The following is a 43,784-nucleotide window of genomic DNA, read 5'->3' as shown; positions in this document are numbered from 1 at the left end:
CCGGTAGTGGCGCGGGGCCTGCGCGGTGGGGTGGGACGCCCGTGCCGGTCGGCAGGGTGGGGGCCGGACGGCGGGACGCCCGTACCGGTCGGTAGTGGCGCGGGCCCCGCACGGCGGTGTGCGACGCCCGTGCCGCCCAGCGGGGTGGGGGCCGGACGGCGGGACGCCCGAACCGGTCGGTAGTGGCACGGGCCCCACACGGCGGGGCGGGACGCCCGGGCCGGCCGGCAGGGGGCGGGTGGCGATGGGGGGCGGAGCTTGCGCGGGTGGGGTTACGGGGTGGCGCCCCGCCGGGACGCCATCAGGAGTTTCTGGAGTTCCCGGGCCGCCCGCGGCGGGGCCACGTCGCTGCGGTGGGCCAGGGCGATCGTGCGGCGCAGGCCCGGGCGGGCCAGGGCCGTGACGCGCAGGTCGCGGCCCGCCCGGGCGGCCACCATCGCCGGGACCACGGCGAGGCCGAGACCGGCCCGTACGAAACCGAGTACGGCGTCCAGCTCGCCGCCCTCCACCGTGAACGAGGGCTCGAAGCCCTCGGCCCGGCAGGCCGCCACGGTCAGCTCCCGCAGGTCGTACCCGTGCCGGAACATCACCAGCGGCTGGTCGCGCAGGTCCGCGATGCGCACCGGCCGGCGCGGCGCCGGCGCCGAGGGCGAGGAGACCACCACCAGGTCCTCGGTCAGCAGCTCCACCGTCGTCAGGGCCGGGGACGAGGTGGGGAGGGGCAGGACGACCAGCGCCAGGTCCAGCGCGCCGCGCGCCAGCTCTCGTACCAGGTCGTGCGAGCCGCCCTCCTCGATGAGGAGGCTGATCCCCGGGTGCAGGTCGTGGAAGGCGCGCAGCACGTCGGGCAGCAGGCCGGTGCACAGGCTGGGCGTCGCCCCGAGCCGTACCCGGCCCCGCCGGAGCTGCACCAGCTCCTGCACCTCGTGCCGGGCCGTGTCGGTGTCGGCGAGGATCCGGCGGGCCAGCGGCAGCAGCGCCTCGCCCGCGTCGGTCAGCGCGATGTTTCCCCGGGCCCGGCTGAACAGCTCCGCGCCCAGCTCCTGCTCCAGCGCCTTGATCTGCTGGGAGAGCGAGGGCTGCGAGACGTGGACGCGCTCGGCGGCCCGGGTGAAGTGCCGGGTCTCGGCGACGGCGACGAAGTAGAGGAGCTGCTGGAACTGCATACAGCCCAGCTTACCCGGCATCATAGGATGCACCTATCGAGATCAGCCGGACCATGTCTTGGACCACTCGGGTCCTCCGCCCCTACCGTCGCTCCCATGGCTCTGGCAACCAAGTCCGGACGGAACACCGCCCGGCCCCCCGCCGCCGCGCCCACCCGCGGCTTCTGGGCGTCGACCATCGGCAAGAAGACCGTGATGGCCGCGAGCGGACTGATCATGCTCGCCTACCTCGTCGCCCACGTCACGGGCAACCTGAAGGTGTTCTTCGGTCCCGAGGAGTTCAACGGCTACGGCCACTGGCTGCGCGTCATGGGCGCCCCGGTGCTGCACCACCAGTGGGGACTGTGGATCGCCCGCATCGTGCTGCTCACCGCCGTCGTCGCGCACGCCGTCTCCGCGTACCAGCTCAGCCGGCGTGACATCAAGGCCCGTCCGACCGCGTACGTCCACCGCCGCAAGGGCGCCTCCTACGCCACCCGCACCATGCGCTGGGGCGGTGTCGTCCTCGGCCTGTTCATCGTCTGGCACGTCCTCGACCTGACCACCGGCACCGTCCACGCCGGCGGCTTCGAGGAGGGCCGGCCCTACCAGAACGTCATCGACACCTTCTCCACCTGGTACGGCAACGTCATCTACATCGTCGCCATGCTCGCCGTCGGCCTCCACGTCCGGCACGGGTTCTGGAGCGCCGCCCAGACCCTCGGCATCGGCAACGCCCGGCGCGAACGTGCCCTCACGTTCCTGGCCAACGCCCTCGCGCTCGTCCTGACCGCGGGCTTCATCGCCGTACCCGTCGGCGTCATGACCGGAGTGGTGAGCTGACATGACCTTCACCGACTACACCGTCGGCGAGCCGATCGCCGACACCAAGGCCCCCGCGGGACCCATCGCCGAACGCTGGGACACCCGCCGCTTCCAGGCGAAGCTGGTCAACCCCGCCAACCGCCGCGGCCACCGGATCATCGTCGTCGGCACCGGCCTCGCCGGCGGCTCCGCCGGCGCCACCCTCGCCGAACAGGGCTACCAGGTCGTCCAGTTCTGCTACCAGGACTCCCCGCGACGCGCCCACTCCATCGCCGCCCAGGGCGGCATCAACGCCGCGAAGAACTACCGCAACGACGGCGACTCCGTCCACCGGCTCTTCTACGACACCGTCAAGGGCGGCGACTTCCGCGCCCGCGAGTCCAACGTCCACCGGCTCGCCCAGATCTCCGTCGAGATCATCGACCAGTGCGTCGCCCAGGGCGTCCCCTTCGCCCGCGAGTACGGCGGCCTCCTCGACACCCGCTCCTTCGGCGGCGTCCAGGTCTCCCGCACCTTCTACGCCCGCGGCCAGACCGGCCAGCAGCTCCTCCTCGGCGCCTACCAGGCCCTCAGCCGGCAGATCGCCGCCGGGAACGTCGAGATGCACCCGCGCACCGAGATGCTCGACCTGATCGTCGTCGACGGCCGGGCCCGCGGCATCGTCGCCCGCGACCTCGTCACCGGACGGATCTCCACCCACTACGCCGACGCCGTCGTCCTCGCCACCGGCGGCTACGGCAACGTCTTCTACCTGTCCACCAACGCCATGAACTCCAACGCCACCGCCGTGTGGCGGGCCCACCGGCGCGGCGCCTGGTTCGCCAACCCCTGCTTCACCCAGATCCACCCCACCTGCATCCCCCGCACCGGCGACCACCAGTCCAAGCTCACCCTGATGAGCGAGTCGCTGCGCAACGACGGCCGCATCTGGGTGCCCAAGGCCAAGGGCGACACCCGGCCCGCCGACGAGATCCCCGAGGACGAGCGCGACTACTACCTGGAGCGCATCTACCCCTCCTTCGGCAACCTCGTCCCCCGCGACATCGCCTCCCGGGCCGCCAAGAACGTCTGCGACGAGGGCAGGGGCGTGGGCCCCGGCGGCCAGGGCGTCTACCTGGACTTCGCCGACGCCATCCGGCGCATGGGCCGCGCCAAGGTCGAGGAGAAGTACGGCAACCTCTTCGACATGTACGAGCGGATCACCGCCGAGAACCCGTACGAGGTCCCGATGCGGATCTACCCCGCCGTGCACTACACGATGGGCGGACTGTGGGTCGACTACGACCTCCAGACCACCGTCCCCGGGCTCTTCGCCATCGGCGAGGCGAACTTCTCCGACCACGGCGCCAACCGGCTCGGCGCCTCCGCCCTCATGCAGGGCCTCGCCGACGGCTACTTCGTCCTTCCCGCCACCATCAACGACTACCTGGCCCGCCACCCGCACAGCGACCCCGTCACCGACGACCACCCCGCCGTACGGGAGGTCCTCGCCGAGACCGAGGACCGCCTCCACCTCCTCCTCGCCGTCGACGGCGACCGCACGCCCGACTCCTTCCACCGCGAACTGGGCGAGGTCATGTGGGAGTTCTGCGGAATGGCCCGCACCGAGGCCGGACTGCGCAAGGCCCTGCGCCGCATCCCCGAGATCCGCGAGGAGTTCTGGCGCCGCATCAAGGTCCCCGGCACCGGCGAGGAGTTCAACCAGTCCCTGGAGAAGGCCAACCGGATCGTCGACTACCTCGAGCTCGCCGAGCTCATGTGCCTCGACGCCCTCCACCGCGAGGAGTCCTGCGGCGGCCACTTCCGCGAGGAGTCCCAGACGCCGGACGGCGAAGCCGCCCGCCGCGACGAGGAGTTCTCGTACGCCGCCGCCTGGGAGTTCCCGGGGTCCGGGGGTCGTCCCCCGGGCGAGCACGGCACCCCGGACGGTGCCGCCCCCGTCCTCCACAGGGAAGCCCTGACCTTCGAGTACGTCCACCCCACCCAGCGGAGCTACGCATGAGGCTCAACCTGCGCGTCTGGCGCCAGAAGAACGGCGACGCCGAAGGCGCCATGGCCACCTACCGGGTCGACGGCATCTCGCCCGACATGTCCTTCCTGGAGATGCTGGACACCCTCAACGAGGAACTCATCCTGCGCGGCGAGGACCCCGTCGCCTTCGACCACGACTGCCGCGAGGGCATCTGCGGCGCGTGCAGCCTGGTCATCAACGGCGACGCCCACGGCCCCGAACGCACCACCAGCTGCCAGCTCCACATGCGGTCCTTCCGCGACGGCGACACCATCGACGTCGAACCCTGGCGGGCCGCCGCCTTCCCTGTCGTCAAGGACCTCGTCGTCGACCGCTCGGCCTTCGACCGGATCATCCAGGCCGGCGGCTACGTGAGCGTCCCCACCGGCTCCGCGCCCGAGGCCCACGCCACCCCGGTCCCCAAGGCCGACGCCGACCACGCCTTCGAGCACGCCGAGTGCATCGGCTGCGGCGCCTGCGTCGCCGCCTGCCCCAACGGCTCGGCGATGCTCTTCACCAGCGCCAAGGTCAACCACCTCGGCGTCCTGCCCCAGGGCGCCCCGGAACGCGAGAGCCGCGTCCTCGACATGGTCGCCCAGATGGACGCCGAGGGCTTCGGCGGCTGCACCCTCACCGGAGAGTGCGCCACCGCCTGCCCCAAGGGCATCCCGCTGCCGTCGATCGCGGCCATGAACAAGGAGTGGCTGCGCGCCAGGAGGAAGGCCGGCCGTTCCTAGGGGGTGAAGCGCGACCCGCCGGCGTCAGTCCGCCGGCGGGCGGCGCGGCGGCACCGGCTCGCACGGCGCCGGCGGCGAACGGGCCTCGCATTGCGCCTGGCGGGGAACGGGCCTCGCATGGCGACCGGCGGCGAACGGGCCGAGAATGAGAGGTCCGGACGGGGTCAGGTGATGACGCATGTGCCGATGGCTCGCCTACTGGGGCACGCCCGTGCTCCTCGACACCATCCTCTACAAACCCGAACACTCCCTGATCGACCAGAGTCTGCACTCCAAACTCGGGGTGGAGACCACCAACGGCGACGGCTTCGGCATCGGCTGGTACTCGCCCGGGAACACGACCCCCGCGCTGCTGCGCGACGTCGGCCCGGCCTGGAACAACCGCAATCTGCGGGAGCTCGCGGACCACGTGCGCTCCCCGCTGTTCTTCGCCCACATCCGCGCGTCGACCGGGACGGCCGTGCAGCAGTCGAACTGCCACCCGTTCCGGCACGGCCGCTGGATGTTCATGCACAACGGCGCCATCGACGGGTTCCCCCTCATCCGCCGCGAACTCACCCTGCTCGTCGACCCCTCGCTGTTCCCCGAGCTCGAGGGCACGACGGACTCCGAGGTGATGTTCCATCTCGCCCTCACCTACGGTCTCGACCGGGACCCGCCGGCCGCCGTCGCCGAGATGGCGGCCGTCGTGGAACGCGTCGGCCGCGCCCACGGCATCGAACACCCCCTCCAGATGACGCTCGCCGTGACCGACGGCGAACGCGTCTGGACCTTCCGCTACTCCAGCGCCCACGCCTCCCGCTCGCTCTTCTACAGCAACCGCGTCGACGCCTTGCGCAGGCTCCACCCCGACATCGCCTTCCTGCGGGAACTGTCCGAGGAGAGCCGCCTCGTCGTCTCCGAGCCCCTCGGCGACCTGCCCGGCGCCTGGAGCGAGGTCCCGGAGAGCAGCTACGGCGTGATCCAGCCCGGCCTCGACGAGATGCACCGCTTCGCCCCGGCGGCCGCCTGACGACCCCCGCGCGCGCCGCCTGACGAGCCCCGCGCGCGCCGCCGACGACGCGCCGCCGCCGGCGGGGCCGCTCACCGTCGCAGATACGCCAGCACCGCGAGGACCCGGCGGTTGTCGTCCGGGGACGGCTCGATCCGCAGCTTCGCGAAGATGCTCGCCGTGTGCTTCGCCACCGCGCTCTCGCTCACGTGGAGCGTGGCGGCGACGGCCGCGTTCGACCGGCCCTCGGCCATCAGCCGCAGCACCTCGTGCTCGCGCGGGGTGAGCGGCGCCGTGTTGCCCCGCGCGTCGCTGCGGGCGAGCAGCCGGGCCACGACCTGCGGGTCGAGCACCGTACCGCCCGCGGCCACCGTGCGCACCGCGTCGACGAACTGCGCCGTGTGCGTCACCCGGTCCTTCAGCAGGTAGCCGACGGCGCCCTCCCCGCCGGCGAGCAGCTCCTGGGCGTACAGCTGCTCCACGTACTGCGAGAGGACGAGCACCGGCAGGCCCGGTCGCTCCCGGCGGGCCCCGAGGGCCGCCCGCAGGCCCTCGTCGGTGAAGTCCGGCGGCAGCCGGATGTCGACCACCGCGACGTCCGGGCGCTCCTCGCGCAGCGCGCGCACCAGCGCCGGACCGTTGTCGACGGCGGCGACCACCTCGAAGCCGTGCTCCTCCAGAGTGCGGGTCAGCCCGTCCCGGAGGAGGAAGAGGTCTTCGGCGAGGACGACGCGCACGGTATCTCCAGGGTCGCGAGGGTGGGTCCGCCCGGCGGGCTGTCCAGGGCGAGGCTTCCGTCGAAGGTGCGCAGCCGGCGCCGCACGCCGTGCAGCCCGCCGCCGTCCGCGGCGGGTGCCGCACCGCCGCGGCCGTCGTCGGCGACGGTCACCCGCAGCACGCCGTCCGCGTGGCCGAGCGCGACGCGGACCCCGGTGGCGCCGGAGTGCTTGGCCGCGTTCGCCAGCAGCTCGGCCACCGCGAAGTACGCGGCGGACTCGACGGCCATCGGCAGCCGGCCGGGCGGCAGCGCGACATCCACGCGGACGTCGAGGAAACTGTCCAGCGCCAGCGAGCGCACCGCGTCACCGAGCCCGCGGTCGGCGAGCACCGGCGGCAGGATGCCGTGCACCAGCTCCCGCAGCTCCTGCAGCGCCCGCTCCGAGGCCGCCCGCGCCTCGCCGAGCAGCGCGCGCGCCGCGTCCGGATCGGCGTCGAGCCGCCGGCCGGCCTCCTCCAGGCTCATGCCGAGCGCCACCAGACGCGCCTGCGCCCCGTCGTGCAGGTCCCGCTCGATGCGCCGCAGCTCGGCCGCCTGGAAGTCGTGCGCGTCGGCCCGGCTGTCGGTCAGCTGGTCGATCCTGCGGGCCAGGGCGGTCGTGTACGGCACCGAGAGCGCCGCCCGGCTCCAGCGGGCGTGCCGGCCGAGCGCCCACGGTGCCACGGCCGGCGCCGCGGCGACGAGACCGAGGCCGAGGAGCAGCACGGCCGGCACGCTGCCGGCGGAGCCGCCCGGCACGAAGGCGTACCAGTCGCCGTCCCCCCGCTCCAGCCGCACGAACGGCTCGACGAGGACGCCGGACAGGCCGTACCAGAACGGCGCCAGGGGCACCGCCACGATCAGCCCGCCCGTCACCGGCTCCAGCCACGCCCAGCGCAGGTCGCGCCAGAAGCCCGCGTCGCCGAGCACCGCCCGCGCCGTCCGGGGCAGCGGGCCGGGCGGGTCGGCCTCCCGGCCCGACCAGGCGGCGGTACGCGCCCGCGCCCGGTCGGTGTGCCGGCGCAGCGCGGCCGCGGCGGGCGGCAGGAGCGGGAAGCCGAGACCCACGGGGAGCAGGAGCAGCGCGGCGACGACGAGTCCGCCGTAGCAGGGCAGCAGCAGGGCGCTCAGCGAGAGGAGCTGGCACCGGCCGAGGGCGCGCCACGCCTCCCGTACTCCACTCACCGGCCGTTCCCCCATGTCAGAGCGCTCCCCGTCGCACCGCAGCGATCGTATCCACCCGCGTCCGCAGCAGCCACGGCACCGCCGCGACCAGCCACGCCGCCCCGAACAGGACCATCGGGAGCACCGCGCCCGACTCCTCGTCCATCAGGAGCAGCATCCCCAGGTTGACCAGGGTGTGGAAGCCGCCCGCGAGCAGCAGCCGGCCCGCCCGCACCTGTTCCAGGGCGAGCCCCAGCACCAGCGACATCGCCACCGTCGCCCCCAGGAACCCGGCCGCGTACGCCGGGGCCTGCGCGAACACCTGCACGTGCCAGACACCCCACACCGCGCCCACCAGCAGAGACGCCGCCACCGGCCCGAAGCGGGCGCTCAGCAGCGGCTGCAGGAAGCACCGCCAGCCGATCTCCTCCCCGCAGGCGCCGACCAGCTGGGCCACCACGACCAGAGCGAAGGGACGGCCCAGCGTCCGCGGATCCGTGACGACGGCGTCACCGCGCGCCCAGCCGTACGCCGCGGCGGCGAGCACGACGACCAGCGGCGCCGTCAGCAGCAGCCACCGCCCCGAGCGTTCGGGCCTCAGGCGTGTGTCGAAAGTCCCGTCCGGCGGGGAACGCCTGGCACGCACGCTCGCCGCGTTGTCGGTCGTCGGCGCAGCCCGCCGCGCTCTCCTCCCTCCGCCGTGCGATCGCACGCACCAGACGCCCCCCGCCACGCCCTCCGGGCGAACGACGCTCCTTTCGCCACGCGCCCGAGGGCCTCGGTCGCGGGCGGGCAGCGCTCCCGCCAGCCGCGTCCGGATCCGCCGCGGCCACAGCAGCGCGACCGCGAAAACGCCCGCCGCCGGCCCGAACTGGGTCAGCTGCACCACCACCGGCGGAATCCCCGTCGCCGGCTGCACCGCGCCCAGCACCCCCGCCGCGACGAAGGCGACGCCGAGGAACACCCCGGCCTCCGCCTTCCACCCCCACACCCGCATGCCGTCGGCCTCTCCGTCGCCCGGTCGCCCGGTCCGAATCCGTCACCGACGACTCTTCCGTCCGACGCGGGCCCGGTCACTGCGCCCAGGTGCCGGGCGGGGGTGTACCCAGGTACACCCCCGCCGCCGGCCGGACGTCCATGGGGGACGGGGCTTCACCCGCCGAGCCGGGCCGCGAGGTAGCGCGCGGTCCGGCTCGCCGCCATCCGGGCCACCTCCGCGGGCGTTCCCTGGGCCACGATGCGGCCGCCCTCGTCACCGCCGCCCGGCCCCAGGTCGAGCACCCGGTCGGCGGTCGCCACCACGTCCATGTCGTGCTCGACGACCACCACCGTGTGCCCGCCGTCCACCAGTCCGTGCAGCTGCCGCATCAGCACCTCGACATCGGCCGGGTGCAGCCCCGTCGTCGGTTCGTCCAGGACGTACAGGGTGGGTGTGCGGCGGGGCCGCTGCAGCTCGGCGGCGAGCTTGATGCGCTGTGCCTCGCCGCCCGACAGCTCCGTCGCCGGCTGGCCGAGCCGGAGATAGCCGAGACCGACGTCGAGCAGCGTGCGCAGCGCGCGGGACGCCGCCGGCGTGCCGGCGAAGAAGTCCGCGGCCGCCTCCACCGTCAGGTCCAGCACCTCCGCGATCGTCCGCCCCCGGAGCCGTACCTCCAGCGTCTCCGGGTTGTAGCGGGCGCCGTGGCAGTCCGGGCAGGGCGCGTACGTGCTGGGCAGGAACAGCAGCTCCACCGAGACGAAACCCTCGCCCTGGCAGGTCTCGCAGCGCCCGCCCGCGACGTTGAACGAGAACCGTCCCGCCTTGTAGCCGCGCTGCCGTGCCTGCTCCGTCTCCGTGAACAGCTTGCGCACGACGTCGAAGAGACCGGTGTACGTCGCCAGGTTGGAACGCGGCGTACGGCCGATCGGTTTCTGGTCGACCGTCACCACCCGCGACACGTCCGGACTTTCCTCCGCCGTCTCGGTCAGCGCGCCCACCAGCGTCGACTTCCCCGAACCGGACACCCCCGTCACAGCCGTGAGCACGCCCAGCGGGAAGTCGGCCTCCAGGCCGCGCAGGTTGTGCCGGGTCACCGGGCCGACCCGCAGCCGACCGGAGGCCGTGCGCACCGTACGTTCCGGCACCGGCGCCCGGTCGAAGAGGAAGCGGCGGGTCGCCGACGCCGTGACCTCCGCGAGCGCCTCCGGCGGCCCGCTGTGCAGCACCCGGCCGCCGTGCTCACCGGCCTCCGGTCCGACGTCCACCAGCCAGTCGGCGTGCCGCACCACGTCCAGATGGTGTTCGACGACGAAGACGGTGTTGCCCGCGGCCTTCAGCCGGTCGAGCACCACCAGCAGCGCCTCCGTGTCCGCGGGATGCAGCCCCGCCGACGGCTCGTCGAGCACGTACACGACGCCGAAGAGACCGGACCGCAGCTGGGTGGCGAGCCGCAGCCGCTGCAGCTCCCCGTTCGACAGCGTCGGCGTCGCCCGGTCCAGGCTCAGAAAGCCCAGACCGAGCTCGGTGACGGTCGCGATCCGGGCCACCAGGTCCCGGGTGAGCACCCGGGCCGTCTCCGAACCGCCCTGCTCCGGCGTCGAACCGCCGTGCCCCGTCAGCGACTTCGCCAGTTCGGTGAGCGGCAGCGCCGCCAGCTCGGCGATCGTACGCCCGGCGAACGTCACCGCCAGCGCCTCCGGCCGCAGCCTGCTGCCCCCGCACGCCGGGCACGGTGAACTCGTCAGGAAACGCTCGGCCTTGGCCCGGAGCGTCGCGCTCTTCGAATCGGAGAACGTGTGCATCACATAGCGCCGGGCGCTCATGTACGTGCCCTGGTAAGGACGTTGGATGCGGTTCGCCTCCCGCACCGGATGGACCGTCACCACCGGCTGCTCGTCCGTGAACAGGATCCACTCGCGGTCCTTCGCGTCGAGCTCCCGCCACGGCCGGTCCACGTCGTACCCGAGCGCGTCGAGCACGTCCCTCAGGTTCTTGCCCTGCCACGCACCCGGCCAGGCCGCGATCGCTCCCTCCCGGATCGACAGCTCCGGGTCGGGAACGAGCAGTTCCTCACCGGTCTCGTGCACCCTCCCCAGCCCGTGGCAGGAGGGACAGGCCCCGGCGGCGGTGTTGGGGGAGAAGGCGTCGGAGTCGAGCCGCTCCGCTCCCGGCGGATAGCTGCCCGCGCGGGAGAAGAGCATCCGCAGGGAATTGGACAGCGTGGTCACCGTGCCGACCGAGGACCGTGTGTTCGGCGCGGCCCGGCGCTGCTCCAGCGACACGGCCGGCGGGAGCCCGGTGATCTCGCCGACCTCCGGTGCGCCCACCTGGTGGATCAGCCGCCGCGCGTACGGCGCCACCGACTCGAAGTAGCGGCGCTGCGCCTCCGCGTAGATCGTGCCGAACGCCAGTGACGACTTGCCCGACCCCGACACGCCGGTGAACACGGTCAGCGCGTCCCGCGGGATGTCGACGTCCACGCCCCGCAGATTGTGCTCACGGGCGCCCCTCACCCGGACGAACGGGTCGTGGGAGGAAGCGGCGGAGCCGAGGGGAAGGGGGCCGGTGCGGTCGGTACGGGTGTCGCGCATCCGACGATTCTAGGCCCGGCTTGCCGCGTTTGCCCTGGTCAGCCCCGGCCCGCGGGATCGCGAGGAGCCGGCCGGCGCGGGCGGGCCCGCCCGCGCCGGCCGGAATCGGCCGCTGCCTAGGCTGGGGGAGTGAACCGACACCGCAGGCCCGTGGCCGTCTTCGACCTCGACAACACCCTCGCCTCGACCGCCCACCGGCAGCACTTCCTGGAGGGGCGGCCCCGGAACTGGGACGGCTTCTTCGCCGCCGCGCCCCAGGACCCGCCCCTCGCGGAGGGCGTGGAGCTGTGCCTCCGTACGGCGGAGGAGTGCGACATCGTCTACCTCACCGGGCGGCCCGAGCGCTGCCGCCGGGACACCCTCGCCTGGCTCGCCGCGCACGGACTGCCCGAGGGGCCCGTGCACATGCGGCGGGGCCGGGATTTCCGTCCGGCCCGGCAGACCAAGCTCGAGGTGCTGCGGCGCCTGGAGGGCGAGCGCGAGGTGCGCGTCCTCGTCGACGACGACGAACTGGTCTGCGACGCCGCCGCGGCGGCGGGCTTCACCGTGGTGCGGGCCCGCTGGGCGACGGCGTCGCAGGAGCTGAAGGACGCCCAGGGGAAGGAGGGCCGGACCTGACGGCCCGCCGCCGGGGGCGGACCTGACGGCCCGCCGCCGGGGGACGGCGCCGAGGCGCCGTCAGGCGCCCTCCTCCAGGCGGAAGCCCACCTTCAGGCCGACCTGGTAGTGCTCGATCGCGCCGTCGACGAGATGCCCGCGCATCTCCGTGACCTCGAACCAGTCGAGGCCGCGCAGTGTCTGCGAGGCCCGTTCGATGCCGTTGCGGATGGCCTGGTCGATGCCCTCGGTGGACGTGCCGACGATCTCGGTGACGCGGTAGGTGTGGTTCGACATGGGAGCCGGACTCCTCTCGGTGCCCTCGGTGGGTTCTCTCCACCGTGCCCCACCCGGCCGGGGTCCGCGACACGTCCGCCGCCGCCCGGTCGGGTGCGGGCGGGAAACGAGCGAGTGCGGCCGGGAAACGCGGGCGAGGGCCCGCCGGCGGGTGGGGTTCGTTCCCGGCCACGGGGATCGAGAGTGTCCAGGACTTGACCATGCGCATTGGTCCAGACCAGAATCCAGGCCACATACCCGCGCGAACCGCCCGTCCGGTCCCCCCACACGTCGGGTCGACAGCCCTCCCCGCAGAAGGTGACCTACGTGAAGAACCGCCGTCTCGTCTGTCCACTGGCAGTCATGTCCGCCCTCGCCCTCGCCGGCTGCGGGCTCCTTCCCGGCGGCGGGAGCAAGACCCGCACAGTCGACGTGTGGCTGATGCGCGGCAGCGTCAGCGACGACTTCCTCAAGCGCTTCAAGGAGTCCTACGAGGCCGAGCACGACGGCGTCGAGCTCAACGTCACGTTCCAGGAGTGGACCGGCATCGGGAAGAAGGTCACCGAGGCCCTCGAAGGCCCCGGCGGCCCCGACGTCATCGAGGTGGGCAACACCCAGGTCGCCCAGTACGCCGACACCGACAAGCTCTACGACCTCACCCTGGAGTCCGTCCGCGACCTCGGCAGCGAGGACTGGCTGCCCGGCCTCGCCGAGCCCGGCAGCATCGACGGCGCGCAGTACGGCATCCCCTGGTACGCGGCCAGCCGCATCGTCATCTACAACAAGGAGCTGTTCGCCGAGGCCGGCGTCAAGCCGCCGAAGAGCCGCGACGAGTGGCTCGAGGACACCGAGAAGCTCAACGACGGCGGCAACCAGGGCATCTACCTGGCCGGCCAGGACTGGTACACGCTCTCCGGCTTCATCTGGGAGGAGGGCGGCGACCTGGCCGTCGACAAGGGCGGCGTGTGGACCGGCACCCTGGACACCCCCGCCGCCCTGCGCGGCATGGACGTCTACAAGCGGCTCCAGGCCCTCGGCAACGGCCCCAAGAACGCCGACGAACAGACCCCGCCGCAGGCCGAGGTGTTCGCCCGCGGAGACGTCGCCCAGATCATCGCCCCGCCCAGCGTCGTCCCGGTCATCACCAAGGCCAACCCGGCACTCGCCGACAAGCTGGGCTACTTCCCCATACCCGGCAAGCAGGCCGGCCGGCCCTGCGTCGTCTTCACCGGCGGTTCCGACCTGATCATCCCGGAGAACGCACCCGACCGCGCCGCCGCCCTCGACGTGGTGAAGGCCCTCGCGGGGGAGAAGTGGCAGGGCGAACTCGCCCGCGCCATGAACTACGTGCCCAACAAGACCTCCCTGGCCTCCCTCGTGGCCGGCCAGGAGGCCACCGCCACCATGGCGGCCGCCGCCGCCCGCGGCCGCGCCACGCCCAACTCGCCGCAGTGGGCCGACGTCGAGGCCGACAACCCGATCAAGCCGTACATGACGGCCGTGCTCTCGGGCGAGGACCCGAAGCAGGCAGCCAAGGACGCCTCGGAGAAGATCACGGACAGCCTGGCGGAGTAGCCGTTTCCTCCGGACCGGGTGCGGACCCGGCCAAGATCCGGAAGGGACGGCCGGGCCTCGGCCGCCACGGCCGGTCCCGCCCCTGGGAGCGGGCGGCAGGGCTCCTTCCTCAGCCCACGCCGCCCGCCCCCCGCTCCACCGTCGCCAGCGACAGGGCGAAGCGGCCGGCCTCGTCCGTCCACCAGCGCGACAGCGTGAGGCCGGCCTTCGCCAGTTCCGTGCGTACGCCCTCCCGGCGGAACTTCGCCGAGACCTCCGTGCGCAGTTCCTCGCCCGCCTCGAACGGCACCACAAGATCCAGTTCCCGGATCTTGACCGCCAGCGCGTGCCGCGCCCGCAGCCGCATCTCGATCCACTCGTGTTCCCGGTCCCACAGCGCCACGTGGTCGAAGTCGTCCGGGTCGGCGTCCGCGCCCAGCTCGCGGTCGACGACCGCCAGGACGTTCTTGTTGAACGCGGCCGTCACCCCGGCGGCGTCGTCGTAGGCGGCGACCAGCGTGCCCTCGTCCTTCACCAGGTCCGTGCCCAGCAGCAGGGCGTCGCCCGGCGCCAGCATCCGGCGTACCGCCCGCAGGAACTCCCGGCGCTCGTCCGGCAGCAGGTTGCCGATGGTGCCGCCGAGGAACGCCACCAGCCGCGGCCCCGCCGTCGGCGGCAGCTCCAGGCCACGGGTGAAGTCGGCGACCAGCGCGTGCACCCGCAGCGACGGCCGCTCCGCCAGCAGCGCGTCACCCGCGCTCTTCAGCGCGGACTCGCTCACGTCGACCGGCACGTACACCTCGAGCCCGGGCAGCAGCGCGTCGAGCAGGTGACGGGTCTTCTCCGAGGAGCCCGAACCCAGCTCCACCAGGGTCCGCGCCCCGGTCGCCGCCGCGATCTCCTCCGCCCGGGCGATCAGGATCTCCCGCTCGGCCCGGGTCGGGTAGTACTCGGGCAGCCGGGTGATCTCCTCGAACAGGTCGCTGCCGCGCGCGTCGTAGAACCACTTCGGCGGCAGTTCCTTCGGCGTGCGGGTGAGGCCGTGGAGCACGTCGGAACGCAGCTCGGCGTCCATGGCGTCCTCGGCGAGGGTACGGGTCAGCTGGAACGGACTCACGGGAAGAGCTCCTCGATGGGGGTGAGGCCGACGCCGTCGCGGGACGCGGTGAGGACCGTGCGGTCCGGCACCTCCGTCCAGCCCGGATCGTCGTCGTACGGTTCGGAGGCCACGGCCGCGCGGCCGGGCCCGGTCAGGTACCAGAGCGAGTTCCCCCACGAGGTCGCCGTCACCGTCGCGCCGTCGGTGAGCAGCAGGTTGAGGCGCGCGCCGGGCGCCGCCCGGTCCACCTCCCGCACCGTGCCGGCGAGCGCGGCGTCGGGTGCCGTGCCGGCCCGGAGCCGGTGCAGGGCCAGTGCCCACACCAGCGCCGAGTCGGTGCGCGCCTCCACGGCGAGCAGTGCGGCCGCCGGCAGGGCCGCCGCCGGCGCGACGAGCGAGCCGGGCCAGCCCGGCACGGCGCCGTTGTGGCTGAACAGCCAGCGGCCGGCCGCGAACGGTGCGGCCGCCGCCTCGCCGTCAGCCCCCGGCAGGGTGGCGCCGCGCACGGCGGCGAGCAGTGCCCCGGTCCGCACCACCCTGGCGAGGTCGGCGAACGAGAGGTCGCCCCAGATCGGCGCCGCCCGCCGGTAGCGGGCGGGCACCGGATCGCCCTCCGCGTACCAGCCGACGCCGAAGCCGTCGGCGTTCACCACCCCACTGCTCTGCGTCCGCGGTGCCCAGGCCTGCCGCTCCAGGGAGTGCGGCGGACGCAGCAGCAGCTCGCCGATCGCCACCGGCGGGCCGACGTACGCCAGATGCCGGCACATCAGGCCGGCTCCGCGTCGCGTGCGGTGCGGAACCCGGAGAAGATCTGCCGGCGCACCGGCAGGTCCCAGTTGCGGAAGGTGCCCCGGCAGGCCACCGGGTCGACGGCGAACGAACCGCCGCGCAGCACCTTGTACTCGGGACCGAAGAACACCTCCGAGTACTCCTTGTACGGGAAGGCGCGGAAGCCCGGATATGGCAGGAAGTCGCTCGCCGTCCACTCCCACACGTCGCCGATCAGCTGGCGCACGCCCAGCGGCGAGGCGCCCTCCGGGTAGCTCCCGGCCGGCGCCGGGTCCAGGTGCCGCTGCCCCAGGTTGGCGTGCCCGGGCCCGGGATCGGCGTCGCCCCACGGATACCGGCGCGACCGTCCGGTCTCCGGGTCGTGACGGGCGGCCTTCTCCCACTCGGCCTCGGTGGGCAGCCGGCGTCCGGCCCAGCGGGCGTAGGCGTCCGCCTCGTACCAGCTGACGTGCAGCACCGGCTCGTCCTCGACGACCGGCCCGGTCACGCCGAAGCGCCGGCGCAGCCACTGGCCTCCCTCGCGCCGCCAGAACAGCGGTGCCTCGATGCCGTGTTCGCGGATCTGCGCCCAGCCCTCCGGATGCCACCCGCGTTCGTCGTGGTAGCCGCCGTCCGCCATGAAGGCCTGGTAGGCGCCGTTGGTGACGGGCACGGTGTCGATGAGGAACGAGCGCACGATCCTGGTGTGTGCGGGCCGCTCGTTGTCGAGCGCCCACGGCTCGTCCGAGGTGCCCATGGTGAACGGCCCGCCCGGGACGAGGACTTCCCGCTCCTGCGGCGGATCCGGCACCGTCGTCGGAGGCGCGGGCGCGAACAGCGCGGCGGGACCCGTGCGGAGCTGATGGGTGATCAGCATGGTCTCGTCGTGCTGCTGTTCGTGCTGGGCGATCATCCCGAACGCGAACGCCGCGTCGACCAGCGGCCGGCCCTCCAGCCGGGTGGATTCCAGCACCCCGAGGACCCGGTCGCGCACGTCCGCCGCGTACGCCCGCGCCTCGGCGGGAGCCAGGAGCGGCAGCGACGGCCGACTCGCGCGAGGATGCTCGAAGGCGTCGTACATCGAGTCGATCTCGGGCCGCAGCGCCTCACGGCCGGCGACCGCCCGCCACAGCCACTGCTCCTCCTGGTTGCCGATGTGCGCGAGGTCCCACACCAGCGGGGACATCAACGGCGAGTGCTGGGCGGTCAGTTCGGCGTCCTCCACGCAGGAGGTGAGCAGCGCGGTCCGCTCCCGCGCCGTACTCAGCGCCGTGACCGCCCGCTCCCGCAGCCCGGCATCGCCGAGCCGGGTGTCCGGCGGTCCCGTGTCCGGTGCGGTCATGACGCCACCTCGAGGAGCTCGTCGGCCGGACAGCCGCCCGGCACCACGTACCGTTCGTGGAACGCCGCCACCGCGCCCACCACCGCGGGCGTCGCACCCGTCCTGGGCAGCGCCTCCAGCGCGGCCTCGAACACGGTCAGCGCCGTCCGGTGCAGCAGCGGATCGGTCAGGCCGTCCCTGGCCGCGGTACGCCACAGCGCGTTGCGCGGCGCGGGACCGCCACCGGCGAGCGGCGCCAGCGGCAGCACCGCCTGGTGCGCCGCCTCCGCGGCCCGCGGGTCGTCGAAGAGCGCGGTGGTGACCGCGAGCGGCACCATCCAGCCGTCGGGCCCGGGCTGGGCGTCGATCATCCGCAGCTCCAGGTGCCCGCGCGGGCGTACCGGCGGGAAGAGCGTGGTGAGGTGGTAGCGCAGGTCGTCCGCGTCGGCCCGGCGCGGCGCCCCCGTCCGCAGCCACTCGCGGAACGACAGCCCCTCGGGCACCGCCCACGGGCCCTGCTCGGTCCGTACGCACATCACCGGGGTGTCCATGACGTGCGCCGCCCACCCGGCGCGCGGCTCCCCGTCCGGTGACGGGGCGAGCGCCCGCGACGGGTCGAGGTCCGTCCACAGGGCCTGCCGGGTCGACCGCCAGCCGGTCCGCCGCCCGCCGTGCACAGGGGAGTTGGCGAAGGCCGCGACCAGCACCGCACCGAGCAGATGGGCGAGCTGCCAGCGTCTGCGGTAGCCGAGCGGTCCGTCGTCGTCGACGCCGGCGTCGAGACAGACCTGCACGGAGGCCGACTCGCACATCATGGCTCTTCCCGACGGCCCGGTCCTGCCGAGCGCCAGCTCCATGGCGTCGTAGCGCGGTTCGTGCAGGACCCGCGCACGGGGCGCGAGCCACGGGTCCACGCCGTAGCCGCTGAGGCCGAGCCCGAGCGGGGCGAGTGCCCCCCGCACCGCCCGCAGGTCGGCGGCGAGCGAGTCCAGGCACTCCATGAGCGAGGCGGCGGGCGGCGAGCTGAGCTCCAGCTGCCCACCGGGTTCGAAGGTGAGGGCCGCCACCAGGGGCAGGGCCCGTACGGTGTCGATCGCCGCGGCCAGCCGGCGCGGCGGGACGGGAAGACGGGGGTCGCGCAGTTCGTGGACGAGCCATTCCAGCTCGGCCCCGACCGTGCGCGGCGGGCCCGTCTTGAAACAGATGCCCAGCAGCAGATCCTCGGCTTCCTCCTCGGTCAGAGGGGGACCGCCCCGGGGTATTCCGCTCGACGACGGGGTCGTCATCGCTCCACCTCCTGGGTAAGCGCTGCTTCCACCTAAAGCCACCCGACACGGGCGTGCAAGAGCGCCTTTCGCGGCACGGCGGCGGGCTTCCGGCCCGTGCGGCGCGAAATTCCCGTTGCCGCCCGCCCTTCCCGTCGATCATGCTCTCGGCACATGAGCGCACGACTGCGGGCCCTGGCCCGTGAGAACGAACGGATCGTCGCCGAGGGCCGCTACACGGCGCCCGACGGGCGCCTCGTCCCCCTCGCCGAGCAGCTGACCACCGCCCTCGAAGGCACCCGTCTGTACGGCCCCGAGCCGGTCGCCGTCACACCCGACCGCGACCGGGCGACCACGATCCGCGTCACCGGCGAGAGCAGTCTCGCCGCGGCCCGGCGGATGCTCCGCGAGGACGGCTCCGCGCCGGTCGCCGTCCTCAACTTCGCCTCCGCCCGCAACCCCGGCGGCGGCTATCTGAACGGCGCGCAGGCCCAGGAAGAGGCCCTGTGCCGCTCCTCGGCCCTGTACGGCACCCTGCTGCGGGCACCCGCGTACTACGAGCACCACCGGGCCGTCCGTGACGCCTTCTACACCGACCGGGTGATTCACTCGCCCGCCGTGCCCGTGTTCCGAGACGACGGCGGCACGCTCCTCGACGAGCCCTTCGCCGTCGGCTTCCTCACCTCGCCCGCGCCCAACGCCGGAGTGATCCTGAGCCGCACGCCCGAACTCGCCGGCCGCGTGCCCGCCGCGCTCGCCTCCCGTGCCGAGCGGGTCCTGGAGACCGCCGCCGCGAACGGCTACCGCCGGCTCGTCCTGGGCGCCTGGGGCTGCGGGGTCTTCCGGAACGACCCGGCCGGGGTCGCGGGCGCGTTCAGGGACCTGCTCACCGGGGACGGACGGTTCGCCCGGCACTTCGACGAGATCGCCTTCGGCGTCCTCGACCGCACCCGGGACCAGGCGACGCTCGGCGCCTTCCGCCGCGCCTTCGCCCAGGAGGACCGGAACCGGGCGGGCCGGACGGCCTGACGTGCGGCGTTCGTGCCCCCGTGCGAGCCTGGAACGAGATTCCGATACGGGAGGCATGATCGTGGGCAAGAAACAGACCCGGGTCAACAAGGGCGCCCGCACCGGCGGCCACGAGCACCGCGCCACGGCCACCACGGCCAAGGAGACCTCGCGCTCGGCCGCCTCGGAGGCGCCCCGCCCGGCCATCGACGTCCCCGCCCACCGCAAGGACCGGAAGTTCGGGCACAACTGAGACAACCACCGGGACGGCCGGACCGCGGGTGGGACGGCGCGTGGATGATGGTCCTTCTCGTTCACGCTCGTCCCAGGGGGGGAACATGCGTCACATCCGCACCACCGGTCCCGGCGTTGTCCTGGCCGCCGGTCTGCTCGCCGTACTCACCGCCTGTTCCCCCGCACCGGAGGAGGACCGGGCGCACGTGCCGGAGCCCCGGCCCGGCACCACGAAGCCCGCCACGCCCACCGCGCCTGTGCGGGTGGAGGACGGCTTCATGCCGGACTTCCGCGGCGAGGGCGTCGCCGCCGTGTACGGCCGGATCTCGGGCTCGATGCGCTTCGAGGACGTCTCCGGCCAGGGCCGTACCGTTCCCGCCACCGGCGAGGACTGGAAGGTCTGCACCCAGGAACCGGTGCCCGGCGCCAGGATCGAAGGGCTGACCATCGTGTTCGGCGCGGTGAAGAACGACGAGAACTGCTGACCCGCAGGGCCGCACGGCCGCCCCGAGGCCCGTGGGTACGGAGAAGGGCCCGGCGCGCCGACGCGCGCCGGGCCCCCGCCCGTTCGGCAGCCCGTGATCAGCGCACCGTGCGGATCGGGCGCACCGCCAGCGCCCCGAGCACGGACAGCACGGCGGCCACCAGGAACAGCGCGGTGTAGCCGCCGCTGAGCGAGACGACCAGGGACGCGGCGAACGGCGCCACGATCTGCGGGCCGGCGTTCGCGATGTTCAGCACGCCCATGTCCCGGGCCGCGTCCTCGGCCTTAGGCAGCACCATCGTCACCAGGGCCGTGTCCACCGCCATGTAGCAGCCGAAACCGAGCCCGTTGACGACGGAGAAGGCGAGCATCGCGGTCCAGCTCGACGAGACCGCCGGGATCAGCAGGGCCACGGCGGCGAGCGCGGCGGAGGCGCCGACGAAGAGCTTGCGCCGGTCGTAGCGGTCGGAGAGCCAGCCGCCCAGGACCGTGGAGACCACCATCGCAACCGAGTTGACGGGCATCAGCACCGCCACCGCCTCCTCCGGGCTCAGTCCGGCCGGCAGGTCCGTGTGGTCCTTGAGCACGTAGAGCTGGAAGCCGGCGACCGCGAAGTAGCCGAGGACGAGCAACGCCCTGCCGAGGAACGCCCACCGGAAGTCATGGTCCTTCAACGCGCTGCCGAACGCGGCCAGTTGTGCCCTGACCGGCATCGGCGACTTCGGCGGCATGCGCTCCTCGCGGGCCAGGGAGGTGAACAGGACGGCGGTGGCGGCGACGATCGCGCCGAAGACCAGATAGCCGGTGCGGTAGTCATCCGAGAACGCCGCGCCGATCAGGGCGCCCACGGTCGAGCCGACGGGAAGACCGAGGCCCACGGCCGCCGAGGCCTTGCCGCGCGAGGCGAGCGGGACCCGGTCGGGCACCACGGAGGTGAGGGCCGCCTGGTAGACGTTCATCACCGCCTGGCCGAGGCACCACGCGATCGTCACCAGCAGGATGCCGTGCACGCTGCCGAGCAGCAGCATCACGGGCAGCGCGAGCAGTCCGCCCGCCAGGATCCACGGGTTGCGGCGCCCCGAGCGGTCGGAGAGCGCGCCGGCCACCGGATTGAAGACCGTCGCGAAGATTGCGGAAACGCCGGAGACCAGGCCGAAGTTGGCCACCTTCGCCGCCGGGTCGACGGCCTCGATCTGCAGGGCGAGCAGCAGTCCGGGGACGCCCACGTACAGCGCGTACATGGCCGTGTTCCCGGCCAGCAGCAGGGGCAGCAGCCCGCGGGTCGGGAGGGTCGTGCGGGGTGCGGCGGGGGAACCGGGACCGGTGGTGCCCGGGGCTCGGCCGGGGGAGGAACCGGAGGACGGGCCGGGGGAGGCGGGGGACGTGCCGGAGGAGGAAAGGGCCACGGTGCCCTCCTGGAGTGATCGCCCGACGAAAGGGCGGGGAGCGGAAGAGTCAGAGGGAGGTGACACGTGTCAGTGACGCGTGTAAACCTTGTGTAGCACTCGAATCCGGCCATCCGCCAGACCCTGCGCCGGATCGTTCTGGAAAGATGCCGGATCGATGAGCCAGTCACCCAAGCAGTCCGCCGGAAGCCCCGCCCCCACCAGCGCCGACGTGGCGCGGCTCGCCGGGGTCTCGCGCGCCACCGTGAGCTACGTCCTCAACAACACCGCGGCCGTACGGATCAGCGAGCCCACCCGCCGCAGGGTCCGGGAGGCCGCCGAGGAACTCGGCTACGTGCCGCACGCCGCCGCCCGGAGCCTGCGCGCCGGTCACAGCCGGATGGTGCTGCTGCCCACCGCGCACGTGCCCGTCGGCCCGCTCTACAGCCGCTTCTTCAACGAGCTCCAGTGGGCCCTGCGGAGCCTCGACTACACGGTGGTGCAGTACGGCAGCGTCGGCATGGACGCGGACGAGGCCGCCCGCGCCTGGGCGGAGCTGCGCCCGGTCGCGGTGGTCTCGCTCGGCCACGTGGAGCTCACTCCGACCGGGGTGGAGCTGCTCAGGCGCTCCGGCGCCAAGGCGGTCATCACGGTCGGCCCGCAGCAGGTCGAGGGCACCCACGCGCTCGTCATGGACCAGACCCGGGTCGGCCGGCTGGCCGGGGCCCATCTGGTCGAGCGCGGCCGCCGGAGGCTCGGCGTGGTGATGCCCGGGGAACCCGGCCTGGAGGTGTTCTCCGTACCGCGCCTGGAGGGCGTGCGCGCCGCCGCCGAAGCCGCCGGCGCCACCGTCGTCCCGCTTTCGCTGCGGTACGAGGAGGAGCCGGCCGGCGCGCTCGCCGCCCGCTGGCGCGATCTCGACCTCGACGGAGTGTTCGGCTACAACGACGAGTACGCCATGCTCCTCATGCGGGCGCTCCAGGACGCCGGGATCGCGGTGCCCGAGGAGACCGCCGTGGTCGGCTCGGACGACCTGGTCGTCGGCCGGCTCCTGCGGCCCCGGCTCAGCACGGTGCACATCGACATGGTCGGCGGCGGCGAGCTCGCCGAACTGGTGGACCGCGTGGTCCGCGAACCGGGCACGGCCCCGGAGCGGCACGAACGGCTCGACTCGTACGTGGTGCACCGCGAGTCCAGCTGAGGCGGCGGCCCCGGGGGCCGGCGGGCCGGGCGGCGAGGCGCGGACGTCCGGCTTAGCGTCGGTCCATGAGCACACATCCGAAGCGTTTCGAGATCCTTCTGGTTCCGGCGCACGTGGAGGACCGCGGCGACGCCTCCGTCGAGGACAGTGCCGTGCGGTCGGCGGTCGTCGAGGCGACCGGCCGTACCGGCGAGACGGGCTATCCGATCTACGAGGGACACGGCCTGACCGCCGACATCGATCCCGGGACGCGGACCGTGGAGGCCCTGCTGGTCGACGGCCGGGAACTCGATTACGGCCTGACGGCGCTGATCAGGGGACCTGAGACCGGCCCGGGGAGGCGTTGAGACCGGCCCGGGGAGGCGTCGGGACCGGTTCGGGGAGGCGTCGGGACGGGCCCGGGGAGGCGTTGACAGGAGCCGTGGACGGGCGGAGACTCGGGCGCGCGGAGATGAAGATTATTTCACCAGGCGAACGACGGAGTGTCGCCGGGTGATCGTCCCCGTGTCCTTGCCCGTCCGCGAACCGCGAACCTCACGTGGGAGAGAAACCGATGAGCATCCGCGACGTCTACATCGTCGACGCCGTCCGCACCCCGATCGGCAAGTTCGGCGGTGCCCTCTCCTCCGTACGGCCCGACGACCTCGCCGCCCACGTCGTCAAGGCGCTCGTCGACCGCACCCCGGCGCTCGACCCGGCCCGGGTGGACGACGTCTACTTCGGCGACGCCAACGGCGCGGGCGAGGACAACCGCGACGTGGCCCGGATGGCCGTCCTCCTCGCCGGACTGCCGACCTCGGTGCCGGGCGTGACCGTCAACCGGCTCTGCGGCTCCGGCATGGAGGCCGTCATCCAGGCCGCCCGCGCCGTCGCCCTCGGCGACGCCTCCGTGGCCATCGCCGGCGGCGTCGAGTCCATGTCCCGGGCGCCCTGGGTGCTGCAGAAGCCGGAGCGCGCCTTCCCCGCCGGCCACCAGCAGCTGCACTCCACCACCCTCGGCTGGCGCATGACCAACCCGCGGATGCCCGCCGAGTGGACCGTCTCCCTCGGCGAGGGCGCCGAGCAGGTCGCCGACAAGCACGCGATCACCCGGGAGGCGCAGGACGCGTTCGCCCTCGCCAGCCACCGCAAGGCCGCCGAGGCCTGGGCCAAGGGTCTCTACAACGGCGAGGTCGTCCCGTATCCGGGCGTCGAGCTCGGACGCGACGAGTGCATCCGCGACACCACCTCGCCCGAGGCCCTGGCCAAGCTCAAGCCGTCCTTCCGCCCCGACGGCGGCACCGTCACGGCCGGCAACGCTTCCCCGCTCAACGACGGCGCCGCGGCCCTGCTCCTCGTCGACGAGGCGGGGCTGCGCGAGACCGGCCGCGAGCCGCTGGCGCGGATCCGCGCCTCCGCCGTCACCGGCATCGAGCCGCAGCTCTTCGGACTCGGCCCGGTGGAGGCCGTGCGCCGGGCCCTGGACAAGGCCGGCCGCGACTTCTCCGACCTCACGACCTTCGAACTGAACGAGGCCTTCGCCGCCCAGGCGCTCGGCTGCATGGCGGAATGGCCGGAACTCGACCCCGCGGTGGTCAACCCGCGTGGCGGAGCCATCGCCATCGGCCACCCGCTCGGCGCCTCGGGCGCCCGGCTCGCCGGCGCGGTCGCCCACCAGCTCGCCGCGGCCGGCTCCGGCACGGGCCTGGCGGCACTGTGCATCGGCGTGGGCCAGGGCCTCGCGCTGGTTCTGGAGCGCTAAGACAGAAGGTTCGCGCCGGTCCCGGACGGAACGCCAGGATCCAGCCTCGGGCCGGTCCCGGAGCGCCAGGACGGGACCTCGCGCTGGTCAGGCGTGAAGGGCGGCCATGGGCACGGCAGGCGTGGAGGGCGGCCGTGGGTACGGTAGGCGTGAGGGGCGGCCGTCGGTACGGCAGGCGTGAGGGGCGGCCCGGTGGATCCGGGCCGCCCCTCACCGCGTCTCCGGCTGTCGCCTTGTCCGCTGCCACGGTCGGCCGCGCCGTACCGGGCACCTGGCTTCCCGGTCGGCCGCGCCGCTCCGGGCACCTGCGTTCCCGGTCGGCCGCGGCCGACGGTCGGCGGCTGTCGGTCAGCCCTGCTGCGGGGCGGACTCGGGCTGGGCCTCGGCGATGGACTTGCGCACCTCGTCCATGTCCAGCTTGCGGGCCTGGCCGATCAGGTCCTCCAGGGCCGCCTCCGGCAGCGCGCCGGGCTGGGCGAACACCGCGACCTTGTCGCGCACGATCATCAGGGTCGGGATCGAGCGGATCTCGAACGCCGCCGCCAGCTCCTGCTGCGCCTCGGTGTCGACCTTGGCGAAGACCAGGTCCTCGTGCCGCTCGGAGGCGGCCTCGAAGACCGGGGCGAAGTGCCGGCACGGACCGCACCAGGAGGCCCAGAAGTCGATCAGGACGAAGTCGTTGCCGCTCACGACCTCGTCGAAGTTGTCCTTGGTGAGCTCGACAGTGCTCATGTGCCTACCTTCCGGTCTCCTGGTGGTCGCCTTACGGTCCCCTGGGACCTCGTCCCGCACAACCTCCTATCGAGCCGTGCTATTCCGCGCCGATCCGCGCCGTCGCCGCCAGACTGGTTCCCATGACACGAGCGGCGGAAGACGAGCGGACGCACGAGTACGACGTGGTGGTCCTGGGCGCGGGACCGGTCGGGGAGAACGTCGTCGACCGGGTCAGGGCCGCCGGGCTCAGCGCGGCGGTGGTGGAGGCGGAACTGGTCGGCGGCGAGTGCTCGTACTGGGCCTGCATGCCCAGCAAGTCACTGCTGCGGCCGGCGATCGTCCGCTCCGAGGCGCGCAGGGTGCCCGGTCTGCGCGCCCACGCGTACGGACCGCTGGACGCCCACGAAGTCCTCGCCCACCGCGACTCCGTGGTCGGCGACTGGAAGGACGACGGCCAGGTGGACTGGGTGCGTTCCACCGGGGCGCAGCTCTACCGCGGCCAGGGCCGACTGCACGGCCCCCGTCGGGTCACCGTCGAGGGACCCGAGGGCGACCGCCACGTGCTGACCGCACGGCACGCCGTCGCCGTCTGCACCGGCAGCCGTGCCGTGCTCCCCGATCTGCCCGGGCTCGCCGGCGCGCGGCCGTGGACCAGCCGCGAGGCCACGAGCTCCCCGCGGGTGCCCGATCGGCTGGTCGTGGTGGGCGGAGGAGTCGTCGGGGTCGAGATGGCGACCGCCTGGCAGGCGCTCGGCTCCCGGGTGACCCTCCTGGTCCGCGGCGACGGTCTGCTGCCCCGGATGGAGCCGTTCGCCGGCGAGCACGTCGCCGAGGCCCTCGCCGAGCGCGGCGCGGACGTCCGTACCGGCGCCGTCGTCTCCGCGGTCGTACGGGACGGGAGCACGGGCCCGGTCACCGTGGTCCTGGCGGACGGGGACGTCGTCGAGGGCGACGAGGTGCTGTTCGCGACCGGGCGCCGGCCACGTACGGAGGACATCGGACTGGAGACGGTCGGCCTGGAACCGGGCTCCTGGCTCGCCGTCGACGACAGCCTGCGGGTCGAGGGGCACGACTGGCTGTACGCCGTCGGGGACGTCAACCACCGCGCGCTGCTCACCCATCAGGGCAAGTACCAGGCGCGGATCGCGGGCGCCGCCATCGCGGCCCGGGCAGCAGCAGGCGCGGCGGACAGGGCGGACGGGGCGGACGGGGCGGGTGGGGCCGCCGGTGCCTCGGGGGCTGAAGCGGGCGGCACCGCTGCCGGGGCCGCACGGGCCGGCACGGCGGTCGGGGCCGGCGGCGCGGAGGACGCGAAGGGCGGCGGCGCGGAGGACGGCGCCGCATGGGGCCCGTACCGCGCGACCGCCGACCACGCGGCCGTACCCCAGGTCGTGTTCACCGATCCCGAGGTGGCCGCGGTCGGGCTCTCGCTGGCCGCCGCGCAGGCCGCGGGACACCGGGTCAGGGCCGTCGACCTGGACATGACGTCGGTGGCGGGCGCCGGGCTCTACGCCCAGGGCTACCGGGGCCGCGCGCGGATGGTCGTCGACCGGGACCGCGAGGTGGTGCTCGGCGTGACCTTCGTGGGGTCCGGGGTCGGCGAACTGCTCCACTCGGCGACGGTCGCCGTCGCGGGCGAGGTCCCGATCGCCCGCCTCTGGCACGCCGTTCCGTCGTATCCGACCCTGAGCGAGGCCTGGCTGCGGCTCCTGGAGGCGTACCGGGACAGGGCGGGCGCCCCGTGACGGCCGGGGAACGCGCCAACGAATACGACGCCTCCTGCACGCGCTGCGGCGGCCCGGTCCCGGCGGGTGCCGGGCTGCTGCGGCACGGCGCGAAGGGCTGGGAGGTGTACCACCCGCAGCACGCCCCCGCCCCCGGACCGCCGCCGCGCGGCGACCATCCCGGCTGGCACCGGCGGCCCCTGCTGTCCCTGGACATCGCGGCCACCGGCCACCGCCCGGCCGTGGACCGGATCCGCGCGGCGGCGCTGCGCGGCAGCGACGGCACGGCGCGCGACTGGGTGCTGGACCTGGCGTCCGAGATCGAGGCGCCGGAGGCCGGGCACGGCGCGGCGGCCCGGCCGCCCGCCGAGGCCCTGGAGGAGGTCGCGGGCCTGGTCGCCGCGCACCTCACGACGGGGGAGCCGCTCGTCGTCTGGTTCGCTCCGTACGTCCTGTCGACCCTGCACGCCGAACTCGTCCGCCACGGCCTGGCCCCGCTGACCGAGCGGCTCGCGTCCGGTGTGGCCCCGGTCTGCGACCCGCTCGTCCTCGACCGTCACGCCGACCGCTACCGCCTGGGCGGCCGTTCCCTCCGCGCCGTCGCCGAGTGGTACGGCGTCCCGCACACCCGACCGGGCGACCCGGCCTCGGACGCCGAGGCGGCCCTGCACCTCGCCCAGGCCGTCGCGGCCTCCTACCCCGCCCTGGCCCGCCTCTCCCGCCCGGCCCTCCACACGGAGCAGATCCTCTGGTACGCCGACCAGACGTCCCGTCACCCCGACGCACCGCCCTGGCCGTTCGAGACGCCGGACCCCTTGCCGTGGGAGCCGCCGCCTGCGACGGCGACGACGGGGAACGCGTAGGGGTGCGGAAGGGACGAACCGCGCCCCGTCGGGGCGCGTCGGGCCGGCGCCTGCGGTCGGCGCCGGTACCGACCGAAGTCGGCCAGGGCCTGTTGTGCCGGACCGGCCGGCGCCCGTCAGCACCGGCCGTCCGGGCCGACACCCACCGCCGTGCGTGAGCGCCGGTCAGCACATCTCACGACGGTGAGGGCACCTCAACGACCGAGCGCACCTCAACGACCGATCGCACCTCACCGACCGCGAGCGGACCTCACCGACCGCGAGCGGACCTCTGCACGCGTCAGAGCCGGTCGAGGATCTTCCTCAGCTGGGCGATCTCGGCGGCCTGGGTCCGTACGACGTCGTCGGCGACTTTCTTCGCCTCGGGGTCCTTGCCGTCCTTCTGTTCGGTCTTCGCCATCTCCACCGCGCCTTCGTGGTGCGCGATCATCAGCTCGGCGAACTTCCGGTCGAACTCCCTGCCCTTCGCGGCGGCGAGGTCGGTCATGTCGGCGTCGGAGAGCATGCCTGCCATGGCGTGGCCGCCGTGACCACCCGCCGGAGCCTCGGGCTTGCCCCAGGCCTTCAGCCAGGACGTCATCATGCGGATCTCCGGGTCCTGGGCCTTCTCGACCGCCGTGACGATCTGCTTGATCTCGGCGTCCTCGGCCCGGCCGTCGGCGAGCTTCGCCATCGCGAGGGCCTGCTCGTGGTGCGGGATCATCATCTGCGCGAACATCACGTCCGCGTCGTTGAAGGCCTGGGCCGAGGCGGAGGCCGAGGGCTTCTCGCCGTGGTTCATGCCGTCGGAGTCGCCGGAGCCTCCGCAGGCGGCGAGCAGGAGGCCGGTGGCGGCGACGGCGCCGGTCAGCGCGATCCTCCGGGTGATGCGGTTGTTCAGGGCACGCATGTGTGTCACACCTCGTGTGCTGTCGTTTCGTGTGTCGGATCGTTCGAACGCGTACGCGGGCACGGCGAAGTGCCCGCGCGGCGGGAGGCGTTCTAGATCCGCAGGACCGACAGCCGGGCGAGGGTGGGCGGCCGGGGCGGCGGCGCGTGGGGACCCAGGGCGGACAGCAGCCCGGGGAGGAGCGGGGCGGTCCGGTACGGCCGGCGCGCGAGGGCGGCGCGGACGAGGGCGGCGAGCAGCCAGGCCCCGAGAACGGCCACGCAGAGCGTGCTCATGTCCGTGCCGCTACCGGTGCCGGAGCCGTGCGAGGAGGCTCCGTGCCCGGTGCTCTTGTGTTCGGCGCCGTCGTGGGCGCGGGCCGGGCCCCCGCTCCCGGCGTCGTCACTGCCGGCGGCCGCGCGCGTCACTCCGCGCGTACCGACATCCGTACCGACATCCGTTCCGACATGCGCACCGATTCCGGTGCTGCCTCCGGAGGAGCCCTCGGGGTGGCCGACCGTGTGCATGACGAACACGCCGAGGGCGAGCACGACGACGAGCAGCAGATGCGCCAGGGCACCGCCCGCAGGCGTACCGCCGCCGCTCGCTCGCCTCGCGTCCACGCCGCGCGTCCTCCTCCCGGCCCCGTCGGTCCTCGCCCGTCCCTCTGGCTCGCCCCGACCCTACCGAATACCCCGCACGGGTACCCGCGCCGCCCGCCCTCCGCGCGTCCGGCCGCCGGCGGTTCACTCCATGGTGTCGCCGGACATGGCGGCGGCCAGCCGCAGATGCGGGGCCGCCTCGTCCGCGCGGCCCTGCCGCTCCAGGGTGCGGCCGAGCATCAGGCGGGCGTAGTGCTCGACCGGGTCGCGCTCGAGGACGATCCGCAGCTCCCCCTCCGCCCGGGCGAGCTGCGCGGAGTGGTAGTACGCGCGGGCGAGCAGCAGCCGCTGCGCCGTCTGGTCCGGGTGCTCGGCGACCAGTCCGCGCAGGATACGCGCCGCCGTCAGGTACTCCTTGGCCTCGAAGAACAGCTGCGCGCGGCTCCACCGGTCGGCCGCGGTACCGAACTCGTAGTACGTCTCGTCGCTCACAGCGCCTCTCTCTGCATCGTCCCGTTCCGGCAGGGGGGTCAACACCACGATGTGGTTGAACATTCCACCAACATTTCGGCGTGGGTCCACGCCCCTCCGGGCGCCGACGGGAATAGGTTGAGCGGCATGAGCAATCTCGACCGCCAGGCCACCCTCCAGGTCTGCGGTGGCAGGGGCTTCGTCGTCGCCGAACCGGTGCGCGAGCTCCTCAGCCCCCGCCACGTCCAGCTCGGCGAATCGACCGAGGTCCGCCGACTGCTCCCCAACCTCGGCCGCCGCATGGTCGGCGCCTGGGCCTTCGTCGACCACTACGGCCCCGACGACATCGCCGACGAACCCGGCATGCAGGTCCCGCCCCACCCGCACATGGGCCTGCAGACGGTCAGCTGGCTGCACGAGGGGGAGGTGCTGCACCGCGACTCCACCGGCAGCCTGCAGACGATCGGACCCCGCGAACTGGGCCTGATGACCTCGGGCCGGGCCATCTCCCACTCCGAGGAAAGCCCCAGGGCGCACGCCCGCTACCTCCACGGCGCCCAGCTCTGGGTCGCCCTGCCCGACGCCCACCGGCACGTCGCACCGCACTTCCAGCACCACGCCGGACTCCCGCACGTCACGGCCCCCGGCCTGACCGCCACGGTCATCCTCGGCACCCTCGACGGCGCGACGTCGCCGGGCACCACGTACACACCCCTGGTCGGCGCCGACCTCGCCCTGACCGCGGGCACCGAGCACCGGCTGCCGCTCGACCCCGACTTCGAGTACGCCGTCCTCGCCATGTCCGGCGAGGCCCACGTCGACGACGTCCCCCTCCAGCCCGGCTCCATGCTCTACCTCGGCTGCGGCCGCACCGAACTCCCGCTGCGCGCCGCCTCCGACGCCGGCCTGATGCTCCTCGGCGGCGAGCCGTTCGAGGAGGAGATCGTCATGTGGTGGAACTTCGTGGGACGCACGGACGAGGAGATCCGCCAGGCGAGGGAAGACTGGATGACCGGCGACCGCTTCGGCGAGGTCAAGGGCTACGACGGCGACCGCCTCGCTGCCCCGGAGGTCCCGGCGGCGCAGCTGAAGGCGCGGGGCAGGGTGCGCTGATCCGCGGGCCTTCTCCTCGCGGCCGGGGGCCGAAAGCCGACGCCCGCACCCCGTGACGGCGCGGGCGCCGTAGTCAAGGGGCACGAAGAAGCTCGGTGGTCCTTGGCTCGGGCGCGTCGCAGGGGCTGGGCCTCCTGGTCGGCTGCGGTGCCGACGGGATTCGAACCCGCGAGACAGTCGGGAGCAGGTCCGCCCCGTCTCCGTCACTCGCCGTGGGAGGGACCTCGCCCACGGCGATCGCAATGGACCGCTCTGCCACGGCACCGCAACCTGCGGAAACGCGCGCACTCCCGCTCCGGCTCAGCGTAGAGACCCCGTTCGCCGCGGGCCAGTCGTTATCGGGGAGTCGACGACCGCCGCCACGGTCGCGACGGACGCTGATCCCTTGCCCTGCCTCGTTGACGTCTCGTCTGTCAGGTCCCGGGTGGGGCCCGTGGCGCTCCTTCGTCCCGTGGTGGGCTGTGCCGGTCATCGTGCCCGGCCGTTCGGGGGATCTGCGGCCGCGTCCGACGCCTCGTCACCTCGGCGTGGGCATTCGTGCGGAGAACGAAGGAGAGATCCATGCCGCTCTATCTGTCGAGGTTCAGCTACACGCCGGAGACCTGGGCGAGGCTGATCGGGCACCCCGAGGACCGTGCCGAGGCCGCTCGGTCGTACATCGAGTCGGTCGGCGGGAAGCTCCACGGCTTCTGGTACGCCTTCGGCACGCATGACGGCTACAACCTCTGGGAGGCACCCGACGACGTGTCCATGGCGGCGGTTGCGCTGGCGATCAGTGGAGGCGGCGCGCTCAGTTCGTTCGAGACGACCGTTCTCCTGACCGTCGATGACACCCTGGATGCCTTGGGCAGAGCCGGGCGGATCGGGTACAGGGCACCCGGCGCGGAGAGGTGAGGCGCGGTCTCCGGCTGGGGCTGCCATGCGACCGCGTATCACCCCGCTGGGGAGACCGCCGGCCGGCCCGGTGTCCCTGGTGAGTCACCGGGCCCGGCGGATGGGCCCTGAGGGCCGGCCGTCGTGTTCCGCCCGTGTCAGGAGGCCGCGGGCTTCACGCTGCCGCCGAACGACGGCTGCGGCGGCAGGTCGTTGTTCGTGAGCGCCGCCTGGCCGTCCTTCACGTTGCCGACCTGCTCGCCGGTGGGCCCCTTCCCGTAGAGGCGTACCCCGTCGGTCCCGCCCTTGAAGCGACCGAACGACCCTGGGCCGCCCCGACGTGAGCACGTCGGCGTAGCCGGGCCGCGCGCCGATCAGCAGGGGGAACCCGTCCTTCGAGGACGTGAAGTCGCCGGGGGCGGCGACGGCCCGTGGCGAAGGAGCGCAGGCGCACCGGGGCGTCGTGCTGCCCAGTGGCGAGGGAGCCCCGGCAGCCGTCGCCCTCACGGAACGCAGCCCGCACGAGTGGCACCGCGACGTGCGGGAGACCCGCCTGACGGCCGAGGGCCTTCCTCGTGATGGAGACCGCCGACACCGCCGCGGTCCGCGTGGAGCGGGCGCCGGCCGCGGAGTTCGGCGCCGAGGAACGTGAACTGCGCGTCTCCCCGCGCGCGCCGCCGCGCTGCTCGACACCCGGCGCTGACGGCTCGAACCGGTCCCGACGGCACGCCTGGGCGGTGTGCCGCGCGCAGAACTTGACGGTTTATCCCGTGGCGGGGTCGACGGCGGTGTATGCACTCATGGCAGCCTTCCTGGACGCGTTGACGGACACAGCGAACGGAGACGAACCGTGATTGTCGGAGTCCTCAGGGAAGCGCGGGCGGGCGAGCACCGCGTCGCGGCCACGCCGGCCACCGTCGAGCAGATCCGCGGACTGGGGTACGAGGTGGTCGTCGACGCCGGTGCGGGCGCCGCCGCCGGTTTCACGGACGGTGCGTACGAGGCCGCCGGCGCGGCCGTCGGTGAGGCGGCTGCCGCGGACGTGGTGCTGGGCGTCGAGGCCCCGAGCCGCGCCCAGTTGGACGCCGTACGGCCGGAGGCGACGGTGATCGCGCTGTTCGCGCCGGCGTTCGATCCGGTGATGGTGGAGGAGCTGGGCCGGCGGCCGTTCACGGCGTTGTCGATGGACGCGGTGCCGCGGATCAGCCGGGCGCAGTCGATGGACGTGCTGTCGTCCATGGCGAACATCGCGGGTTACCGGGCGGTGGTGGAGGCGGCGCACGAGTTCGGGCGGTTCTTCACGGGGCAGGTGACGGCGGCCGGGAAGGTGCCGCCGGCGAAGGTGCTGGTCGCGGGCGCCGGTGTGGCGGGTCTCGCGGCGATCGGCACGGCGGGCTCGCTGGGCGCGGTCGTGCGGGCGACCGACCCGCGCCCGGAGGTGGCGGACCAGGTGCGGTCGCTGGGCGGTGAGTACCTGTCGATCGAGTCGCCGGAGGTGGAGGTGTCGACGACGGGATACGCGAAGGAGATGGGCGACGACTACAAGGCGCGGGAAGCCGAGTTGTACGCGGCGCAGTGCCGTGACGCCGACATCGTCATCACCACGGCGCTGATTCCGGGACGTCCGGCGCCCGTGCTCATCACGGCGGACATGGTGGCGGCCATGAAGCCGGGGTCGGTGATCGTCGACATGGCGGCCGCGAACGGCGGCAACGTGGTCGGCACGGTGAAGGGCGAGAAGGCCGTCACCGCGAACGGTGTGACGATCCTCGGCTACACCGACCTCGCCGGGCGGCTTCCGGCGCAGGCCTCGCAGCTCTACGGCACGAACCTGGTGAACCTGCTGAAGCTGATGACCCCGGGCAAGGACGGCCGGCTGGTGCTGGACTGGGACGATCCGGTGCAGCGTTCGATCACCGTGGTCCGTGCCGGCGAGTCGGCGTGGCCGCCTCCGCCCGTGCGGGTCTCGGCCGCCCCGGTCCCCGCCGCCGCGGCGGCCGCGCCCGCCGTGGAGTCGGCGGTGCGGAAGCCGGTGACGGCGGGAAGGAAGTTCGGCGCGGTGTCCGTCGCCGCGCTGGCGCTGTTCCTCGCCGCCGGCTTCGCCCCGGCCGCCCTGCTCCCGCACGTCACCGTCTTCGTGCTGGCGATCGTGATCGGCTACTACGTGATCGGCCATGTGCACCACGCCCTGCACACGCCGCTGATGTCGGTGACGAACGCGATCTCCGGGATCATCGTCGTGGGCTCGCTCCTGCAGATCGGGCAGTCGAGCACGGCGGTCACGGTGCTGTCGTTCGTCGCGATCCTGCTGGCCAGTATCAACGTCTTCGGCGGCTTCGCGGTGACGCGTCGCATGCTCGCCATGTTCAACCGGAGCTGACGACATGACCGCGACCCTCGCCGCCCAGGCGGCCTACCTCGTTGCCGCGCTCCTCTTCATCCTGGCCCTGGCCGGCCTGTCCAAGCACGAATCGGCACGGCTGGGCAACGCCTTCGGCATGCTCGGCATGGGCGTCGCGCTCGTCGCGACGGTCGTGCTCGCGGTCGACGGCGACGTCAGCACCGCCGGCCTCGGCCTGATGGGCCTGGCGATGCTGACCGGCGCGCTCATCGGCCTGCGGCGCGCCCGCGGCGTGGCGATGACCGGCATGCCCGAACTCATCGCCCTGCTGCACTCCTTCGTCGGCCTCGCCGCCGTCCTCGTCAGCTGGAACGGCTTCCTCGACGTCGAGCACGACCCCCACGGCCACGAAGCGCAGGCCCTGGACGCGCTCGGCACCCTCGGCATCCACCACGCCGAGGTGTTCATCGGTGTGTTCATCGGTGCCGTCACCTTCACCGGCTCGATCGTCGCCAACCTCAAGCTCTCCGCGAGGATCGCCTCCAGGCCGCTCATGCTGCCCGGCAAGAACGCCCTCAACCTGGGCGCGCTGGGCCTCTTCCTCGCCCTCACGATCTGGTTCGTGATCACGCCCGACCTGTGGCTCCTGATCACCGTCACCGCCCTGGCCCTCGCGCTCGGCTGGCACCTGGTCGCCTCCATCGGCGGCGGCGACATGCCCGTCGTCGTGTCGATGCTCAACAGCTACTCCGGCTGGGCGGCGGCCGCCTCGGGCTTCCTGCTGGGCAACGACCTGCTCATCGTGACCGGCGCCCTCGTCGGCTCCTCCGGCGCCTACCTGTCGTACATCATGTGCCGGGCGATGAACCGCTCCTTCCTCTCCGTGATCGCCGGCGGCTTCGGCATCGAGGCGCCGTCGGGCTCCGACGCCGACTACGGCGAGCACACGGAGATCACCGCCGAGAGCGCCGCCGAACTCCTCACCGCGGCCCGGTCGGTGGTCATCACCCCCGGCTACGGCATGGCCGTCGCCCAGGCCCAGTACCCGGTCGCCGAGCTCACCGAGAAACTGCGCGCACAGGGCGTGGACGTACGTTTCGGCATCCATCCGGTCGCCGGCCGGCTGCCCGGGCACATGAACGTGCTCCTGGCCGAGGCGAAGGTGCCGTACGACATCGTCCTGGAAATGGACGAGATCAACGGCGACTTCGCCGACACCGACGTGGTCCTCGTGATCGGCGCCAACGACACCGTCAACCCGGCCGGCGCCGAGGACCCCTCGAGCCCGCTCGCCGGCATGCCGGTCCTCACGGTCTGGGAGGCCAACAAGGTCATCGTCTTCAAACGCTCGATGGCCTCGGGCTACGCGGGCGTCCAGAACCCGCTCTTCTTCCGCGAGAACACCGCCATGCTCTTCGGCGACGCCAAACAGCGCGTCGAGGAGATCGTCGCCGCGCTCTGATCGGGGGCGCCGCGACGCCGTCCACCTCCCGTGGGCGTGGTCCTCCCGGTGAGTTCCCTGTGAAGCGGCCGCCTCGGGCCGCCACTCCGGCCTGCGCCCCCTGACCCGGATCGAGGGCGACGGCCCGGCCACGGCCGGCAGGCGGCGTCCGCCGCTCCGTGACGCGGTTCCTTCGGAGAGGCGGACCACGGGGCCGTACGGCGGACCGCAGGGCCCCGGACGCCCGTCAGGCCGTGGCAGCGGTGCGCGCGAGGGCGTCGCGGGCGGCCTCCTCCGCCGTGGCGCGGTCCTCCGGTACGAGGCCGATGCGGGTGCGGCGGTCGAGGAGGTCGGACGTGTCGAGGGCGCCCTCGTGGCGGACGGCCCACACGAGTTCGGCGCCCGTCACCGGGTGACCGGGCACCACGGGCCGGGCCAGGGCGGGATCCGCCAGGCCGAGCGCGTGGACGGCCGGCGCCTCGGAGCCGTAGCGGTGCACGAGGCGCGACGGGACGTCGAGCCCGGCGAGGGTCCGCGGAGCGGCGGCGCCGACCAGCGGCAGGGAGGCGGTGCGGCACGGGCCCGCGGCCAGTCCGGCGGCGGCCACGGCCGCGTCGACCGCGTCCTGCGCCATGCGCCGGTACGTGGTCAGCTTGCCGCCGACGACCGTGACGACACCGTCGGGCGAGGTGAGCACGGCGTGCTTGCGGGAGATGTCGGCGGTCCGGCCCGCGGTGTCCTGGGTGTCGAGCAGCGGGCGCAGCCCGGCGAAGGCGCCGACGACGTCGGAGCGCTGGAGGCTGACGTCGAGGGCGGAGCCGAGGACGTCGAGGAGGAAGCCGATGTCGGTCTCCGGCACGTCCGGCACGTCGGGGACGGCGCCGTCGACGGGCTCGTCGGTGAGACCCACGTACACGCGTCCGTCGCCCTGGGGGAGGACCAGGACGAAGCGGTTGGTCTCGCCGGGGATCGGGATGTGCAGTCCGGCGGACAGCCGGCCGAGGTCCTCGGAGCGCAGCACGAGATGGGTGCCGCGGGAGGGCCGCAGGCGCACGTCGTCGACGAGGCCGCCCGCCCAGACGCCGGTCGCGTTGACGACCGTGCGGGCGCGGACGGTCAGCTCCTGGCCGGTGAGCTCGTCGCGGAGCAGCGCGCCGTCGCGGTGGAGCGCGAGGGCCCGGGTGCGGGTGAGGACGCGGGCGCCGTGGGCGGCCGCGGTGCGGGCGATCGCGGTGACCAGGCGGGCGTCGTCGGAGAGCCGGCCGTCCCAGGACAGCAGTCCGCCGCGCAGCCCGGTGGGGCGCAGTGCCGGGGCGAGGTGGCGGGTCTCGACCGCGGACAGGGCGCGCGGCCGGGGCAGCGTGCCGCGCGAGGTGCGGGCGGAGACGCGCAGCAGGTCGCCCGCGACGAAACCGGCGCGGGCGAGGGCCGCCTGGCCCCGGCTGACGAGCGGGGTGAGGGGCAGTACGAAGGGCTGGGGGCGGACGAGGTGGGGCGCGGTGCGCTCCATGAGGATGCCGCGTTCGACGGCGCTCTCGTGCGCCACGTCGAGCTGTCCGGACGCGAGGTAGCGCAGTCCGCCGTGGATCAGCTTGGAGCTCCAGCGCGAGGTGCCGAACGCGAGGTCGTGGGCGTCGATCGCGACGACGCCGAGCCCGCGCGCGGCCGCGTCGAGGGCCGCTCCGGCGCCGGTGGCGCCGAGTCCGACGACCAGCACGTCGACCGCGCCGTCGGTGCCGTCGGCGAGCCGTTCCAGGTCGCGGCGGCGCCGCTCGGCGTCGAGGGAGGAACCGGGCAGGGCGGGGCTGCTCGTGGGGGTCATGGCGTGAGGGTCCTCTCCAGCAGGGTGCGCAGCTCGTCGAGGAAGGCGGCTTCGCTCAGGTCGGGATCGGTCTCGTCGGTCATGGTGCGCAGCGAGAGCGTGAAGGACTGGACGACGAGCAGCAGGGACCGGGCCTGCAGGTCCGTGCGGACGCGCCGCACGGAGCCGTCCTCGTGGCCCTCCTCCAGCGCGCTGGTGAGCAGTCCGAGCAGGGCCTCCTGGCTGGCGCCGCGGCGGTCGAGGACGTACGGCAGCAGCAGTTCGGGATCGACGTCGAGGATCTTGTGGAACAGCGGGTGGCTCCGGAACGCGGCGACTCCCGCGACCATCCCCTCGACGATCCGCTCCCGTACGGGCCTGCCGTCGCCGGCCTCGTCGCCGCTGTGCTCACCGTCGTGCCCATCGCCGGCGTCGGGCGGCATGGCGCCCGCGGCGACGGCGATCCACTCACGGGTCATCAGGTCGCCGACCAGCGTGCGCACGTCGGGCCACCGCCGGTACAGCGTCATCCGGGACACGCCCGCGCGCCGGGCGACGTCGGTGAGGGTCGTGCGGCGTACGCCGACGGCGAGCACGCAGTCGCGTGCGGCGTCGAGCACGGGATCCGCGTCCGTATGGTTGTGACGAATGGGCGTCATCTGTCACAGTGTAATGCCAGTGCGGGCCGAGCGGCAGCGCCGTCCGTGAAACAGACCGTGAGGACCATCGAAGTGGACATGTTGTGGAGCGGCTGGGGCGACCCGGCCAAGGCGGCGCCGCTGCCCGACGCGGTGACCGGCCTGCTGCGGGACCTGCTCGGCGTCACCCCGCGCGAGAGCGGACCGGCGACCCTCGACGCCGTCGAGACGCCCGCCGCCGCCCTCACCGAAGAGGCGCGCACCGCGCTGCGCACGGCCGTCGCCGCCCCGGACGGCCTGCGCGAGGACGCCGAGAGCCGCATCCGGCACACCCGCGGCAAGTCGACCCCCGACCTGCTGCGCATCCGCGCCGGCGAGGTCGACGACATCCCGGCCGCCGTCGTGCTCCCGGCCGGCCACGACGAGGTCCTCGCCGTGCTGCGCGTCTGCGCCGAGCACGGACTCGCCGCCGTTCCGTTCGGCGGCGGCACCTCCGTCGTCGGCGGCCTCGCGCCCACCACGAAGCGCCCCTTCGTCGCGCTCGACCTGCGCCGCCTGGACCGGCTCGTCTCCGTCGACGAGGTGTCCCGCACCGCGACCCTGCAGCCCGGCCTGCGCGGCCCGCAGTGCGAGGCCCTGCTCAACGCGCGGGGCTGGACGCTCGGACACTTCCCGCAGTCCTTCGAATGGGCCACCGTCGGCGGCTTCGCCGCGGCCCGCTCCAGCGGTCAGGCCTCCGCCGGGTACGGCCGCTTCGACGAGATGGTCCTCGCCCTCACGGTCGCCACCCCCGAAGGCACCCTGGAACTCGGCCGGGCCCCGCGCTCCGCCGCCGGCCCCGACCTGCGCCAGCTGATCCTCGGCTCCGAGGGCGCCCTCGGCGTGATCACCGCGGTCACCGTGCGGGTCCGCCCGCTGCCCGAGAAGCGGATCTACGAGGGCTGGCGCTTCGCCTCCTTCGAGGCCGGCACCGCGGCCCTGCGCCGCCTTTCCCAGGACGGCCCGAAGCCCACCGTGCTGCGCCTCTCGGACGAGTCGGAGACGTTCGTCGGGCTGGCCCAGCCGGACGCCATCGGCGGCGAGCTCCCACAGAACCCCGGCTGCATGGCGATCGTCGGCTTCGAGGGCACCGAGGGGGACACGTCCGCCCGCCGCGCCGCCGCCCGCGAGGTCCTGCTCGCCTGTGACGGCGAGTACCTCGGTGAGGAGCCCGGCGACAAGTGGGAGCACGGCCGCTACAACGCGCCCTACCTGCGCGACGCCCTCCTCGACGCCGGCGCGTTCGCCGAGACGCTGGAGACGGCCGCCTTCTGGTCCGCGATCCCCGGCCTGTACACGGCCGTGCGCGACGCGCTGACCGGCACGCTCACCGACGCCGGCACCCCGCCGCTGGTCATGTGCCACATCTCGCACACGTACGAGAACGGCGCCTCGCTGTACTTCACCGTCGTCTCGGCGCAGGGGGAGGACCCGGTCGCGCACTGGGCGCCCGCGAAGCGCGCCGCCAACGACGCGATCCTCGCGGCCGGCGGCACCATCAGCCACCACCACGGCGTCGGCACCGACCACCGCGACGGCTACGTCCAGGAGATCGGCCCGCTCGGCATCCGTATGCTGCAGGCGGTCAAGGCCGAGGTGGACCCGTCGGGCGTGCTCAGCCCCGGCATCCTCGTCCCGGTCCGCTGAACCGGCCGTCTGCTGAATCGGCCGTCTGCTGAACCGGCCGTCCATCGAGCCCGTCGCCCGCCGATCCGGCGGTGTGCCGGGCCGGTGGCGGGCCGGGTCGGCCGCTCGGCGGGCGCGTCGTCGGCCCGCGCCCGCCGTCCGCTCGACCCGCTCACCGCTCGAACCCGCGCTCCGCCGCCCGCCGTACCCCGCCGTCCTGCCGTACCCCGCCGTCCGCTCGAACATCCTCGTCCGCCGCTTCGTCTGCCGCCCGGAGGCCTGACCCATGCGACAGTTCACCGCCGTCGTCAACCCCACCGCAGGGGGTTCCAGTGGCACGGCGGGTCTGCTCCCGCTGGCCCGCCTCCTCCGAGAGGCGGGCGCGCGGCTCGACACCGTCTACAGCCGCAGCCTGGAGCACGCGCGGGAGATCGCCCGCGACGCCGGTGACCGTGGCCACGTCGTGCTCGCCGTCGGCGGCGACGGCATGGCCGGCTGCGTCGGCGGGGCGCTCAGCGGCACGGACACGGTGTTCGGCCTGGTGCCCGCGGGCCGCGGCAACGACTTCGCCCGCGCGCTCGGGCTGCCGACCGACGCGGAGCGGCTCGCCGAGGTGCTGCTCGACGGCGCGCCACGGGCCGTCGACACCATCGAGGTGGAGTCCGCGGTACACGACCGGGTCTGCGTCCTCGGCAGCGTGTACGCGGGCGTCGACGCGGTGGCCAACCGCCACGCCAACGAGTCCCGGCTGCTGCGCGGCGCGGCGTCGTACTACGTCGGCGGCCTCCGGGCCGTCCTCGCCTGGAGGCCCGCCGTCTACCGGCTCACCGTCGACGGGGAACAGCACGAGCGCACCGGCTACACGGTCGTCGCCGCGAACTCCGGCTTCTACGGCTTCGGCCGGAACATCGCTCCGGGCGCCCGGGTCGACGACGGCCTGCTCGACGTCGTGGTGATCAAGGAGGCGCCCAAGCGCCACTTCTTCGCCATGATGAACGAACTCAAGACGGGCGCTCACCTGGAGCGGCCCCAGGTCGAGATCCTGCGCGGCAAGGAGATCCGGATCGAGGCCGACCGCCCGCTGCCCTACGGCGCGGACGGCGAGGTCGACGCCACCCTGCCGGTGACGGTCCGCGTACGGCCCGCCGCCCTCAACGTCCTGGCCCCGTAGGCCCGGAGCACGGGCAGCGGGCCGAGCGCGGGCGGCCTCAGGCGGCGGGCGGAGCCGGGGCCAGGACCACGAAGTCCGCGTTCGACGGATCCAGACAGACCGCGAGCCGGCCCACGGCCTCCGCGTCGACCGGCCCCATCCGGACCGTGCCGCCGTTCGCCGCCACCGCCTCGACCGCCGCGTCGCAGTCGTCGACGGCGAACACCGGGTGCCAGTACGGGCGCCCGCCGGCCAACGCCAGGTCGCCCTCCGACACCTCCATGAGACCGCCCTGCATCCGCTCCTCGGGCAGGTCGCCGGGCGTGATCAGGGTGTACGTGCCCTCGCCGCCCGGCATGGCCATGTCGCTGAACCGCCAGCCGAGCACGCCGCCGTAGAACTCCCGCGCCGCGGCGGCGTCGCTCGTGTACAGCTCGGTCCAGTTGAGCGAGCCCGGCTCGTCGACCAGCTCCGCGCCCGTGTCCGTCCCCGGCTGCCAGACGGCGAACTGGCCGCCCAGCGGATCGCTGTACTGGGCCATCCGGCCCCATTCGTCCAGGTCGCGGGGCGGCACCCGCACCGTACCGCCGGCGCTTTCGACGGCCGCCGTCGTCGCGTCCGCGTCGGTCACCGTGTAGTAGATCATCCAGGCCGAACGCGCGCCCTCCTCGGTCAGTTTCCCGAGCCCCGCGACGATCTTGCCGTCCTTCCGGAACATGCCTCCCTCCATGTCCTCGCTCTCTTCCATCGGCGCGTAGTCCCAGCCGAGGACCGCTCCGTAGAAGCGGGCGGCGGCGCCGACGTCGGGCGCGCCGAGGTCGAGCCAGCAGGGGGTGCCGTGGGTGAAGTCGGTGCTGATCATGGGCATGGCCTTTCGCGGTGCGCGCGCCGGTGCGTCGTGCGGCTTTCGGGTCTCCTGTGGTCATTCGTCCGTACGCCCACAGCCTGACACCCGCCACTGACACCCGCCCGCCGGACGTGCGCACCACGCCCGCGGAGACCCGCGCCCGCCACCTCTTCGGGGGTGCCGGATCCCGAAGCCGCGCGCCCATGGGCGTCGTCGGGGCCCTGCCGCCGTGGCCGGTCACTGTCAGACCCCCCTCGTACCGTCGGGAAAGAAGGGTCCGGAAGACGCCGGACCCACGGCGCGAGGGAGCGGTCATGGGTGAGATCAGTGTGGACCGGCGGCAGCTCGACCACCTGCTCGCGGACAGCGCGAGCGGGTACGCGGCGCCCTACCAGGAGGCCTTCGCCGCCCTCGCCGACTCCCACCGGGGGCGGCCCGTCGAGACGATCGTGCCGCTGCTGCGGGCGGCGGCCGAGGAGGCGCTGCTCGGATTCACCCCGGCCGACCTGCTCGACCAGGCCCGGGCCATCAGCAGCGGCGCCCCGTACCAGCTGCGGATCCGCGTCACGGGCAGATAGCGAGGCCCGGCGGGAAAGGCGCGGCGGCCTCGACGCCCGGCGGTGGGGCAGGGGCCGGCCGGGCGCGGGCCCGGGGGTCGGCTCAGTGGCTGCCCGTGGTCAGCGGCTCGCTGCCGATGCCCAGTTCGCGGTCGAGTGCGGCGTCCACCCACTCCAACATCGTGGGGAGGTCGAGCGGTCCGCCGTACGACGTGGTCTGCACGGCCAGTCCGTCGAGCAGGGCGGTGAGCCGCCAGGCAGCGTCCTCCGGGCGGTCGCAGACGAATTCGCCCGCGGCCACGCCCTGCGCCACCACCTCGGCGATCGCGGCCTTCCAGCGCCGGTCCAGGTCGTGGGTGACCTTGCGCAGCGCGGGTTCGCGCAGCGCGGCGGCCCAGCCCTCGATCCACAGGCGCCAGCCCTTGGCCTGCCCGGTCGGCGCGTACCAGCGCACGGCGGCCCGCAGCCGCCGCGTCGCGCTGCTGCGCGGCCTGTCCAGGATCGCGCGCAACTGGGCGAGGTCGCCCTCGGCCGCGTGCGCGAAGGCCTCGGCCACGAGGAGTTCCTTGGTGGTGAAGTGGTACAGCACCAGGGAACTGCTGACTCCGAGCGCCGAAGAGACGTCGGAGATGCGCACGTTGCTGACGCCGCGGGCCTCGATCTGCTCGACGGCGACCCGCAGGATCTCCGCCCGTCGTTCCTCCACGCTCAACCGGACTCTGGCCACGAACTCACCCTACACAGCCGTCCGTCCGAGCTCAGGCGTAACAGCCGAACCGCTCGGCGATCTCCGGCAGCCGGTCGGCGACCAGCCGGTGCGCGGCGGCGCGAGGGGTGGTCCCGTCCTCGTCGGCGCGGTCCAGCACCTGTTCCACCAGCGCCCGCATGGCGCGCCGGATGTGCGCGAAGGCCTCCTCCGCGTCGGCGCCGATGTCGCCGAACAGCGTCCACCACCACCAGGCGTTGGTGGCCGAGTTGACCACGACGTCCGGAAGGACCGTGATGCCTCGAGCCGCCAGCAGGTCCTCCGCCTCCGCGAGGACGGGCATGTTGGCCGCCTCCACCACCCAGCGGGCCGTGATCGCGGCCTGGTTGCGCGCGTCGACCGCGTACGACACGGCCGCCGGGACCAGGACGTCGGCCTCCGCCGACAGCCAGGCGTCGCCGGGCAGTTCGGCGTCACCGGGACGCAGCGCGGCCCGGTCCACCGTGCCGTACGCGTCGCGCGCCGCCAGCAGCGCCTCGACGTCCAGGCCCTCCGGACAGGCGACGGTGCCCCTCACGTCGGCCACCGCCACGACCCGCAGTCCGGCCGCGGCCAGGAACCGGGCGGTCGCCCCGCCCATCGTCCCGAAACCCTGCACCGCGACACGCGTTCCCGCGTGCGGCACCCCGGCCCGGTCCAGCGCGGTCAGCACGGACTCGGCGACACCGCAGCCGCCGGCCAGCTCGTCGAGCCCGATGCCGCCGACCTCCACGGCGAAAGCGTCGGCGAGCCGCCGCCGCGCCGCCGCCTCGTCGTCGAGCAGCGGGAAGACCGCCTGCACCGAGGAGACCAGGCCCGCCTCGGCCGCGGCCCGGTCGACCAGGTCCTGAGTGAGCCCCAGGTCCTCGCCGGTGGTCCAGAACCGCTCGACGTACGGGCGCAGCGCGCGCAGATAGCGGACGAGCACGCCGTACGCCGCGGGGTCGCGCGGATCGCAGTCGATGCCGCCCTTGGCGCCGCCGAGCGGAACGTAACGGGCCCGCGGGTCGTAGTGCAGCGCCTCCTTGATCGTCATGCCACGGGCGAGCCCGGTGACCTCGTCGAGGGTGCAGCCCGCCCGCATGCGCAGCCCGCCGCTGGACACACCGCGCACCAGCCGGTCGATGACGAGGAAGCCCTGACGTCCTGTCACGTGATCGGTCCAGGTGACCGAGACGAGCGGGGCGGCGGTGTCCGTCGTGAGCCCGGTCGCGGCGGCCGGGGCGGAGACCGGGCGG

The 43,784-nt window shown here is 73.8% G+C and carries 42 protein-coding genes and 1 tRNA gene; 22 read left to right on the top strand and 21 right to left on the bottom strand.

Annotated elements, in window-relative coordinates; genetic code table 11:
- Positions 1 to 272: 272 nt before the first annotated feature.
- On the bottom strand, positions 273 to 1,166 hold the full coding sequence (locus ESG85_RS06310; protein WP_128977037.1) for a LysR family transcriptional regulator: 894 nt from the start codon (positions 1,164 to 1,166) through the stop codon (positions 273 to 275).
- 96 nt (positions 1,167 to 1,262) lie between these two features.
- Here ESG85_RS06310 and ESG85_RS06305 point away from each other — a divergent pair, with 96 nt between their 5' ends.
- From ESG85_RS06305 to ESG85_RS06290, 4 genes are all read left to right on the top strand, one after another.
- Positions 1,263 to 1,988 (top strand): succinate dehydrogenase, encoded by a 726-nt coding sequence (locus ESG85_RS06305; RefSeq protein ID WP_128977036.1) that lies wholly within the window; start codon positions 1,263 to 1,265, stop codon positions 1,986 to 1,988.
- A gap of 1 nt (position 1,989) precedes the next feature.
- On the top strand, positions 1,990 to 3,972 hold the full coding sequence (locus ESG85_RS06300) for a fumarate reductase/succinate dehydrogenase flavoprotein subunit (protein ID WP_128977035.1): 1,983 nt from the start codon (positions 1,990 to 1,992) through the stop codon (positions 3,970 to 3,972).
- Complete coding sequence (locus ESG85_RS06295) at positions 3,969 to 4,718, top strand: succinate dehydrogenase/fumarate reductase iron-sulfur subunit (protein ID WP_128977034.1); 750 nt, start codon at positions 3,969 to 3,971, stop codon at positions 4,716 to 4,718. Before ESG85_RS06300 ends, ESG85_RS06295 begins: the two co-directional genes overlap by 4 nt.
- 178 nt (positions 4,719 to 4,896) lie before the next feature.
- Positions 4,897 to 5,730: a class II glutamine amidotransferase gene (locus tag ESG85_RS06290; protein ID WP_128977033.1), complete on the top strand. Its 834-nt coding sequence runs from the start codon at positions 4,897 to 4,899 to the stop codon at positions 5,728 to 5,730.
- Positions 5,731 to 5,801: 71 nt separating this feature from the next.
- Here the strand turns inward: ESG85_RS06290 and ESG85_RS06285 are convergent, their stop codons facing one another.
- From ESG85_RS06285 to ESG85_RS06265, 4 genes are all read right to left on the bottom strand, one after another.
- Positions 5,802 to 6,446 carry a response regulator transcription factor gene (locus tag ESG85_RS06285; RefSeq protein ID WP_128977032.1) on the bottom strand — a complete coding sequence of 215 codons (645 nt, stop codon included), beginning with the start codon at positions 6,444 to 6,446 and terminating at the stop codon, positions 5,802 to 5,804.
- Positions 6,398 to 7,651, bottom strand: a complete 1,254-nt coding sequence (locus ESG85_RS06280; RefSeq protein ID WP_246094834.1) for a sensor histidine kinase — start codon at positions 7,649 to 7,651, stop codon at positions 6,398 to 6,400. Before ESG85_RS06280 ends, ESG85_RS06285 begins: the two co-directional genes overlap by 49 nt.
- A 16-nt stretch (positions 7,652 to 7,667) precedes the next feature.
- Positions 7,668 to 8,276, bottom strand: coding sequence for a CPBP family intramembrane glutamic endopeptidase (locus ESG85_RS06275; protein ID WP_246094833.1), 609 nt, complete (start codon positions 8,274 to 8,276; stop codon positions 7,668 to 7,670).
- A gap of 506 nt (positions 8,277 to 8,782) precedes the next feature.
- The gene (locus tag ESG85_RS06265) at positions 8,783 to 11,200 is read right to left on the bottom strand and encodes an ATP-binding cassette domain-containing protein (RefSeq protein WP_128977030.1); all 2,418 of its coding nucleotides are present in this window, start codon (positions 11,198 to 11,200) and stop codon (positions 8,783 to 8,785) included.
- 129 nt (positions 11,201 to 11,329) lie between these two features.
- Between ESG85_RS06265 and ESG85_RS06260 the strand changes: the two genes are divergently transcribed.
- On the top strand, positions 11,330 to 11,818 hold the full coding sequence (locus ESG85_RS06260) for a phosphatase domain-containing protein (RefSeq protein ID WP_128977029.1): 489 nt from the start codon (positions 11,330 to 11,332) through the stop codon (positions 11,816 to 11,818).
- 60 nt (positions 11,819 to 11,878) lie between these two features.
- Here ESG85_RS06260 and ESG85_RS06255 read toward each other — a convergent pair whose 3' ends face one another.
- Positions 11,879 to 12,094: a dodecin gene (locus ESG85_RS06255; protein ID WP_128977028.1), complete on the bottom strand. Its 216-nt coding sequence runs from the start codon at positions 12,092 to 12,094 to the stop codon at positions 11,879 to 11,881.
- A gap of 306 nt (positions 12,095 to 12,400) precedes the next feature.
- Here ESG85_RS06255 and ESG85_RS06250 point away from each other — a divergent pair, with 306 nt between their 5' ends.
- Positions 12,401 to 13,648 carry an extracellular solute-binding protein gene (locus ESG85_RS06250; protein ID WP_128977027.1) on the top strand — a complete coding sequence of 416 codons (1,248 nt, stop codon included), beginning with the start codon at positions 12,401 to 12,403 and terminating at the stop codon, positions 13,646 to 13,648.
- 109 nt (positions 13,649 to 13,757) lie between these two features.
- On the opposite strand, the gene egtD is transcribed toward ESG85_RS06250, so the two are convergent.
- The 4 genes from egtD to egtA are packed head-to-tail and all read right to left on the bottom strand — an operon-like array spanning position 13,758 to position 18,101.
- Positions 13,758 to 14,744, bottom strand: coding sequence for an L-histidine N(alpha)-methyltransferase (gene egtD, locus ESG85_RS06245; RefSeq protein WP_128977026.1), 987 nt, complete (start codon positions 14,742 to 14,744; stop codon positions 13,758 to 13,760).
- Positions 14,741 to 15,493 carry an ergothioneine biosynthesis protein EgtC gene (gene egtC, locus ESG85_RS06240; protein ID WP_128977025.1) on the bottom strand — a complete coding sequence of 251 codons (753 nt, stop codon included), beginning with the start codon at positions 15,491 to 15,493 and terminating at the stop codon, positions 14,741 to 14,743. Before egtC ends, egtD begins: the two co-directional genes overlap by 4 nt.
- Complete coding sequence (gene egtB / locus ESG85_RS06235; RefSeq protein ID WP_128977024.1) at positions 15,493 to 16,836, bottom strand: ergothioneine biosynthesis protein EgtB; 1,344 nt, start codon at positions 16,834 to 16,836, stop codon at positions 15,493 to 15,495. Before egtB ends, egtC begins: the two co-directional genes overlap by 1 nt.
- Positions 16,833 to 18,101: an ergothioneine biosynthesis glutamate--cysteine ligase EgtA gene (gene egtA, locus ESG85_RS06230; protein WP_128977023.1), complete on the bottom strand. Its 1,269-nt coding sequence runs from the start codon at positions 18,099 to 18,101 to the stop codon at positions 16,833 to 16,835. The genes egtB and egtA overlap by 4 nt, the downstream gene beginning before the upstream one ends.
- 153 nt (positions 18,102 to 18,254) lie before the next feature.
- Between egtA and ESG85_RS06225 the strand changes: the two genes are divergently transcribed.
- The 3 genes from ESG85_RS06225 (at position 18,255) to ESG85_RS06220 (ending at position 19,807) form a co-directional block, all read left to right on the top strand.
- Entirely contained in the window at positions 18,255 to 19,109 is an 855-nt protein-coding gene (locus tag ESG85_RS06225) for a TIGR02452 family protein (protein WP_128977022.1), read from the top strand.
- A gap of 61 nt (positions 19,110 to 19,170) precedes the next feature.
- Positions 19,171 to 19,341 (top strand): hypothetical protein, encoded by a 171-nt coding sequence (locus ESG85_RS34860; protein ID WP_164986176.1) that lies wholly within the window; start codon positions 19,171 to 19,173, stop codon positions 19,339 to 19,341.
- Between the two features lie 85 nt (positions 19,342 to 19,426).
- Entirely contained in the window at positions 19,427 to 19,807 is a 381-nt protein-coding gene (locus tag ESG85_RS06220; protein ID WP_128977021.1) for a hypothetical protein, read from the top strand.
- A 97-nt stretch (positions 19,808 to 19,904) separates the two neighbouring features.
- On the opposite strand, the gene ESG85_RS06215 is transcribed toward ESG85_RS06220, so the two are convergent.
- Complete coding sequence (locus tag ESG85_RS06215) at positions 19,905 to 21,212, bottom strand: MFS transporter (RefSeq protein WP_128977020.1); 1,308 nt, start codon at positions 21,210 to 21,212, stop codon at positions 19,905 to 19,907.
- 157 nt (positions 21,213 to 21,369) lie between these two features.
- On the opposite strand from ESG85_RS06215, the gene ESG85_RS06210 reads away from it, so the two are divergent.
- From ESG85_RS06210 to ESG85_RS06200, 3 genes are all read left to right on the top strand, one after another.
- Positions 21,370 to 22,392, top strand: a complete 1,023-nt coding sequence (locus ESG85_RS06210) for a LacI family DNA-binding transcriptional regulator (RefSeq protein ID WP_128977019.1) — start codon at positions 21,370 to 21,372, stop codon at positions 22,390 to 22,392.
- Positions 22,393 to 22,457: 65 nt separating this feature from the next.
- Entirely contained in the window at positions 22,458 to 22,739 is a 282-nt protein-coding gene (locus ESG85_RS06205) for a hypothetical protein (protein ID WP_128977018.1), read from the top strand.
- 206 nt (positions 22,740 to 22,945) lie between these two features.
- Positions 22,946 to 24,133: a thiolase family protein gene (locus ESG85_RS06200; RefSeq protein ID WP_128977017.1), complete on the top strand. Its 1,188-nt coding sequence runs from the start codon at positions 22,946 to 22,948 to the stop codon at positions 24,131 to 24,133.
- A gap of 348 nt (positions 24,134 to 24,481) precedes the next feature.
- Here the strand turns inward: ESG85_RS06200 and trxA are convergent, their stop codons facing one another.
- A complete protein-coding gene (gene trxA, locus ESG85_RS06195) occupies positions 24,482 to 24,865 on the bottom strand; it encodes a thioredoxin (RefSeq protein ID WP_128977016.1) in 384 nt (127 codons plus the stop codon).
- A 122-nt stretch (positions 24,866 to 24,987) separates the two neighbouring features.
- Between trxA and ESG85_RS06190 the strand changes: the two genes are divergently transcribed.
- Together ESG85_RS06190 and ESG85_RS06185 are read left to right on the top strand one after the other, a co-directional pair.
- Complete coding sequence (locus tag ESG85_RS06190) at positions 24,988 to 26,592, top strand: dihydrolipoyl dehydrogenase family protein (protein WP_128977015.1); 1,605 nt, start codon at positions 24,988 to 24,990, stop codon at positions 26,590 to 26,592.
- On the top strand, positions 26,589 to 27,434 hold the full coding sequence (locus ESG85_RS06185; RefSeq protein ID WP_128977014.1) for a 3'-5' exonuclease family protein: 846 nt from the start codon (positions 26,589 to 26,591) through the stop codon (positions 27,432 to 27,434). The genes ESG85_RS06190 and ESG85_RS06185 overlap by 4 nt, the downstream gene beginning before the upstream one ends.
- 280 nt (positions 27,435 to 27,714) lie before the next feature.
- On the opposite strand, the gene ESG85_RS06180 is transcribed toward ESG85_RS06185, so the two are convergent.
- The 3 genes from ESG85_RS06180 to ESG85_RS06170 all read right to left on the bottom strand — a co-directional run bounded on the left by ESG85_RS06180 (position 27,715) and on the right by ESG85_RS06170 (position 29,396).
- Positions 27,715 to 28,323 carry a DUF305 domain-containing protein gene (locus tag ESG85_RS06180; RefSeq protein WP_128977013.1) on the bottom strand — a complete coding sequence of 203 codons (609 nt, stop codon included), beginning with the start codon at positions 28,321 to 28,323 and terminating at the stop codon, positions 27,715 to 27,717.
- Between the two features lie 92 nt (positions 28,324 to 28,415).
- The gene (locus ESG85_RS06175; RefSeq protein ID WP_128977012.1) at positions 28,416 to 28,925 is read right to left on the bottom strand and encodes a hypothetical protein; all 510 of its coding nucleotides are present in this window, start codon (positions 28,923 to 28,925) and stop codon (positions 28,416 to 28,418) included.
- A gap of 123 nt (positions 28,926 to 29,048) precedes the next feature.
- The gene (locus ESG85_RS06170) at positions 29,049 to 29,396 is read right to left on the bottom strand and encodes a tetratricopeptide repeat protein (protein WP_246094832.1); all 348 of its coding nucleotides are present in this window, start codon (positions 29,394 to 29,396) and stop codon (positions 29,049 to 29,051) included.
- A 126-nt stretch (positions 29,397 to 29,522) separates the two neighbouring features.
- Here ESG85_RS06170 and ESG85_RS06165 point away from each other — a divergent pair, with 126 nt between their 5' ends.
- Positions 29,523 to 30,488, top strand: a complete 966-nt coding sequence (locus ESG85_RS06165; protein ID WP_128977010.1) for a pirin family protein — start codon at positions 29,523 to 29,525, stop codon at positions 30,486 to 30,488.
- 145 nt (positions 30,489 to 30,633) lie between these two features.
- Here ESG85_RS06165 and ESG85_RS34855 read toward each other — a convergent pair.
- Positions 30,634 to 30,753, bottom strand: a tRNA-OTHER gene (locus tag ESG85_RS34855).
- Positions 30,754 to 31,049: 296 nt separating this feature from the next.
- Between ESG85_RS34855 and ESG85_RS06160 the strand changes: the two genes are divergently transcribed.
- From ESG85_RS06160 to pntB, 4 genes are all read left to right on the top strand, one after another.
- Entirely contained in the window at positions 31,050 to 31,382 is a 333-nt protein-coding gene (locus ESG85_RS06160; protein WP_128977009.1) for a GYD domain-containing protein, read from the top strand.
- Between the two features lie 554 nt (positions 31,383 to 31,936).
- Entirely contained in the window at positions 31,937 to 32,215 is a 279-nt protein-coding gene (locus tag ESG85_RS35280; protein WP_181018976.1) for a hypothetical protein, read from the top strand.
- Positions 32,212 to 33,741, top strand: coding sequence for a Re/Si-specific NAD(P)(+) transhydrogenase subunit alpha (locus ESG85_RS06150; protein WP_128977008.1), 1,530 nt, complete (start codon positions 32,212 to 32,214; stop codon positions 33,739 to 33,741). The genes ESG85_RS35280 and ESG85_RS06150 overlap by 4 nt, the downstream gene beginning before the upstream one ends.
- A 4-nt stretch (positions 33,742 to 33,745) precedes the next feature.
- Positions 33,746 to 35,164, top strand: coding sequence for a Re/Si-specific NAD(P)(+) transhydrogenase subunit beta (gene pntB, locus ESG85_RS06145; protein ID WP_128977007.1), 1,419 nt, complete (start codon positions 33,746 to 33,748; stop codon positions 35,162 to 35,164).
- Between the two features lie 226 nt (positions 35,165 to 35,390).
- Here the strand turns inward: pntB and ESG85_RS06140 are convergent, their stop codons facing one another.
- Entirely contained in the window at positions 35,391 to 36,965 is a 1,575-nt protein-coding gene (locus ESG85_RS06140; RefSeq protein WP_128977006.1) for a glycerol-3-phosphate dehydrogenase/oxidase, read from the bottom strand.
- Positions 36,962 to 37,603, bottom strand: a complete 642-nt coding sequence (locus ESG85_RS06135) for a TetR/AcrR family transcriptional regulator (protein ID WP_128977005.1) — start codon at positions 37,601 to 37,603, stop codon at positions 36,962 to 36,964. Before ESG85_RS06135 ends, ESG85_RS06140 begins: the two co-directional genes overlap by 4 nt.
- Positions 37,604 to 37,675: 72 nt before the next feature.
- On the opposite strand from ESG85_RS06135, the gene ESG85_RS06130 reads away from it, so the two are divergent.
- Together ESG85_RS06130 and ESG85_RS06125 are read left to right on the top strand one after the other, a co-directional pair.
- Positions 37,676 to 39,268, top strand: coding sequence for an FAD-binding oxidoreductase (locus ESG85_RS06130; protein WP_128977039.1), 1,593 nt, complete (start codon positions 37,676 to 37,678; stop codon positions 39,266 to 39,268).
- 265 nt (positions 39,269 to 39,533) lie between these two features.
- The gene (locus ESG85_RS06125) at positions 39,534 to 40,418 is read left to right on the top strand and encodes a diacylglycerol/lipid kinase family protein (protein ID WP_128977004.1); all 885 of its coding nucleotides are present in this window, start codon (positions 39,534 to 39,536) and stop codon (positions 40,416 to 40,418) included.
- A 37-nt stretch (positions 40,419 to 40,455) separates the two neighbouring features.
- Here ESG85_RS06125 and ESG85_RS06120 read toward each other — a convergent pair whose 3' ends face one another.
- Positions 40,456 to 41,259 carry a VOC family protein gene (locus tag ESG85_RS06120; protein ID WP_128977003.1) on the bottom strand — a complete coding sequence of 268 codons (804 nt, stop codon included), beginning with the start codon at positions 41,257 to 41,259 and terminating at the stop codon, positions 40,456 to 40,458.
- A 299-nt stretch (positions 41,260 to 41,558) separates the two neighbouring features.
- Here ESG85_RS06120 and ESG85_RS06115 point away from each other — a divergent pair, with 299 nt between their 5' ends.
- Positions 41,559 to 41,822: a hypothetical protein gene (locus tag ESG85_RS06115; protein ID WP_128977002.1), complete on the top strand. Its 264-nt coding sequence runs from the start codon at positions 41,559 to 41,561 to the stop codon at positions 41,820 to 41,822.
- A gap of 82 nt (positions 41,823 to 41,904) precedes the next feature.
- Here the strand turns inward: ESG85_RS06115 and ESG85_RS06110 are convergent, their stop codons facing one another.
- Entirely contained in the window at positions 41,905 to 42,528 is a 624-nt protein-coding gene (locus ESG85_RS06110) for a TetR/AcrR family transcriptional regulator (protein WP_128977001.1), read from the bottom strand.
- Positions 42,529 to 42,559: 31 nt separating this feature from the next.
- Positions 42,560 to 43,699, bottom strand: a complete 1,140-nt coding sequence (locus ESG85_RS06105; protein ID WP_128977038.1) for a glutamate dehydrogenase — start codon at positions 43,697 to 43,699, stop codon at positions 42,560 to 42,562.
- Between the last annotated feature and the right edge of the window lie 85 nt (positions 43,700 to 43,784).

The organism is Streptomyces roseicoloratus, from assembly GCF_004117935.1.
GTDB classification, from domain to species: Bacteria; Actinomycetota; Actinomycetes; order Streptomycetales; family Streptomycetaceae; genus Streptomyces; species Streptomyces roseicoloratus.
The sequence above is the reverse complement of the archived record's forward strand: the minus strand, read 5'-3'. Positions and strand labels throughout refer to the sequence as shown.

What these genes read in the sequence shown, in the direction of transcription:
- ESG85_RS06210 (WP_128977019.1), top strand. Translation starts at nt 21,370, where the DNA reads ATGAGCCAGTCACCCAAGCAGTCCGCCGGAAGCCCCGCCCCCACCAGC.
- ESG85_RS06300 (WP_128977035.1), top strand. Translation starts at nt 1,990, where the DNA reads ATGACCTTCACCGACTACACCGTCGGCGAGCCGATCGCCGACACCAAG.
- ESG85_RS06115 (WP_128977002.1), top strand. Translation starts at nt 41,559, where the DNA reads ATGGGTGAGATCAGTGTGGACCGGCGGCAGCTCGACCACCTGCTCGCG.
- ESG85_RS06290 (WP_128977033.1), top strand. Translation starts at nt 4,897, where the DNA reads ATGTGCCGATGGCTCGCCTACTGGGGCACGCCCGTGCTCCTCGACACC.
- ESG85_RS06220 (WP_128977021.1), top strand. Translation starts at nt 19,427, where the DNA reads ATGCGTCACATCCGCACCACCGGTCCCGGCGTTGTCCTGGCCGCCGGT.
- ESG85_RS06160 (WP_128977009.1), top strand. Translation starts at nt 31,050, where the DNA reads ATGCCGCTCTATCTGTCGAGGTTCAGCTACACGCCGGAGACCTGGGCG.
- ESG85_RS06180 (WP_128977013.1), bottom strand. Translation starts at nt 28,323, where the DNA reads ATGCGTGCCCTGAACAACCGCATCACCCGGAGGATCGCGCTGACCGGC.
- ESG85_RS06295 (WP_128977034.1), top strand. Translation starts at nt 3,969, where the DNA reads ATGAGGCTCAACCTGCGCGTCTGGCGCCAGAAGAACGGCGACGCCGAA.
- ESG85_RS06165 (WP_128977010.1), top strand. Translation starts at nt 29,523, where the DNA reads ATGAGCAATCTCGACCGCCAGGCCACCCTCCAGGTCTGCGGTGGCAGG.
- ESG85_RS06305 (WP_128977036.1), top strand. Translation starts at nt 1,263, where the DNA reads ATGGCTCTGGCAACCAAGTCCGGACGGAACACCGCCCGGCCCCCCGCC.
- egtB (WP_128977024.1), bottom strand. Translation starts at nt 16,836, where the DNA reads ATGACCGCACCGGACACGGGACCGCCGGACACCCGGCTCGGCGATGCC.
- egtA (WP_128977023.1), bottom strand. Translation starts at nt 18,101, where the DNA reads ATGACGACCCCGTCGTCGAGCGGAATACCCCGGGGCGGTCCCCCTCTG.
- ESG85_RS06190 (WP_128977015.1), top strand. Translation starts at nt 24,988, where the DNA reads ATGACACGAGCGGCGGAAGACGAGCGGACGCACGAGTACGACGTGGTG.
- ESG85_RS06205 (WP_128977018.1), top strand. Translation starts at nt 22,458, where the DNA reads ATGAGCACACATCCGAAGCGTTTCGAGATCCTTCTGGTTCCGGCGCAC.
- ESG85_RS06200 (WP_128977017.1), top strand. Translation starts at nt 22,946, where the DNA reads ATGAGCATCCGCGACGTCTACATCGTCGACGCCGTCCGCACCCCGATC.
- ESG85_RS06120 (WP_128977003.1), bottom strand. Translation starts at nt 41,259, where the DNA reads ATGATCAGCACCGACTTCACCCACGGCACCCCCTGCTGGCTCGACCTC.
- egtC (WP_128977025.1), bottom strand. Translation starts at nt 15,493, where the DNA reads ATGTGCCGGCATCTGGCGTACGTCGGCCCGCCGGTGGCGATCGGCGAG.
- ESG85_RS06225 (WP_128977022.1), top strand. Translation starts at nt 18,255, where the DNA reads ATGAGCGCACGACTGCGGGCCCTGGCCCGTGAGAACGAACGGATCGTC.
- ESG85_RS06135 (WP_128977005.1), bottom strand. Translation starts at nt 37,603, where the DNA reads ATGACGCCCATTCGTCACAACCATACGGACGCGGATCCCGTGCTCGAC.
- ESG85_RS06125 (WP_128977004.1), top strand. Translation starts at nt 39,534, where the DNA reads ATGCGACAGTTCACCGCCGTCGTCAACCCCACCGCAGGGGGTTCCAGT.
- pntB (WP_128977007.1), top strand. Translation starts at nt 33,746, where the DNA reads ATGACCGCGACCCTCGCCGCCCAGGCGGCCTACCTCGTTGCCGCGCTC.
- trxA (WP_128977016.1), bottom strand. Translation starts at nt 24,865, where the DNA reads ATGAGCACTGTCGAGCTCACCAAGGACAACTTCGACGAGGTCGTGAGC.
- ESG85_RS06140 (WP_128977006.1), bottom strand. Translation starts at nt 36,965, where the DNA reads ATGACCCCCACGAGCAGCCCCGCCCTGCCCGGTTCCTCCCTCGACGCC.
- ESG85_RS06255 (WP_128977028.1), bottom strand. Translation starts at nt 12,094, where the DNA reads ATGTCGAACCACACCTACCGCGTCACCGAGATCGTCGGCACGTCCACC.
- ESG85_RS06265 (WP_128977030.1), bottom strand. Translation starts at nt 11,200, where the DNA reads ATGCGCGACACCCGTACCGACCGCACCGGCCCCCTTCCCCTCGGCTCC.
- ESG85_RS06310 (WP_128977037.1), bottom strand. Translation starts at nt 1,166, where the DNA reads ATGCAGTTCCAGCAGCTCCTCTACTTCGTCGCCGTCGCCGAGACCCGG.